This is a genomic window from Okeania sp. SIO2C2 (genome assembly GCF_010692625.1).
Classification (GTDB): domain Bacteria; phylum Cyanobacteriota; class Cyanobacteriia; order Cyanobacteriales; family Microcoleaceae; genus Okeania; species Okeania hirsuta.
Map to the genome: position 1 here is coordinate 373,265 of NZ_JAAHGM010000011.1, position 57,671 is coordinate 430,935.

Annotated in this window: 44 protein-coding genes, 1 tRNA gene, 1 other RNA gene and 5 pseudogenes (1 of these 51 cut by a window edge); 31 read left to right on the plus strand and 20 right to left on the minus strand. The window is 34.6% G+C overall.

The window, feature by feature from the left end; all coding sequences use genetic code 11:
• Positions 1-1,015, plus strand: partial view of a hypothetical protein gene (locus tag F6K18_RS12390; protein ID WP_287521151.1) — the 3' portion only. The gene continues 23 nt to the left of window position 1, outside the view; the window shows 1,015 of its 1,038 coding nt (coding positions 24-1,038); the start codon falls outside the window, past its left edge; it ends in the stop codon at positions 1,013-1,015.
• Positions 1,016-1,360: 345 nt separating this feature from the next.
• Here F6K18_RS12390 and F6K18_RS12395 read toward each other — a convergent pair whose 3' ends face one another.
• Together F6K18_RS12395 and F6K18_RS12400 are read right to left on the minus strand one after the other, a co-directional pair.
• Positions 1,361-1,717, minus strand: coding sequence for a hypothetical protein (locus F6K18_RS12395; protein ID WP_287521152.1), 357 nt, complete (start codon positions 1,715-1,717; stop codon positions 1,361-1,363).
• Positions 1,714-2,049, minus strand: a pseudogene (locus tag F6K18_RS12400) (DUF5674 family protein). Before F6K18_RS12400 ends, F6K18_RS12395 begins: the two are co-directional and overlap by 4 nt.
• Before the next feature lie 176 nt (positions 2,050-2,225).
• Here F6K18_RS12400 and F6K18_RS12405 point away from each other — a divergent pair.
• Positions 2,226-2,411, plus strand: coding sequence for a type II toxin-antitoxin system HicB family antitoxin (locus tag F6K18_RS12405; protein WP_287521153.1), 186 nt, complete (start codon positions 2,226-2,228; stop codon positions 2,409-2,411).
• 132 nt (positions 2,412-2,543) lie between these two features.
• Here the strand turns inward: F6K18_RS12405 and F6K18_RS12410 are convergent.
• Positions 2,544-2,834, minus strand: a pseudogene (locus F6K18_RS12410) (GUN4 domain-containing protein); the annotation flags it as partial.
• A gap of 492 nt (positions 2,835-3,326) precedes the next feature.
• On the opposite strand from F6K18_RS12410, the gene F6K18_RS12415 reads away from it, so the two are divergent.
• The 4 genes from F6K18_RS12415 (at position 3,327) to F6K18_RS12430 (ending at position 4,727) form a co-directional block, all read left to right on the plus strand.
• Positions 3,327-3,399: transfer RNA gene (locus F6K18_RS12415), tRNA-Phe, on the plus strand.
• Positions 3,400-3,943: 544 nt separating this feature from the next.
• Positions 3,944-4,129, plus strand: coding sequence for a hypothetical protein (locus F6K18_RS12420; RefSeq protein ID WP_287521155.1), 186 nt, complete (start codon positions 3,944-3,946; stop codon positions 4,127-4,129).
• A gap of 11 nt (positions 4,130-4,140) precedes the next feature.
• On the plus strand, positions 4,141-4,542 hold the full coding sequence (locus F6K18_RS12425) for a hypothetical protein (protein WP_287521157.1): 402 nt from the start codon (positions 4,141-4,143) through the stop codon (positions 4,540-4,542).
• A 17-nt stretch (positions 4,543-4,559) separates the two neighbouring features.
• The gene (locus F6K18_RS12430) at positions 4,560-4,727 is read left to right on the plus strand and encodes a hypothetical protein (RefSeq protein WP_287521159.1); all 168 of its coding nucleotides are present in this window, start codon (positions 4,560-4,562) and stop codon (positions 4,725-4,727) included.
• 458 nt (positions 4,728-5,185) lie between these two features.
• Here F6K18_RS12430 and F6K18_RS12435 read toward each other — a convergent pair whose 3' ends face one another.
• Together F6K18_RS12435 and F6K18_RS12440 are read right to left on the minus strand one after the other, a co-directional pair.
• On the minus strand, positions 5,186-6,109 hold the full coding sequence (locus F6K18_RS12435) for an Rpn family recombination-promoting nuclease/putative transposase (protein ID WP_287521160.1): 924 nt from the start codon (positions 6,107-6,109) through the stop codon (positions 5,186-5,188).
• A gap of 163 nt (positions 6,110-6,272) precedes the next feature.
• Entirely contained in the window at positions 6,273-7,196 is a 924-nt protein-coding gene (locus tag F6K18_RS12440) for an Rpn family recombination-promoting nuclease/putative transposase (protein ID WP_287521162.1), read from the minus strand.
• A gap of 693 nt (positions 7,197-7,889) precedes the next feature.
• On the opposite strand from F6K18_RS12440, the gene F6K18_RS12445 reads away from it, so the two are divergent.
• The 3 genes from F6K18_RS12445 to F6K18_RS12455 all read left to right on the plus strand — a co-directional run bounded on the left by F6K18_RS12445 (position 7,890) and on the right by F6K18_RS12455 (position 9,665).
• On the plus strand, positions 7,890-8,195 hold the full coding sequence (locus F6K18_RS12445; RefSeq protein ID WP_287521163.1) for a hypothetical protein: 306 nt from the start codon (positions 7,890-7,892) through the stop codon (positions 8,193-8,195).
• A 511-nt stretch (positions 8,196-8,706) separates the two neighbouring features.
• A complete protein-coding gene (locus F6K18_RS12450) occupies positions 8,707-9,054 on the plus strand; it encodes a YtxH domain-containing protein (RefSeq protein WP_287521164.1) in 348 nt (115 codons plus the stop codon).
• A 107-nt stretch (positions 9,055-9,161) separates the two neighbouring features.
• Complete coding sequence (locus tag F6K18_RS12455; protein ID WP_287521165.1) at positions 9,162-9,665, plus strand: DUF948 domain-containing protein; 504 nt, start codon at positions 9,162-9,164, stop codon at positions 9,663-9,665.
• Between the two features lie 426 nt (positions 9,666-10,091).
• Here F6K18_RS12455 and argB read toward each other — a convergent pair whose 3' ends face one another.
• From argB to F6K18_RS12475, 4 genes are all read right to left on the minus strand, one after another.
• Positions 10,092-10,991 (minus strand): acetylglutamate kinase, encoded by a 900-nt coding sequence (argB, locus tag F6K18_RS12460; RefSeq protein WP_287521167.1) that lies wholly within the window; start codon positions 10,989-10,991, stop codon positions 10,092-10,094.
• A gap of 452 nt (positions 10,992-11,443) precedes the next feature.
• Positions 11,444-11,953: a rod shape-determining protein MreD gene (gene mreD, locus F6K18_RS12465; RefSeq protein ID WP_287521169.1), complete on the minus strand. Its 510-nt coding sequence runs from the start codon at positions 11,951-11,953 to the stop codon at positions 11,444-11,446.
• A gap of 927 nt (positions 11,954-12,880) precedes the next feature.
• On the minus strand, positions 12,881-13,636 hold the full coding sequence (mreC, locus tag F6K18_RS12470; RefSeq protein WP_287521171.1) for a rod shape-determining protein MreC: 756 nt from the start codon (positions 13,634-13,636) through the stop codon (positions 12,881-12,883).
• A gap of 651 nt (positions 13,637-14,287) precedes the next feature.
• Complete coding sequence (locus F6K18_RS12475; RefSeq protein WP_287521281.1) at positions 14,288-15,289, minus strand: rod shape-determining protein; 1,002 nt, start codon at positions 15,287-15,289, stop codon at positions 14,288-14,290.
• Between the two features lie 502 nt (positions 15,290-15,791).
• On the opposite strand from F6K18_RS12475, the gene F6K18_RS12480 reads away from it, so the two are divergent.
• Positions 15,792-16,139: a single-stranded DNA-binding protein gene (locus tag F6K18_RS12480; protein WP_287521173.1), complete on the plus strand. Its 348-nt coding sequence runs from the start codon at positions 15,792-15,794 to the stop codon at positions 16,137-16,139.
• Between the two features lie 42 nt (positions 16,140-16,181).
• Here F6K18_RS12480 and F6K18_RS37300 read toward each other — a convergent pair.
• A pseudogene (locus F6K18_RS37300) lies at positions 16,182-16,566 on the minus strand (transposase); the annotation flags it as partial.
• 614 nt (positions 16,567-17,180) lie between these two features.
• On the opposite strand from F6K18_RS37300, the gene F6K18_RS12485 reads away from it, so the two are divergent.
• The 5 genes from F6K18_RS12485 to F6K18_RS12505 all read left to right on the plus strand — a co-directional run bounded on the left by F6K18_RS12485 (position 17,181) and on the right by F6K18_RS12505 (position 23,521).
• Complete coding sequence (locus F6K18_RS12485) at positions 17,181-18,488, plus strand: TldD/PmbA family protein (RefSeq protein ID WP_287521174.1); 1,308 nt, start codon at positions 17,181-17,183, stop codon at positions 18,486-18,488.
• Between the two features lie 2 nt (positions 18,489-18,490).
• On the plus strand, positions 18,491-19,237 hold the full coding sequence (locus F6K18_RS12490; protein ID WP_287521176.1) for a DUF3153 domain-containing protein: 747 nt from the start codon (positions 18,491-18,493) through the stop codon (positions 19,235-19,237).
• 491 nt (positions 19,238-19,728) lie between these two features.
• On the plus strand, positions 19,729-20,076 hold the full coding sequence (locus tag F6K18_RS12495) for a LapA family protein (RefSeq protein WP_287521178.1): 348 nt from the start codon (positions 19,729-19,731) through the stop codon (positions 20,074-20,076).
• An 835-nt stretch (positions 20,077-20,911) separates the two neighbouring features.
• Positions 20,912-21,715 (plus strand): segregation/condensation protein A, encoded by an 804-nt coding sequence (locus F6K18_RS12500; RefSeq protein ID WP_287521180.1) that lies wholly within the window; start codon positions 20,912-20,914, stop codon positions 21,713-21,715.
• Between the two features lie 648 nt (positions 21,716-22,363).
• Positions 22,364-23,521: a sugar phosphate nucleotidyltransferase gene (locus F6K18_RS12505; protein ID WP_124145001.1), complete on the plus strand. Its 1,158-nt coding sequence runs from the start codon at positions 22,364-22,366 to the stop codon at positions 23,519-23,521.
• Between the two features lie 1,271 nt (positions 23,522-24,792).
• On the opposite strand, the gene speA is transcribed toward F6K18_RS12505, so the two are convergent.
• Positions 24,793-26,862, minus strand: a complete 2,070-nt coding sequence (gene speA, locus F6K18_RS12510) for a biosynthetic arginine decarboxylase (protein WP_287521181.1) — start codon at positions 26,860-26,862, stop codon at positions 24,793-24,795.
• A 200-nt stretch (positions 26,863-27,062) separates the two neighbouring features.
• Between speA and F6K18_RS12515 the strand changes: the two genes are divergently transcribed.
• The 5 genes and pseudogenes from F6K18_RS12515 to F6K18_RS12535 all read left to right on the plus strand — a co-directional run.
• Positions 27,063-27,266, plus strand: coding sequence for a zinc ribbon domain-containing protein (locus F6K18_RS12515; RefSeq protein ID WP_287273581.1), 204 nt, complete (start codon positions 27,063-27,065; stop codon positions 27,264-27,266).
• 207 nt (positions 27,267-27,473) lie between these two features.
• A complete protein-coding gene (gene ndk / locus F6K18_RS12520; RefSeq protein WP_124145004.1) occupies positions 27,474-27,923 on the plus strand; it encodes a nucleoside-diphosphate kinase in 450 nt (149 codons plus the stop codon).
• A gap of 1,181 nt (positions 27,924-29,104) precedes the next feature.
• Positions 29,105-29,200 carry a photosystem I reaction center subunit XII gene (gene psaM, locus F6K18_RS12525; protein WP_071525264.1) on the plus strand — a complete coding sequence of 32 codons (96 nt, stop codon included), beginning with the start codon at positions 29,105-29,107 and terminating at the stop codon, positions 29,198-29,200.
• A gap of 445 nt (positions 29,201-29,645) precedes the next feature.
• Entirely contained in the window at positions 29,646-30,074 is a 429-nt protein-coding gene (locus F6K18_RS12530; RefSeq protein ID WP_287521184.1) for a hypothetical protein, read from the plus strand.
• A gap of 302 nt (positions 30,075-30,376) precedes the next feature.
• Positions 30,377-30,520: pseudogene (locus F6K18_RS12535) on the plus strand (transposase); the annotation flags it as partial.
• Between the two features lie 233 nt (positions 30,521-30,753).
• Here F6K18_RS12535 and ctpA read toward each other — a convergent pair.
• Complete coding sequence (gene ctpA / locus F6K18_RS12540) at positions 30,754-31,992, minus strand: carboxyl-terminal processing protease CtpA (RefSeq protein ID WP_287521187.1); 1,239 nt, start codon at positions 31,990-31,992, stop codon at positions 30,754-30,756.
• A gap of 675 nt (positions 31,993-32,667) precedes the next feature.
• Between ctpA and petB the strand changes: the two genes are divergently transcribed.
• The 3 genes from petB (at position 32,668) to F6K18_RS12555 (ending at position 34,594) form a co-directional block, all read left to right on the plus strand.
• Entirely contained in the window at positions 32,668-33,336 is a 669-nt protein-coding gene (gene petB, locus F6K18_RS12545) for a cytochrome b6 (protein ID WP_124145008.1), read from the plus strand.
• A gap of 314 nt (positions 33,337-33,650) precedes the next feature.
• Positions 33,651-34,133 (plus strand): cytochrome b6-f complex subunit IV, encoded by a 483-nt coding sequence (gene petD / locus F6K18_RS12550; RefSeq protein WP_124145046.1) that lies wholly within the window; start codon positions 33,651-33,653, stop codon positions 34,131-34,133.
• A gap of 236 nt (positions 34,134-34,369) precedes the next feature.
• Complete coding sequence (locus tag F6K18_RS12555; RefSeq protein ID WP_287521188.1) at positions 34,370-34,594, plus strand: hypothetical protein; 225 nt, start codon at positions 34,370-34,372, stop codon at positions 34,592-34,594.
• 220 nt (positions 34,595-34,814) lie between these two features.
• On the opposite strand, the gene F6K18_RS12560 is transcribed toward F6K18_RS12555, so the two are convergent.
• Positions 34,815-35,147, minus strand: coding sequence for a transposase (locus F6K18_RS12560; RefSeq protein WP_287521190.1), 333 nt, complete (start codon positions 35,145-35,147; stop codon positions 34,815-34,817).
• 1,100 nt (positions 35,148-36,247) lie between these two features.
• Here F6K18_RS12560 and F6K18_RS12565 point away from each other — a divergent pair.
• Both F6K18_RS12565 and F6K18_RS12570 read left to right on the plus strand, forming a co-directional pair.
• The gene (locus F6K18_RS12565; protein WP_375341319.1) at positions 36,248-37,411 is read left to right on the plus strand and encodes a glycosyltransferase family 4 protein; all 1,164 of its coding nucleotides are present in this window, start codon (positions 36,248-36,250) and stop codon (positions 37,409-37,411) included.
• A 41-nt stretch (positions 37,412-37,452) separates the two neighbouring features.
• Entirely contained in the window at positions 37,453-37,848 is a 396-nt protein-coding gene (locus F6K18_RS12570; protein ID WP_287521192.1) for a hypothetical protein, read from the plus strand.
• A gap of 715 nt (positions 37,849-38,563) precedes the next feature.
• Here the strand turns inward: F6K18_RS12570 and F6K18_RS12575 are convergent.
• The 3 genes from F6K18_RS12575 to F6K18_RS12585 form a co-directional block, all read right to left on the minus strand.
• Complete coding sequence (locus F6K18_RS12575) at positions 38,564-39,076, minus strand: endonuclease/exonuclease/phosphatase family protein (protein WP_287521193.1); 513 nt, start codon at positions 39,074-39,076, stop codon at positions 38,564-38,566.
• Complete coding sequence (locus tag F6K18_RS12580) at positions 39,051-39,584, minus strand: hypothetical protein (RefSeq protein ID WP_287521195.1); 534 nt, start codon at positions 39,582-39,584, stop codon at positions 39,051-39,053. Before F6K18_RS12580 ends, F6K18_RS12575 begins: the two co-directional genes overlap by 26 nt.
• Before the next feature lie 220 nt (positions 39,585-39,804).
• Positions 39,805-40,383 carry a hypothetical protein gene (locus F6K18_RS12585; protein WP_287521197.1) on the minus strand — a complete coding sequence of 193 codons (579 nt, stop codon included), beginning with the start codon at positions 40,381-40,383 and terminating at the stop codon, positions 39,805-39,807.
• A 1,174-nt stretch (positions 40,384-41,557) separates the two neighbouring features.
• On the opposite strand from F6K18_RS12585, the gene purH reads away from it, so the two are divergent.
• The 4 genes from purH to F6K18_RS12605 all read left to right on the plus strand — a co-directional run bounded on the left by purH (position 41,558) and on the right by F6K18_RS12605 (position 47,865).
• Entirely contained in the window at positions 41,558-43,102 is a 1,545-nt protein-coding gene (purH, locus tag F6K18_RS12590) for a bifunctional phosphoribosylaminoimidazolecarboxamide formyltransferase/IMP cyclohydrolase (protein WP_287521198.1), read from the plus strand.
• 1,225 nt (positions 43,103-44,327) lie between these two features.
• A complete protein-coding gene (locus tag F6K18_RS12595; RefSeq protein ID WP_287521199.1) occupies positions 44,328-45,245 on the plus strand; it encodes a 2OG-Fe(II) oxygenase in 918 nt (305 codons plus the stop codon).
• Positions 45,246-45,664: 419 nt separating this feature from the next.
• Complete coding sequence (locus F6K18_RS12600) at positions 45,665-46,234, plus strand: 2OG-Fe(II) oxygenase (RefSeq protein ID WP_287521200.1); 570 nt, start codon at positions 45,665-45,667, stop codon at positions 46,232-46,234.
• Positions 46,235-46,989: 755 nt separating this feature from the next.
• Positions 46,990-47,865 (plus strand): ABC transporter permease, encoded by an 876-nt coding sequence (locus F6K18_RS12605; RefSeq protein WP_287521202.1) that lies wholly within the window; start codon positions 46,990-46,992, stop codon positions 47,863-47,865.
• 539 nt (positions 47,866-48,404) lie between these two features.
• On the opposite strand, the gene F6K18_RS12610 is transcribed toward F6K18_RS12605, so the two are convergent.
• The gene (locus F6K18_RS12610; RefSeq protein WP_287521203.1) at positions 48,405-49,307 is read right to left on the minus strand and encodes a hypothetical protein; all 903 of its coding nucleotides are present in this window, start codon (positions 49,305-49,307) and stop codon (positions 48,405-48,407) included.
• Between the two features lie 1,618 nt (positions 49,308-50,925).
• Between F6K18_RS12610 and F6K18_RS12615 the strand changes: the two genes are divergently transcribed.
• Positions 50,926-51,483 carry an NUDIX hydrolase gene (locus F6K18_RS12615; RefSeq protein WP_287521204.1) on the plus strand — a complete coding sequence of 186 codons (558 nt, stop codon included), beginning with the start codon at positions 50,926-50,928 and terminating at the stop codon, positions 51,481-51,483.
• 1,253 nt (positions 51,484-52,736) lie between these two features.
• The gene (locus F6K18_RS12620) at positions 52,737-54,161 is read left to right on the plus strand and encodes a deoxyribodipyrimidine photo-lyase, 8-HDF type (protein WP_287521206.1); all 1,425 of its coding nucleotides are present in this window, start codon (positions 52,737-52,739) and stop codon (positions 54,159-54,161) included.
• A 229-nt stretch (positions 54,162-54,390) separates the two neighbouring features.
• On the opposite strand, the pseudogene F6K18_RS12625 reads toward F6K18_RS12620, so the two are convergent.
• The 3 genes and pseudogenes from F6K18_RS12625 to F6K18_RS12635 form a co-directional block, all read right to left on the minus strand.
• Positions 54,391-54,549 (minus strand): annotated as a pseudogene (locus F6K18_RS12625) (phosphopantetheine-binding protein); the annotation flags it as partial.
• A 392-nt stretch (positions 54,550-54,941) separates the two neighbouring features.
• Positions 54,942-55,127: non-coding RNA, 6S RNA (gene ssrS, locus F6K18_RS12630), on the minus strand.
• A gap of 267 nt (positions 55,128-55,394) precedes the next feature.
• Positions 55,395-56,546 (minus strand): 5-(carboxyamino)imidazole ribonucleotide synthase, encoded by a 1,152-nt coding sequence (locus tag F6K18_RS12635; protein WP_287521208.1) that lies wholly within the window; start codon positions 56,544-56,546, stop codon positions 55,395-55,397.
• Positions 56,547-57,671: the final 1,125 nt, after the last annotated feature.

The following is a 57,671-nucleotide window of genomic DNA, read 5'->3' on the forward strand; positions in this document are numbered from 1 at the left end:
TGAAGCTCTTGCTGAAGCTCTCAATAACTTTCCAGAGCTAGATTTAGACCTACCAGACCCAGAAGATGAAAATATTCCAGACTCAGACTTTGAAAAAGTAGTAGACACAGCATGGAAAGTTTGCGATCGCTTCGACCTCCAGACAGAAATCTGGCGGGGGCGCATCTTAAGAATCATCAGAGACCGAGAAAAAAAAGGAGGCGATGGGCGAGGCCGCGGATTTCTAAATTGGCTCAAGGAAAGAGAAATCAGCAAGAGTCAAGCTTATGCCCTGATAGAATTGGCCAATAGTGCTGATACTTTAATTGCAGAAGGACATTTAGACCCAGACTCCATTAATAATTTTAGCAAACGGGCCTTTGTAGAAACAGCAAAATCAGTTCCAGAAGTCCAAGAAATGGTGACAGATGCAGCAAAAAAAGGCGATCGCATCACTAGACGAGAAGTAAAACAACTAGCAGATGAATGGATGGCCATTAGCTCAGATTTACTTCCCAGCGAAATTAAAGAAAAGGCCACATCCGGTTCTATGCCACCACGTTATTTAGCTCCCCTAGTGCGAGAAATGGAAAAATTACCAGAATCTCATGTGAGCGCAATTCAAGAGGAGATCGTCCAAATTCCAGAATTAGATACCGTCAAGCAATTGACCTCAGATGCTCGTAACCTTTCTAAATATCTTGATGCAGCAGCAAAAGTTCAAGCATTGAATGAATCACCATTAGATATGGAAATGGTACTAGAAGAAGCTTTGAGATTAGAATGTCTGAATGTAGTCGCCGATCTAGTAAAACAGTCTGGTCAACTAGAAGCAACAACTGCTAAACTTTACAGTACCTGGAAGCGAGTAGGTAATCTATCAGAACGGTTATTTGTTGATACTGGTGCTAGTACACCTCATTTACGACACTTGTTAGGGTGTTTAGACAAACTATCTAATAATGTAATTGAAATCCGTCTAAGTGAAGTCAATGACCAAATTATTCGCCTACAAATACTCTCTGATGGAGATTGAAGAAAGATAGGGAGTGAGGGAGTGCTTACAAGGGTAAGTTTTTTAGGACTTACGCATGAACGCTATTGGCAGGGTGTGTTAGCGCTAGCGTAACTGAGCAAGACTCTATATATAGTGCCTTTGCGTAAGTCCTGTTTTTAATATTTGACACGGTGACGCGGTGACACGGGGACGCGGTGATTGGATAATTGAGTAATTAATTCAATCTACTCCCTCTATTCATTAAAGAAAACTTCCCGTCTATCTATCTCTGAACTTCCCCCGTACAAATGTCTTTCAACATAATTTGCTCTAAAGGTTCAATTTTTTCCAAAGGATTTTGTTCTCTTGCTCCTTGCCAGTTTTCTAGTAATTCTCTGTTAATAAACCAGACATATTCAGCAACTTTTCTGACCAAACATTAGCTTTATGACTCACCTCACTTAGGAGTTTACTATCATTCCAAATACTTTCCCAATTATATTGCCACTGTGCTAATATTATCTGCAGCTCAACAAGTTCAGCAGCAACTTCCACCTCTGTATCAGGTGCAGTCCATTCAATAAAAAATTCACTTTCTTTGAGCAAATTTTCTACCAGTTCTTGATGAGGTGTAGACTGACAACGAGATTTAATTCGTGCTAAATTTGAGGCGATATTTCCCAAGCGTACAGGAATTTCATCTCTCAAATATCTTTCTTTCAAAGTATTCCAATTTCTCATAAATTTCCTAATAACTGTTCTACAATTTGAGCAACCTGCTTTCTAATAACTGGGTCTTGAATTTCCATTGACCGATTATTTTGACGAGGACGGATATTAATTAGAGATTCATAACCTACTTCCTGTGTAAGTGGATACTAATCAGCTCCCCAAATATCTACTTGCCTACTTCCGTTTTCTAATAGTACAACTTCACAATCCGCGTGTAATTCTCCACCACCTGCTAAAATGCCTTTTTCTATATCTACTGCTAGTTTAATATAACTATTTAGAGTAGCTAGCATTTCATTAATTTGTTCTTTAGTAGCACGGTCTCGGAGCAAGTAAATCATTATTTTGTCAGAATAAATTATTGGTATCTTATCAGATTACTATTGATAATAAAAATTTATGGCAATATTACCTTTTTTAAGATTATATTCTGGGAAGTCTTTGGTTAGAGAAATACGTTGGTATAGTTTAAGCATGACAATAAATTTTAAATCTCTTACTGATAACTGAAAAAAAGATGCGATACGGAGTTAAACTCAAACAAACTGATGAAGGATATGCTGTTTGGTGTCCTTATTTACCTGGATGTTGGTCTCAGGGAGAAACTGAAATTGAGGCATTGGAAAATATTAAAGATGCCATAGAATCTTATTTAGAATGTATGAAAGAGTTAAATTATGATGGTGAGTTGCATAATTCCTAATAATAAAAAATAACCATTTCGTAGGTTGGGTAGAACGAAGTGTTAGCGGAGCTTATCCGTTAGGATAAACCCAACACATATTTATAGATTTAGATGCAGATTTTTGTTGGGTTGCTAAGGTGGCTGAAACGTTTATATGTTACACTCTACAAGTCTCTGCGCGAGAGAAGAGAGAACCAACCAATCACAATCCACAATAAATCTAAAAATCTCATCTCTCGGTATGGTAAATGGGTAGGTCTTAAAAGGAAGGTGTCCTGTGTAGTGCGATGATGTCTCTAGTATCCAATTTAGCTCATCGTAATCCAACCATTTGTCTCCTTTTTTCCATCCTACTTGCTCTCCAAACTTTTCCCATACCTCTCGATTATACTCTTTTGTTCCACCCAAACTCTGATAAATTTTCTTCTGCACAGAAAAGCCTAATTTACCATGTTGGGTTGAGGGACGTTAGCGCAGCTTATCCGTAGTATAACCCAACAACAATCTTTCTCCCCTAAGGACATAGCATGCTTAGTCCCTACTCTATTCCCTAATGCACAGTTTTAGCTGTGTCGGTCCAATAGGGTGGGTTTTGCTTCGCGACATGAAAAGGCGACAATACTTATGAGTCGCGAAGCAAAATCTTAATTGTCCGCCGTAACCCACCAAACATACCTCAGATTAAGCACTCTAGTTGTAACATTCTTTTTTTTAAATTGAATTGGTATTATCAGTTATTAGTTATCTGTACCTCTGGTCATCTTATTGCTTTAACTCTTACTTTTGACTTTTAAGTTTTGACTTTTGACTTTTAATTGGGCAAACTCAGCTAAAATTGTTATATAGTCTGCATTATAGCTAATAATAAAAAAAAATTGCTCAAGTGCTTGTCAAATTATATTTAGTCTGCTACGATAGTAAAAGTGAAAAAAAGCCGGGATAGCTCAGTTGGTAGAGCAGAGGACTGAAAATCCTCGTGTCGGCGGTTCAAGTCCGCCTCCTGGCATTTAGACCCCTATTCTTCCATTGTTTGTGGCCTTTTTTCCCCATGGAAAGGAATTAGGCCGTGCGATCGCTTTCCTGGCGAGGCTGGCCTAAATAAAAATAGATTTTTAAAAATAAAAAGGCATCTGATTCAGTTAAAAATACGACACCCAGAAACCCATCAACATTTTGGCCAAGCTTTTCACCTCACTAAATTACTGGATAATTGGCATTTTCGGCCAATAACAAAGAATGCTAATCCGTTTTCATACCAAATCTGGTTATCAATGCCTGTTCTTTTTCAAAATCTTCTGTAATCATATCCCTATCTCCCCATCTCCTCTGTAGTGATGGTTATAGAGAATGAAACAACTGTCTAGACTGAATTTAAGAGATTTTTCCTAGCAGAAAGAAAATGTCTAAGCACCAATATGAAAGATAAAAGTTCAGAAATTTAGTCATAAATTTGGATTGAAAAACGTCTCAAAAGTGGCGAATGCCAAACCTGGGAAAAAAAATTTACCAGACAGGCAAAAGGCGAATACTAGAAATTTTGAGATAGAGAAATGATCCATTTCAAGGCCAAGGGATTGAGGATAGTTACAAATCTGATAGAAGGATGTGGCACTGATGAGGGAGAAAGTGTGACGATGCCTACGACCTTTACTCCCCCTACTGTGGCAGTCCAGTCAGGAAACCCGAAAGAAGGCAACTGGGTGTGGTTTAATCATAAAGAAGTTGAAAACAAATAGGAAAGACGAAAATGAAAAAAGCGCTCTCAAAGTGGCTAAAAGTAGTAATAATGGCGGTGATGGTGTGGACGATGTTCCTCAATATTGTGGTTGCAGCAGAAACCCCGATCGAAAATGATGTGGAGGAAAATCAGGTTAGTCCAAATATAACGCTCCCCGCTATAGGAATAGTGGAGACGACACCAGGCTCCAAGCCAAGGCCAGGACGCGGAGTTGGAGATGGAGCGAGTGTGCCCATGTATTATGGTTATTCAGAGACAGGTTGCCATATAGATGATTATCAAACAGTGTACCTAACCCCATGTTGCAAATATGGAGTCAAGTCCTACTATATGGCCAACGAGGAGAATTGGTTAGATTGTCATAATGAATGTTGGGAAGGATGGGTGTGTGATCTAGCCCCAGGAGGGTGAAAATAAAAATCAAGACCATGATATTAGATCTGTATGGAAGAGAGAAGAAGGAAGGAAATAGAAATGAAACAACAAGAGAAGGAGAAGGAAAGAACGAGAAAAAAAAAGGAAAAATGAAGGAGAAAAAAGGGCGACAAAAACAAGAGAAAAATGAACAGATGATGCCTACTCAAGCCCCAACATAGAACCCAAAAAAAATCCTGATGTCACAAAGAAAAGTAGGCGAGTTCAACACCAATGGAATATAGAGCGATCGCTCCCTCCCTCCCCTTCCTCTAGCAACCCAACCCTCTTAACTCCACTCCTAACCCAGATCAACCAACGGCGAGCTTATTCCTCAATGGGACTCGCCGGAAAAAGAACAGTCTAATAATTGTCAACGAAGAGTTGATAAAACGAGGAAATAGTTGTCTGGGGATAGAGAAAACGAGAGTAGTCTGGAGTTGACCTGAGATATCAGCACTCTAGTTCTAACCCAAATCAACCAATGGCGAGTCGCATTAAAGAATGCGACTCGCAGTTGCATTTCAGTTATCAGTACCGACAACCAATACCCAAAAAATCTACCCCAAAAAATCCTTATTTCACACAGTAATGTTGAGGAGATTGGACACCGGATGAGATAATGAGTGACCCCACTCAATTAAAACCTCAAACGTTCCTGCAACCAACTTTCCAAATCTGCCAAACTATTAAAGCTTAAAAATACCTTCACTAAATCTTCCAAATATTCTAAAGACAAAACTTCTATCTGACTACTAATCTCTTCAGAAACCTCTCCAAAACGTTGAGTTATTAAAAGCTTGATTAGAGCGAGAGTTTGATTAAACCGTGCTTGTTGTTCTGCATAAGTTATCCGTCCTCTTTCATCTTGCATCGCTATCCCTCGGTTTTCAACTATCTCTAATTCTTCTGGACTCATATTAATAAAATTAGCAATATTTAAAGCTTGTTCTATTTCCGCAACTTCCCCTAAATTTTCTGGTATCTCATCAAAGTTTGTTGCTTCTTTCAGAAAATAAATCCACTTATCCGTCAAATTTTTTAACTCCGACAAACTTTTTTTAAACTTCGGCAGTTCGACAAAAATTAAACGCAATTCTTTTTCCAAGCATTTATAATTTTTAGTTTCCTCCTGAAACACAAATTTATTAATATAATCATCTTTATTAAGATTATCATCAGTATTTTTAAACAGAATAAAATCTGTAATTGTGACAGCTATTGCCGGATTTAATAAAGGATAATTCTCCCCTTTATCCAACTGATTAGCATAAGCTTTAGACAAATTGTAAGCCACCCGCTTGTTAAAAGCAGTCATTCGTGCCATTTGCATTTCAATAATTACAATAGAACCGTCAACCAAAACTGCTTTTACATCCAAATAAGTTTCTTTTAAACTGATAATTTTACCAGGATTAAAAGGATTGACAATTGTTAAATCCTTAATAGTTGGTTCTCCATTATAAATTATCGCATTCAGAAAACTGATTAAAATATCTTTGCTTTGCTCAGAACCAAAGATTTTTTTAAAAGCATAATCAACTTTAGGATTGATAAATTTCATAGTAGTATTCTCCTTATAAACAATTGATAATGAACAATGAATAATGGATAATTACCTATCCTTGAAAGAAGAGGATTAACAAACAGGAAAATATTTTATTTTGATTTTCTTGCATTTTTGAAGAGGTATTAGACCAAATTAAGCAATTATCAATTATCAATTATCAGTTATCCATTGATAAACGTTCCTGTAACCAACTTTCCAAATCTGCCAAACTATTAAAACTTAAAAATACCTTCACCAAATCCTCTACATCTGCTAAAGGCAAACTTTCTATCTGACTACTAATTTCTTCAGATACCTCTCCAAAACGTTGAGTTATTAATAGCTTGATTAGAGCGATCGCTTGATTAAGCCGTCCTTTTGCTTCTCCTTGTTCTTCTGCATAAGTTAGTCGTCCTTTCTCATCTTGTAATGCTATGGCCCGACGCTCGACTATCTCTAATTCTTCTGAAGTCATATTAATTCTCTCAGCAATATTTAAAGCAAGTTCAATTTCTGCAACCTCCCCTAAACTATCTGGAATATCATCAAATTTGGCAGCTTCTTTCAGAAAGTAAATCCACTTATCTGCTAAAGTTTTTAACTCTCCCAAAGTTTTTTTAAACTTCGGCAGTTCCACAAAAATTAACTGTAATTCCCGATCGGGATATTCCCAGTTTTTCTCTCTATGTTTAAACACAAATGGATTAATAACATCTACCTCATCTTTAAACAAGATAAAATCTGTAATTGTTACCGCTATTGCCGGACGTAGTAAGGGGTAATCATCTCCTGTTTCTAACTGGTTGCCATAACCTTTAACTAAGTTGTACATTACCCGCTTGCTAAAAGCAGTCATCCGTGCGACTTGCATTTCAATAACTACAATAGAGCCATCAAATAAAACAGCTTTTATATCTAAATAGGTATCTTTCAAACTGATAATTTGACCAGGATTAAAAGGATTGACAATTGTTAAATCCTTAATAGTTTTTTCTCCATCATAAATTATCGCATTCAGAAAACTGATTAAAATCTCTTTGCTTTGCTGAGAACCAAAGATTTTTTTAAAAGCATAATCGACTTTGGGATTAATAAATTTCATAGTAGCTTTTCTCCTTATATAAATAACCAGAAACGAAGTTAAAAGTCAAAAGTTAAAAGTTAAAAGTCAAAAGTTAAAAGTCAGATTTTATAGGCTTAAATCTTTGATGCTACAGTAATTTCCGGAAATTATTTCACGTCTAAAACGTTGAGTTATGAAACCCTTGACCAGAAAGATGGGGAGATTGAGAAAGATTTGACAATGGCGCTTTAATGGAACATTTTTTGATACCAAATCCGAGTGGATTTGATATAATATACTTTGATAACTCTATCGCAATCCTATTTTATTCGTGTCAAAAATCTTACTGCTTTTTAGGGAACACTTAACTGGGAACACTTAACTGGTAAGAGTTTCAGTTTTTTTATTTACTTTTTGATTTGTCACGACCTATTTAGGATTGCTATATAATTACTTCAATATTCAATCTCCCCCACTCCATTTTAGATGTGTCGGTCCAATATAAGAGTTTGAGGGAACATCTTAACGAAGTCAGAAGTCAAAAGTCAGAAGTTAACCCTCCCCTCGCCCCTCCCCCTCCCAGGAGGGGAAATAGGGGATGCGTGAGCAACTCTCCAAAAATATTGCGCCTTAAAAGGCGAGGTTGCGCGACCCATATGATTTTGATAAGTTTTGATTCTGATTGGACTTTTTGTTTTAGTTATTCTTTAAGATTGTTCGGCGAAGTGAAAAATGCTGTGGTTAGTAATTGAACTAAATATTGTTATCTCAATTTTTTGTTTTTACCTAGCTTGGAGAATCTGGAAAGTTAGACAAACATTGCTACAAGTAGAACAAACTCTCAATTTGATAGATATTTGTACTAATAAAATACTTGGTAAAACACCTGAATTTTTCCAATTTCACCAGCAGAAAATAAATCAACTACGACAACTATATAAACAACTGGATTTACAAGTTCAACAGGTTAAACAAATTATGGCCATGCTTTGGTTGCTCAGAACCATTTGGCATCGTTGCTGTAGAATTTGGCGCTAGTGCCGCTACGCGGAAGTTAAAAGTCAAAAGTTAAAAGCGAGTGCTAATTGGCGAGGTTTCCTCAGAATGCAAGACGCACTCAAGACAGTCAAAAGTATTGATTTGTAATTGTTTTTTGATTTTGTTACTGGTCAGTTATTTCCGCCATCCTGCACTAAATAGGGCTTGTTAAATAAAATTGTAATCAATACCAGTATAGGCTTCCAGGATTAAATATTGCTGAGGGGGTGCAAGGTTTTTGGCTCTTTTAGTCTCAAAATGCTAATATTTTTCTCTGACCATCAGAAAATTTTGCCGTAGCAAATAGAATAATCTGTTCCCTGTTCCCTGTTCCCTGTTCCCTGTTCCCGACCCTCACCCATAAGACTTTTTCAGCAAACCCTAAATATATTGACACTCTCAGCATCAAATCTTACCGTCAAATAAGAGCGATTATCATGGGAGTACTCTTTCAAAAATTTAGATATGATTGATAATAAAGAAGTATTCTAGAGATATATATATTTTAAGTATGTCAAACAAAAAATCTGGACTATTTATCAGTGGTCTACTGCTAGGTTCAGCCATAGGTACATTAACAGGGGTATTAATAGCTCCTAGAACGGGCAAAAAAACAAGACAGTTGGTGAAAAAATCTGCATCAGCTATTCCCCAACTTGTAACAGACTTATCTACCAGTGTCAAATTTCAAACAGACCGCTTTTCAGGAGCTACTACTAATTCTTGGGAAGAAACTTTAGAAAGACTAAGAGAGGCGATCGCTGCTGGATTAGAAGCTAGTCAAAAAGAGAGAGAAATATTATCTCAACTAGAAGCAAAAAACTCTGAAGTTTCAGTAGTTATAAACAGGGAAAATTAAAACAAAAAGCTTTTTTTTAATCTTAATATACTCTACAATAGCACTTATTATTGTTAAGATTATCCAGGAATAGGAAGTTATCATTCCCCTGTTTAGGCGAAATACCTGTGAACAACCCTTTGTTTTGGCTAGGATTGTCCCTTTTCCTGGTTGCATTAAGCCTCACTACTGTATTAATTGTCACTTTACCTGCGATGTTGGCATTAGCAAGAGCTGCTCGTAGTCTAGAAAAGTTAGCAGACATCCTAGCTCGTGAATTACCACCAACTTTAGAAGCAATTCGTCTCACTGGCATAGAAATTAGTGAGTTAACTGATGATGTTAATGATAGTGTCCAGAGTGCTGGAGAAATTGTTAAGCAAGTCGATCAAAGTATTGGTAATGTCCGTAAACAAACCAAGGAAGTTCAAACTACAACGAAAAGTATTTTTACTGGTATTAAAGTAGCCTGGAACACATTTAATTTCAAACCAAAAACAAAAAAAAATACGGGGAGACCATCAAAGCATTCTCTATCATCTTCTCATAAAAATGTCGATCAAAGCCATCTCTACACAGATACTCCTTCTGCTTCTGCAACTGAGGATTCTACTCTAGATGATAAACCTTAGACAGGGAAATGTTTTCTCCCCTGTTCCCTGTACCCTATAGCAATGTGCGCTGACTTATGTACAAATGACAAGAACTGTCCAATAGCTAATAGTTTTATATTATCGGTTTTTTTATTCCCCCAGATGAGCTGTTGCCTGTTGCCTGCGCACAGCACTATAGTTAGGTCTTGCTGATTAAATATCAAAGCATTGACTGATATTGGTTAAAGCATTTTTTGGTCTAAAAAAGTATCAGCTTTTCAGCGGAAGAAGCTCATGCATGCTAGTATTTTGGGACGATTATGGCAGAAAAATCACTCTTACCATTTTTCCTCCTACCTCCTCTATAATTCCCATTTCTCCTGTCTCCTGTCTCCTGTCTCTTGTTTCCTGCCTCCTGCCTCCTGTCTCCTACCCCTACTAAAATATTTTTTCAGCAAACCCTCGTTAAAAGTTATTAACTGCCAAACTACTTACTATCATTGAGCCAACTCCAGAATCTGTAAAGATTTCCTGTAAAAGTACATGGGGAACTCTACCATCAAGAATATGGGCAGCTCGAACTCCCTGAGCTAAACTCCGCACACAACAATTTACTTTAGGAATCATTCCACCAGATACAATTCCTTTTTCAATCAATTGTCTAGCTTCCTGGATATCTAACTTAACAATTAAACTATCTGGATTATGATAGTCTTCCAAAATTCCCGCTGTATCCGTAAGGAGAATTAACTTTTCTGCATCCATCGCAGCAGCAATTTCACCCGCAACAGTATCTGCATTAATATTGTAAGCTTGTCCTTTTTCATCTGCAGCTACACTAGATACCACGGGAATATAGCCATTATCAACTAGGGATTCTAGAATATCTATTTTGACGTTACTTACTTCCCCAACAAAACCAATACCTTCTCTTCCTTCGGGACGTGCTTTTATTAAGTTCGCATCCTTGCCACACAGACCCACAGCACGGCCACCAGCTTGATTAATTAAAGAAACTATTTCCTTATTAACCCTTCCCACTAATACCATCTCTACTACTTCCATAGTGGGCGCATCAGTAACTCGCAAACCATCCTTAAACTGCGGTTCAATTCCTAATTTGCCCAACCAAGAGTTAATTTCTGGGCCGCCACCATGAACCACAATTGGGCGTATACCCACACAAGATAGTAGTACAATGTCCCTAATTACTTGATCTTTGAGGTTACTATCTTTCATGGCCGCACCGCCATATTTCACGACTATTTTACGACCTGCAAATTTTTGAATGTAAGGTAGTGCTTCACTTAGCACTTTGACTCGACTGATTTCTGACTGATTTTCAAAATCTTTACTTTTTAGCATAGACAGCTACTCTTTTGAATTTATAATTTGAACAATATAGTGCTACGCGCAAGGCAACAGGCAACAGGCAACAGGCAATAGGGGAATACAAAATGGTTTCAGTTTTTATTAATGTCAAATACCTTAATGCGTAGCGCTATATCAATATATATAATATATAGTTTATTTCAATTTCAAACCTAGTACTTAGTCATCTGAAACCCACATTCCGCACTTCAATTTGTAACATGAAAATTAGTATAAAATCCTGAGGTTGCTTAAGTATTTATACTATATAAATTATCTTCATTTACCTTGATCAGGAGTCAAATTCTCAGTTAAATATTAAGCATAAATACTTACTGAATTGTTGATTCCGATTGACGACTATAATTGTTTTCTTACTTTTGACTTTTGAATTTTGAATTTTGACTTATATTTTCATGCTACATTTTGTGGTGCGGAATGTGGGCTTAAAGTTTCCACAATTGACTGAGAGGAAAATAAATAACAGGAGCCCAAAGACTACTAATAACAGCAGAACCCAAAGCAACTTGCTTGTGGTAAACCCAAATTTCTCCAAAGGTTTGATTGCCGATTAATCCTAACTGAATTGCCATGAAAGTTTCTGCAATAATTGCCAGAATAAATGTTACTAAAGCTATGAAAATAAAATCTTCTTGAATAAAGCGTTGCTTCTGTAAAAACACTATGACAAATCCTGCAAAAACTAAAGGAATAACATGAGTGGGATAGGGAGCTGTGATGCCATCTTGAATTAATCCTAAAACTAAGCCAGCGACTAAAGCTTCTATAGTTGAACTCTGGCTACTCCAAGCAACTACCCAAATTAATAACCAGTTAGGTCCTATGCCAAAAATCTCCATTCCTGGAATACGGGTGAACAATAATAGTGCACAAACTAGTGCAGAAGCAATAGTGATTAATGATTTTAAAATAGCTTGCTGAGATATATTAGACATCTGAATTAAGAAAATAAATTTAATAATTTGAAAGTTGTTGAGGATAAGTTAATTCTTCAATTTTTAACCAGGAGAAAATTTTTAGGCTCTTGGTAATTTATACTATTTTTTTTTGCTACAAAAAACATCTATAGAGTTTCTCAAATTACTGAGGTAAAGTTGTTTTTCTTCTTTTGATTTTCTTTTCCCGAACTATACCAATTTGGAAAAAGAATGTTACGAATAATCAGGGCAGTTAAAAGACTTTAAAAGAGATGCCCCTTGGACTAAAAAGATAAATTACAACCTAATAAATAGTATCAAAGCTATTCATTCTGTACGTCGCCAATCCGACGGCTTCCCTACCTGACTCGGTCTTCGGTCCTCCTAAGAAATAACTTAGTTATTTGTAGCAAATATTTATCAAATTGGTATTACTCAGACCTACGGACGTTGCATGCAACGTCTCCACCTAAAACAAACGAATGCGCGTACCTCACGCTTCTTGGGAATTACTATATAGAGTTTTTTCCAAGTCAATGATAATTTTCATTTGTCTTAGGTAAAAGATAATTAGGTAAAAAGAGTCTTTGTAACAGAAGAATTGCCATTATTGAAAATTAATAAAAATGGGAAATAAAATAACTGTGAGCAGAATGAGACTGATTTCCTAATAATTTTAGGTCGTGCAAATTATTAATATTTTTGCATGATTTTAATTATGGCAGTCTTAAATGAATTGTCAAAAATTGGAAAGCCTTACCCCTATTCCCTAATTCCCAGATATTTTCTGCAAAATTAAAGTATGACTGGTATATATACTGTCTCTGTTGAATAAAAAAATTGACCAATCAAAAGCTTTTAATTTTTATTAAATACATCCAATAACCAAATAACTCAAGAAAGACAACTAAAGAAAAATTAAAAAGTCGATCATTGATAGTTGAATTACTTTTCTGTTTCACTTTGTTTATTTTGATAAACAGTCACCCATTCCAAAGTATATAGTGGTGCTGATAATTTAACCTTCGCTTGTGGAGCAGGAGTATTATTCAAATTAATAGATTCAACTTTTCCGATAGCCAAACCTGCCGGGAATAATTGACTATAAGCAGAAGTAGATACAAAATCACCAACCTTAACATCAGGAAGATCGTTAAAAAATTCTAAGACAACTGTATCATTACCCTGACCCTTCATAAAACCCATCTGACGACTGCGAATAATTCCTGCGCCAACTTTACTGGTAGAGTCACTTACTAATAATACCTGGCTAGTATGGGGTGTAACGCTAGTTATTCTACCTACTATACCACCAGTTCCCATCACAATAAAATCTTTTTGAATACCATCTTTACTACCTCTTCCTAGAGTTACTTTTTGCCACCAATAGTCTGCACTTCTACCCACTACAGGAGCTACTATTCCTTTTGTTTTTTTAGTTTTTGTATAATTAAAAAGTTGCTTGAGAGTATTATTTTGTTTCTCTAATTCTTGTAATTGAATTTCTAGTTCTTCTATACGAGCATTCACTAATACTTCTTGTTGAACAGGACTAGGTTGAAATGGTAAACTCAGCCAATTATAAATTTCAAAAAGTAAAGAACCTTGAGTTTGTCTAACCCAAAAAGCTGCACTTACTGCTAAAATTAATAATGCAGCTTTTCTGATGATTTTTAAGCTTCGACGACGCAATGTTTGCATTGGTAAAACCTGAAAATTTGCTACTACTTTAAACTTTATTACTACTAATTTATATTCAAAACAGAAACTTCTGTATAAGGAGTCAGAATTCAGAAGTCAGGATCAATGGGAATTATAGAGGAGGTAGTTGGAAATTGTCCCCTGATTTTTCTGCCCTACTCTTGCCCAAAATGCTAACATTCATGAGCTTCTAAGCAACCGAAAGCCTTGTAGCTTTTTTCACTCCAAAAAGGCACTTGCCTTTATCTGTCAATGCTTTGATAGTTAATCAGCAAGCCCTAACTAGCTAATATTTGATTATTGAAATCGCAATTAACCATGAGTTATTAGTAATTAATCTTCTTACTGAATTTCGAGATTTACTAATTTACTAATTTACTAATTTACTAATTTACTAATTTACTAATTTTAAAAATACAGAGTTTTAGAGAAATTAGGAAAAATGGGTCAGTGATTAAACTTGTATCTCACAGTTCTCAAAAGTTCTGTAAAATAATATATCTATAGGTTCTGATCATCAGAACGCTTTTCAATAGGTACTCAAATATAGCAGTACTCACAAAAGTTAGGAATTATAAATCAAGACAAAACTAGGAAATACAAATAATTAACCTTCTACCCCCTATAATTTGGCTACAAAATAACTGAATTTTAGCGCATCTGTCCACTAAAAACCCTTTCCAGTTGTTTAAAATTCTCCAAGACACGACCAGTACCCAAGACTACGCAGGAAAGTGGGTCTGCTGCAATATGAGTGACAATTCCAGTTTCATGGCTAATTAAAGTATCTATCCCATTTAATAAAGCACCACCACCAGCTAGCATAATACCTCTATCTATAATATCTGCTGCTAGTTCAGGAGGAGTACGTTCCAAAGTCCGCTTAACTGCCTCTACAATTATTGATAGAGGTTCTGCCATACTTTCTCTAGTCTCAGCAGATTTGACAGTAACAGTTCTGGGCAAACCTGATAATAAATGTAAACCCCTAACTTCCATCGTTGCCTCATTGTCATCCTGAGTCGGATAAGCTGAACCCAATTTCATCTTGATATCTTCAGCAGTTCGCTCGCCTATTACCAAGCTATGGACTTTTTTCATATACTGAGTAATAGCATCATTCAATTCATCTCCAGCTACACGGACAGATTCACTAAGAACTGTACCTTGTAAACTAAGAACAGCAACTTCTGTAGTCCCCCCACCAATATCCACAATCATATTACCTGTGGGTTCAGCCATAGGCAACCCTGCGCCAATAGCAGCAGCAACTGGTTCATCAATTAATCGTACCTCTCTAGCACCAGCATGAGCTGCAGCTTCCATTACAGCTCTTCTTTCTACACCAGTTACTCCGCTCGGAATGCCAATTACAATTCTTGGAGATACCAAGGTTTTTCCTTCATGAACTTTTCTAATAAAATGCTTTAGCATTAATTCTGCTATATCAAAATCAGCAATGACTCCATCCCGTAAAGGTCTGACCGCAATTACATTTGCTGGAGTTCGCCCCAGCATCCTTTTCGCTTCTTCCCCTACTGCTATAGAAGTTTTTTGCTCCTGGTCAATAGCTACCACAGATGGTTCTTGAAGAACAATACCTTTACCAGATACATATACAAGGGTATTTGCAGTACCCAAGTCAATTCCCATGTCCCGAGACAAAGAAAAGCGATTTATCCAACCCACTGACTTTTGACCCCCAAAATTCAATCTTAAGTTTGTGTAATAATTTATCAATAAATATAGCTGAGGCACTCTATTCTGTTTTTAACCCTCTGTCTATCAGGACTATAGAACCTCCGATCGTATCTTTGTCGGCGATTCAGTTTTTTTGCCAGGAGTCAGGAGTCAGTCCTCAGGAGTCAGGAGGTAGAGGGAAGGTATAAGGGAAAAAGGTTGAAAAATACTCCCCAGATCCCTATCTCTGCATCTCCCTATCTCTGCATCTCCCCATCTTTTTTTAAATAGATCTCAAATGGGTTCTATACAAGAATCGATGTAAGCAAATTTAACTGTCCCTGATTTTATAGTGCTACATGATAAGGACAGAATCCGGAGGATGTGTTAGATTTGAGCGATAGTTGAATAATTAGTCCTCTTGATATATTCTGGTAGATAATCAGACTGGAATTTAATTACTGATATATATTATATGAGTCTAAATATTGTTACTTTGGTTGGTAGGGCAGGTGGAGACCCTAATGTTAAATATTTTGAGTCTGGTAGTATGGTTTGCAATTTAACTTTGGCTGTAAATCGTCGTTCTAGTAAGAATGACCAACCAGACTGGTTTAATTTAGAAATGTGGGGCAAAACGGCGGAAATTGCTGCTGACTATGTTCGTAAAGGTAAATTGATAGGGATAAAAGGTTCCTTGAAATTTGAATATTGGCAAGATCGTAACACGGGAGCAAGTCGTTCTAAACCTGTCATTAGAGTAGATCAACTAGAATTATTAGGTTCTAAACGTGACGATGCACAAAGTTACGATGAATTTTAATTTTATAAGTTCTTGAGTCAGGAGTAGGGGAGTATTTAATAATTAATAATTAAGTGCATAAGCAAAATTAATTACATATTCCTTTCCTAAATTATCAAGCACTTTTTTGAGATATTGAAGTAAGCTATTCCAGTTTTCGGGTATCCTCTACTTCAATTCACTTATATTTGATAAATTTCCATAATATTTCTATTATGTTATGTTTTGGTGAATAGGTAGGCAAGAATTCTATTCTTCTAATTTATTCAGTATGCGATCGCTTGTATGAATTGAAGCTTTGTCTATAATTACTACGGTTTTTTTTGGGCAAGTTATGACTAAATTTATCCAAAAAATTTATCACAACTTCACTATTAATATACCCCTTGACTATTTCGTAACATAATTCGTTTTTACGATTCATTAATCCTAAGACATTCACTTGTTTACTATTACACTTTTACCTAAATTTTGTGGGTATGCGCCTCCCCTTTTAAGGGGATAATAAAGAAAAATTTTCATTATTAGTCAATCCTCTTCTTTTCAAGGAGAGGTAATTATTCATTATTCATTATTCATTGTTGAAAAGTTATTGTTTTCCCTTTTTCTGGCCATCCATATAGAACTCCGTTCCGCTTTCCTAGGTCATGCTTCACAAACGCGATAGAACTCCGTTCCGCTACGCGATAAAACTACGTTACGCTAGCGCGAACGCACTCCCACTCACTTATTTTTATTATCTTTATTATTCATTTTAATAAGCACCTACGCAGAGCGAATCACTTATTTCAAAAATACACCAAAATTTCCTTCAAATCAATGCTGATGTATTCCTTACATATCAATGCTTTTGATAAATGGCCAAAAGAAGCGCGTTCGTACCCTTTTTACCCCTATTTTTCCCCCTAAATAGCTCATTTAAACTTTTTTTAGAAAATTCAGTTTAAATTCCAAATATATTTGACAAAAAACATAAGCTTAACTAATATCATTTTTTTTTTACCGAATAATTATCCATTATCCATTATTTCCCCCTACTCCCCTACTCCGCAGATGTCTATTATGAGTGAGTCTACTCTAGAGCAAATTCTTAAATTAGCTACTCAGAAAGCTGAAGCTGTAGAAATTTATTATTTGTCTACTCAGGAAACACCAATAAAATTTGAAAATAATCGTTTAAAGTCTCTACAAACTAAGGCTCAACAAGGAGTAGCTCTCAGATTAATTTATCAAGGTAGATTAGGTTTTGCTAGTTCTACAGATTTGACGAGAATTGAGGATTTAGTTGAGGGAGCAATTCAAACAGCAAAAGTTAGCGATATTGCACAATTTCAATTTGCTTCTTCATACAATTTTAATTACCCAAAATTAGAGTTTAATTTACCTCAAGTTAATGAATTAATTGCTTCTGGTGAAGAAATTATTGAAAAGATTCATAATTATAACCCCGATATTCTAGTCAATATAGACTTTAATATTCGGAACAAAAATATTAAAATTTTGACTAATACTGATGTTTACGCTCAAAGGTTTAATCAGTTAGTTAATGTTAATATTTCCGGTAACTTAGTTCGGAATGAAGACTTTCTGCAAATATCTGCTTCAGATGTAATAAGCGAGGAACCCTTAGATATCAATAAACTACTAGAAAAGTTAATCCAAAAATATCAATGGGCAGAAAATTCAGCTAAGATTACTACTGGCAATTTTCCCGTATTTTTTACTCCCACAGCAGTAGGAAAGACGATCGCTAGATTATTTAAAACTGTTTTATCTGGACAGCTTGTGGTACAAAAAGCTTCCCCTCTTACCAATAAAGTTGGAGAAACTATCTTCGATCCTCGTTTTACTCTCTTTGAAGACCCAAATATACTCCCTTATGCTTGTCCCTTTGATGACGAAGGTATCCCAACTACGGTCAAGACTTTTATAGAAGCAGGCACTTTAAAAAGTTTCTATTGGGACCAACAATGGGCTGCTCGTGCTGGACGTAAGTCCACTGGGAATGGTTTCCGAGATGGACTATCTCAACCAACTCCTAGTTTAGTAAATTTGAGTATTAATCCTGGCCAAGCTTCTCCAAGAGAATTGATTAGTAATATAAAAGAAGGTCTAATTATAGACCAGGTATTAGGAGCTGGTCAATCTAATCAATTAGCAGGAGAATTTTCTGTCAATTTAGATTTAGGTTATAAGGTAGAAAAAGGTGAAATAACGGGTAGAGTTAAGAATACAATGGTGGCAGGTAATATTTTTGAAGCATTTCAAAATTTGGTAGATATAGGCAATTTTCCTGAGTTAGTTGGCAATAGTTATTATTTGCCATGTATTGTATTTCAAAATTTAGGTGTAGCAACAAGGGAGGCTTAGATATGAAAGTCCTTAAAGTTATTTTGATTAGTTTTTTAGCAGTTTTACTATTGAATGGATGTGTTCAATATGAAGTTGGAATAAATTTTGAGAGCCAAAACCATGGTGAAATTGTGCAACATATTAAACTAGCAGATGAGTTAAATAATTTCAGCGGGAAAATAGTTTCTGAATGGTTAAGAAGTATAGAAACTAGAGTTGATAAATTACGAGGAAAAACTAAAAAAATATCTTCTCAAGAAATTTTTGTTACGATTCCTTTTAATAATGGTGCTGACTTGGAAGACAAATTTAATCAATTTTTTAAACCTATAGATGCACAAGAATCTAATAATTATGCTGCCGATATTACAGCAGATTTACCTAAATTTGAATCTCAGATAGAAGTAAGTCAGAATAATTTATTTTTAGTACTGCGGAATAAATTGAGCATTAATTTAGATTTGCAATTATCTACATCTAATAGCAAAGTTATAGTTAATCCAGATGAGTTATTAGATTTAGAGTTTCAGTTAACTACGCCTTGGGGTTTTAACAACATTCAAGCAAATGAAAATGATGCAATAACTTATCTAAACGAGCGACAAATTGTCTGGAAATTAAATCCAGGAGAATCAAATTCATTAGATGTAGTCTTTTGGATTCCTAGTCCCATAGGAATAGGTACAATCTTAATTGGTTTATTTGTTTATTTAGGTATAGCTTTAAAATATCAAGTACTGCCCGCTTTAGGAATTATTAAAAAATAGATTAATCAATATTGATTTTTATACTATATAATATTGCCTAAAATTTGAGTATTAAAAAATTAAGCTACTGCATCAAAATTATAAAGTATATGTAAGCATTTCCTGCGGAATGCGCAAACAACTATTAGCAGTCAGCTAGCTTACTAGGTCGGAACTACATTAACAGCAATTAATAACAAATAATTACTTCTAAGGTTTGGGAAGGATACTTTGACAGTAACTTTTTATTCTTTCTCAATTTCAAGGGTTGCTTTTACCGAAAATTCCTGGTCTAAAGCCTCCCTTTTAAGGGGATAAAAAAAGATAATATTCCTGATATCAAGCCTCCTTATTGGAGAGGTACTGATAACTGAAATGACCATCCCCAAAATTAATAGCTGATAGCTAATAGCTGACAGCTGTTTGCTGACAAATATATTGTTGTCAATCTATGACTTTATCTGGTATAAATTAAGTATCGGTAATTATCAAAATAAATCAAAACAAAAATAATGAGACTGATTAACTTTTTGCTAATTTTTTTAATTTGTTTAGCGTTGGTTATATTCAGTTTACAGAATAACCAATTAACTACAATCAAACTTATTCAAGGCGTTGAATTCCAAGCTCCATTATCTGTAGAACTTGTAATTGCCACAGGGTTAGGAGCTATTTTCGCATGGCTATTTAGCTTGTGGTCAAGAATGCAACGTACCATCACAACTTTTGGAGAAATTCGTAGCAGAAATAAACGTATTAAAGAATTAGAAAAAGATATGCAACGCTATCAAGAAGAACAGATTCAAAGAGCTAGTTTACCTGCTGCAGAAACTTTATCTGACACAGAGAAATCTACTTAAGCATAAGCTTCTAATTGCAGAAGGCAGAAGGCAGAAGGCAGAGGTTCAATAATGGATAATTGATAATGGATAATTGATAATTACCTCTCCCTAAAAGGAAGAGGATTGAATCAAAGGAAAATATTTTCTTGTTTCTCCTTTAAAGGAGAGGCTTTAAACCTTAATTATTCGGTAAAATTACATGGGGATAGTCTTCGACACGCCACTTCGTGTCTACAAACCCCAAGCAATTTTAATCACCGCAAGTGACGGTGGAGTATTAAACTTGCAAAAGAAAAGATAAAAAACTTAATTAGTTAAAGTAGCAAAAATATAGCTTGAGATTGATTGAAATGTTATTCCATTGAATATTTATATTGAAATCATACTGTAAGCATTCAGCTATTAGCAGTCAGCTATCAGCAAACCCTAATTATTCATTACTTCTAAGATTTAGGGAGGGGACTTTAACAGTAACTTTACTTCTAAGATTTAGGGAGGGAACTTTAACAGTAACTTTTATTCTGTCTCAATTTCTCAATTATTTTTACCTTCCCCAAAATTAATAGCTGATAGCTGATGGCTGATGGCTGACGGCTGAATGCTTACATAATACTAATGCAGGATGGCGGAAATAACTGACCAGTTACAAAATCCTAAAACAATTACAAATCAATACTTTTGACTTTTTAATTTTGACTTCCGCGTAGCGGCACTAACTTTTGCCATCTTCAAATTAGTTACTCTCAATAGTCCTGCGCTGACTAGAAAGTGCGAGTTCTTAGGTTAACAAATTTACAAATTAATCTGAGAATTATTTATATTTTATATTAAAGTATAGGAAAAAACTACAGACATGACAGTTGGAGTTCCTCAAGTTTCAGAAACAGTTTCAGAAGGAATTGCTTTACTCACAAACTTAGCAGAAAAGGGAGAAATTAATCCTTGGGATGTTCAAGTAATTGACGTAATAGACCGCTACTTAAGTAAACTAACTCCTGAATCAAATATTTCTGCAAGTGATGACTTTACAAATTTGTCTCAGTCAGGCCAAGCATTTTTATACGCATCTATTTTAGTATGGCTAAAAGCAGATCACTTAGCTAATTCAGAATCATCTGAAACAAATTCAGAGATATCTGAAGAAGTCCAAATTCCAGAAGCAGAAACTTTTGAAACACCAAAAATACCACTGAAATTAGAACAACAATTGCGTCGTCGTGCTGTTGCTCCTTCTCAGCGCAAACGTCGAGTCACCCTTCAAGAATTAATCGAGCAGTTACAACTGATCAAATCTACTATAGAAGATAGAAAAGTACGTCCCCGTATTCGCAAAACTAGCTCAAAAGCAAGAGAGCAAGCAGCTAGAGCAATTGCAGAATTAGCCCACCAGGAAAATTTAGTAGATACAGCTAGTGACTTAGAAAAGTTCCTTCTAGAAAAATCATCACAGAGCAGTGAAGGTTGCTTTGAATTCGATCGCCTTTTGGAATTGTGGTCTTCAGTATTACAGTCTAAAGCTGAAAATGAGCAGACTCATGTCCAAATTAACTCTGACCGAGTAGGTGTATTTTGGGCATTACTACTCCTTTCTGCTCAATCTAAAGTTGAATTATCCCAAGAAGAATTTTATCAAGATATTAGAATCCGTACTATTTAATCCACTTCCGAGGGGCGATCGGTTTTAGAGAAGAATATTTAATGCCTTCTTTCCTAAAACTCAAAATTTGGAACTTTAATTTATATCTGAATAAAACTCTTATTTATTAACTTTTCTCTGAAAAAAAAGCGTAGTATAATGATGTACACTTAAAATCTCTATCTTTAAAAGAAGTAAGAAGTAGGAAAGAAGTTGACAGCATATAGTTGTGGTTAGTCCATAACGATATTTAATCTAATTTAAAAAGTTGGAGATTGACCCCCTTGCTCTCCTAAGCTTCTACCTAAGGATCAGGTTACACGGTGTCAAAAATATTACTCAACCTTCTTCTTTTTTCCCTCTTTCTTACTTCCTCCTAGTTAAATTAAAACCATCAAGCTGAAAATTAGAAAACATCCAAGGAAAATTATTTCTCCGGTATTTATTTATATATCAGCGAGAAAAATGTGTCCATTAGTTCAATGTTTAGCCAAAGATAAATAAAATATTGGTAGATAAAAATTTATCGATCTACCTTTAAATAGGGAAAGTGAAAAATTCTCATTTTGCTCTTCTCTCTGTTAATCTGAGATTTTAACGGAGTGAATTGTGTTAATTGAAAACACAGATATAAGTATTTTTGATATTTCAAAGGTGGAGGAAACTTAAATGAAGGCCATGATTCTGGCAGCCGGTAAAGGAACTCGTGTTCGTCCAATTACTTATCGCATTCCTAAACCAATGATTCCTATTCTGCAAAAACCAGTAATGGAATTTTTGGTAGAGTTGCTTCGTCAACATGGTGTTAACCAAATTATGGTCAATGTTAGCCATTTAGCAAAGGAAATAGAGGATTATTTTCGTGATGGTCAAAAGTTTGGGGTAGATATTGCTTATTCTTTTGAAGGACGAATTGAGGATGGAAACTTGATTGGGGAGGCACTGGGTTCTGCTGGTGGTATGAGGCGAATTCAAGACTTTTATCCTTACTTTGATGATACTTTTATAGTTCTTTGTGGTGATGCTTTGATAGATTTGGATTTGACCGCAGCACTCAAGTGGCACAAAGAAAAAGGATCTATGGCTACCGTGATTATGAAATCTATTCCTCGCGAACAGGTTTCTAGTTATGGTGTTGTAGTGACAGATGAAACAGGGCGAATTCAATCTTTTCAGGAGAAGCCAAAAGTTGAAGAAGCTCTTAGTACCGATATTAATACTGGTATTTATATTTTTGAGCCAGAAGTGCTTGATTATATTCCGTCTGGTGTTGAATTTGATATTGGTAGTCAGTTATTTCCCAAGTTGGTGGAGATAGGAGCGCCGTTTTATGGTGTGGCAATGGATTTTGAATGGGTGGATATTGGAAAAGTTCCAGACTACTGGCGAGCAATTAATGATGTACTTATGGGGCAAGTCAAAAATGTTTCTATTCCAGGTAAGGAGGTATTTCCAGGAATTTATACAGGCTTAAATGTAGCGGTTAACTGGGATAAGGTGGATATCCAAGGGCCTGTATATATCGGTGGTATGACCAGAATTGAAGATGGAGCAAAAATTGTTGGGCCGAGCATGATTGGTCCGAATTGCTGGATTTGTAGTGGAGCTACTGTTAATAGCAGTGTAATTTTTGAGTATTCTCGCTTAGGCCCAGGAATTCGTTTGATTGATAAGTTAGTATTTGGTCGCTATTGTGTGGATAAGACTGGAGCATCTATTGATGTTCAAGCTGCTGCTCTTGATTGGCTAATTACTGATACTCGTCATCCTGATCCTCCTCAAGAACATATAGATATTAAGGATTTTTTGCAAGAAAATGGTGGTTAATTTCTAATGAAGAAGGAAGGGTTGATAATTTTTTTGACTGTGTGTTACCTCTTCTATAGATGAGAATTCTAGGAAACAAGAGTTGTTCACTTATTGAGTTTAAATTTTAGAAATTAGCAGAATATAGTTTATATCCACAATAGTATATGAGCAATATTTTCCTGGCTGTACAGCCGCTGTTTGCGGAGTATTGTATCAGTAAAGTCACTACTGGATTATTCAGAAAGAAGTGGCAATTTCTAATAGATTCAAACTGTGAAAACAATAAAAAACCTAATTCTCAGAAGTTTTTAGGGGAGATAATAACAAGCTAAACGGTTTAGCTACTGTTTGTTATTGTCAAGAAAAATAAGTAAATTGCTTCATTCAACTTTCTAAAGTTTATAACATAAGTAAGAAGTAAGAATGAAGAAGGAAGAAGGCCTTTAGTTATCTAGGCGATTAGTTATCTAGGAGAGGACTGAAGTTGAAAAAATCAGGCATTGTCTGAGTTTTAAGGTTTTGATATGTCTTAACCTTTCTTTCGACTGCTATATTTCAATTGCTGCCCTTTGCACGACTAATTGGGGTTTGAGGAACGAGTCAGGAGTAAGGAGGAACGGGGAATTTAGAGGAGGTAGTCGGATATATTTATCCCTTTATTTTTTTTGCCATAGTTAGCCCAAAATCCTAACTTTTTGCTCGCTCAAGCTTAAAAAATTGCACTTTGTTTCGCTCTAAAAAGGCTAAAACCTTTATCTATAAATGCTTTGAGATTTAATCAGCAATCCTTAATTGGTACAGTAAAAGAGTAAAAGTATTGAGTAAATAATAAGATTTCATTTTTATCTTTGCTTATTGCTTTGAGCATTTTACCTAATCGTTCTACAAAGTTCTATATATTAGTTTCTGAGTAGTATAATTCCTAAAGTTAGTATGGGCAAAAGGTATTTTACTCCTACTATATTAACTCTTATTACTAAATACTGAATTATATCAATGCTAGGGGATTTGATATTAGTTCGTAGAGTTTAAGTTGAAGGAAGAGGGAAAGAGGTTGATTAACTTTTTTTTGACTTTTGAATTCTGTGAAGTAATTGTCTGAAATTTACTCTTAATATCATGTCCGTTTAATAGCGCTCAGGAAAAACTTTTTTCTTCTCTTCCTTATTCTTCCCTCCTGACTCATGACTCCTTCATCTTTATTTATAAGTATTTAACCGGACATAATATAACTTCTTCCTTCTTGCTTTTTAATTCCTTTTAGTAGTCTTTCCGATCCAAATCATCCCTTAGATTAGATAAGTGTAACTGCTGAGACTATTCTCATAATTTTGCAGCAGCATTCGCGACTCTTTAATAGTAATTTTTTCTTCTTGTAAAGCTTGCTCAGTTTGACGACGAATACTTTCTACTAAACCATCAGAATTATACTGAACATAATTTAATACTTCTGTCATTGTGTCACCTTTAACAACGTGTTCGATTTTGTAACCTGAAGGGGTTAATTTAATATGCAAAACATTAACATCACCAAATAGGTTATGTAGATTACCCATTATTTCTTGATAAGCACCTCCAAGAAACATTGCTAGATAGTAAGGTTTAAAATTAGAAGCAATTTCTTTTGGGGAATTTTCTAGTTTTTGACTGGCGAATTCTTGAGAAGATTTATCGCTAACTTGAGTTTGAAGAGGATGTAATTCTAATAATGACTTGACATCTCGTAAATCAATAAATTGCTCAATTTTTCCATCACTATCGCAGGTAAGGTCAGCTAATATAGCTCTTTCTGTAGGTTCTTCATCTAACCTATGAATAGGCATAATTGGAAATAATTGATTAATCGCCCAACTATCAGGAGCAGATTGAAAAACAGAAAGATTAATGTAATAAATAGATGCCATAATTTTTTCTAGTTCTTCTAAATCATCTGGAATATATTCAGAACCTTTTAATATCTCTTGAATTTTCCGAAAACATCCCCAATACAGTTGTTCTACTTTGGCGCGATCGCTAATACTAAGATATCCAAAGTTAAATAGACTTATAGATTCTTCTTTGAATTGAATTGCGTCGTGATATGCTTCCTGGTAATTATTTTTGTTAATAGATTGATAAGTTTCGTAGAGGTTTTGTAGAATTAAATGCTCGTCTTTTCCCACAATTTCAGGTTCTTCTTTTGGAACTTGACTAACTCCTAAAACATCAAAAATAAGAATTGATTGATGAGATGCAACAGCTCTGCCACTTTCACTTACTAATATTGGAGGTAATATATTTTTCTCTTCACAAGCTTCTTTAACTTCTGCCACAATATCATTAGCATAGTTCTGCATATCATAGTTTTTGGAAGCATAAAACTTACTTTTTGAACCATCATAATCAACAGCTAAACCACCACCTACATCTAAGTATTTCATATTAGCTCCTAGTTGAGCTAATTCTACATAAATTTGACTTGCTTCTCTAATAGCATCTTTAATTACACTAATTGAAGAAATTTGAGAACCAATATGAAAATGTAAGAGCTGCAAAGAATCTAAAATATCTGCATTTTTAAACTGATTAACAACTTGAATTATTTCTGGAATACCAAGACCAAATTTAGCGCGATCGCCTGTAGTTCCTGCCCAACGACCGATACCTTTAGTGCTGAGTTTTACTCTAACTCCTACTACTGGTTTAATATTCAGTTTTCGACTAGCTTCTATTACTAACTGTACTTCTTCTACCTGTTCAATCACAATTATTGGTGTTTTTCCTAATCTTTGAGCTAGCATTGCTGTCTCAATATATTCTCGGTCTTTATAACCATTACAAATTATTAGTGCATCTGTCGTATTCAAGGTAGCTATAGCAATTAATAATTCTGGTTTTGAACCTGCCTCTAAACCAAACTTATGAGGCTTACCAAATTTAACTATTTCCTCTACTAATTGACGATTTTGATTACATTTTACTGGAAATACACCACGATAAATATTTTTATATTTATAACGAGCGATCGCCTTAGAAAAACAAGCATTTAAGCGCTCAATTCTATCTTCAAGGATATCGGAAAATCTAATAATTAAAGGCAATCCTATATTTCTTTGTTTAATAGATTCAATCAGTTCAAATAGGTCTATTGAACCTCCTAGATCGCCTTTAGGAGAAACTGTAATATGACCAGCAGAATTAATTGAGAAATAGGGATTACCCCATCCTTCAATTCTATATAATTTCTCACTATCTTCAATAGTCCATACTTTTTTTTGTTGAGAGTTTATCCGCTCGATTTCTGTTTTAGAAGTATTAGTTAATGATGTGTTATTTGAAATATCAGAAGTATTTTGATTTATAGTTGACTGTAAATCCATGATGTGTTTTACTTTTAATATACTAAGATTGCAATAATTGTAACTTAATTATTGGTAAGTTCGGATAATTAAGCATTAGCGCTAGATGTAGTAGGCAAAAACTATAGCACTATAGTACAGGTAGTGTTTACTCTCATACTAACCCATTGGAGACCTATTTAAAAAGAGATGGGGATATAGAGAGTATTTTTCAACAACGATTGACAACCAAAATCGTAAGCTATGGTGGGACAGTAGTGCTAGCTGACCAGTGGTTTCAATCATCCAAAACTTGTCATAGTTGTGGTCGTATTAATCAAGAATTAAAGTTAAAAGACCGCACCGGGGAATTGTCCTCACTGTGGAATGAGAATAGACCGCGACTTGAATGCTGCACTGTTGTTATCTCAGTATGGGGAAATTAATCAATTTAATAGGGTAGGCTGTACCCGAATTTACGCTTGTGAACTGGAAGAGGGTGGCCTCCCAGGTTGAAGCAAGAAGCAAACATCTTTGACTGGCATTACCAGGTTTTACCGAGTTTTGCCGGAATTGTGTAGGTATTGTACAGCAGAGCGTCAAATCAGGTTAATCTGTATTGTGTATTCAGAAAATTTTTGAGGAGTATCAGTTTGGAACGCACCTTCATAGCTATTAAACCCGATGGTGTCCAAAGAGGACTTGTAGGCCAAATTATCAGTCGCTTTGAAACAAAAGGTTTTACCCTAGTTGGTCTAAAAATTATGAGTGTAAGTAAGGAACTAGCTGAAAAACACTATGAAGTTCATAAAGAAAGACCATTTTTTCCAAGCTTAATACAATTTATTACATCTGGCCCTGTAGTAGCAATGGTTTGGGAAGGTGAAGGGGTTGTGGCATCTGCGAGAAAAATTATTGGGGCAACTAATCCTTTGAGTGCTGAACCTGGTACAATTCGTGGTGATTATGGAATTAGTGTTGGCCGTAATCTAATACATGGTTCTGATGCGATTGAGACTGCTCAAACTGAAATTAGTCTTTGGTTTAAAGAGGAAGAGTTAGTATCATGGCAGCCAACTTTAACTCCTTGGATTGTTGAATAATATAGAGAAATAGAGAAAATTTTTCTTGTCTCATATATATGTCTATGAGTTAGCTCCCTAATTTAGAGAGCTAACTATTTTAATACCATATTTAAATCTCAATGAATTTTAACTTGATCTGTTAAATTTAGCAGGAGTATTTGTTTGAAAAATCCCTATCTTGTATAAATATACCAACACTTAAAAGATCAATTATTCACTATTCTGAAGAAACTATTATTTGCTTAATAACTCTCACTAATATAGCGACTTTAAATAGGCTTTGAATAAACGTTAGTCTGAGAAAATATATCTAAGTAGCCAAGCAAAATTCATTGTATATTTGATGTTCAGGTTAAATAAGAAGGAAAAATTATTTTTATATCTACTACTCAAGCACACAAATATATTCTCTCGTTTCTACAAATGTTAAATTAATTTTGCACAGGTACTTAGAGCTGATTTGTAAACTGAGCTGAAATCCCTTTCTAGCATGGGTTTTTCAAAATTTATGACCTTGGGGTTTAGATAGTGTCAAACTCTTACACTGTAAAGTATTTATCTTCTTAATATTTACTTGATAAATCAGCTCTTACAGCACAAGTAAATGAGATATACTTCTTAAATTTGATCAACCCCCAGCATTTTAAAACTGGTTTACAAATTATTGTTACTGTACCTCATCAACCTCTTGCTCTGTAGTTATGGATCGAACTTCAATCCATAGGAGCAATAAAATGATCGAAAAATTATCAGAATAGAAAAAAAATTAGAGATATTTTGGTTACCAACTTACTCATCATTCGCACAACTTAATCGAAATTCTCTGGAAATTTATTAAGTATGAGTGGATTAAAGTTGGCGAGAGCGAAAACTGTCCAAGCTTTCTTAACTATCTCAAAAAAGTGCTTGACAAAGATTGTCAAGAATATGTAATTAATTTTCTGTAGGTACTTAGTAGTTTGATTAATTTCTATATTCATTCTGGAAAATTATTTTTTTTGTTAATTTTTGTTTACTTATATTAAGAATTTGATGAGATTTTAAGATAAATGCAAACCCTAAAACTAAACAGATGAAACGGTTAGTGCGGAAGAGGAAGAAAAATTAGTGTTTGTTTCAAGTTGTGAATTTGCCAATTACGGGTAAAATATGGAAAATTAACTGCAAAGTACAAATACAAACATTAGGAGTTTTGAACTATGCCTCTATCTGATACTCAAGTATTAGTTGCTCTAGTAATTGCTCTCATCCCAGGAATCTTAGCATTCCGACTCTCAACTGAGTTGTACAAGTAAAATATCGGTCAATTATCAAAATCTAAATCTGTCCTAACAGTTGCTTCTCAAGATACATTCAAATTTTTGCTTTTTAGCAAAACTAAGTATGATTGAGAAGTTACTATAGCAAAAACTGTGGGGACAGATTTTTTATGGAATAGAAATACTCAAAAAATGTTTTTGTTGTGAAAACCAAAGGTAATTAAAATCAAATTCAAATACTAACAAATTATTGATCTGATTTTTCATACTATAGTCTTTTTTGATGAGTTGTGAAATATTGTTAAATCATTTTTTCAACAACAATATTTTTAATTAGCTTTCACCTTTACCTGTTCACACTAATCGCGGTTTACTTAAATATTTAATTTTATTTTGAAATCTTAAATGTAAACTCAATCGATAGATTAATATCTAAATATAAAAATATTATTATAATTGATAAAGCTATCTTGACAAAATTATGCAAGCTACTAAACCTGTAACATTTTCACCAGTTTCTCACAACACTCCTACTCAGGTAAAACCTCAAATATTTTCCAAAAGAATCAAGTCTTCTTATCTAGGAATAACAATTGAAACTACAGTCAAATTATTTACTAATATTGTAATTTCTGTTTTTGTAACATCAGCTTTCTTGAAATTGTGGCCTCATTACCAATCTATTCAAGAAAAGCTACAAGTAATTGAATCTGAAATTGAAGCCACAACTGAAAGACTTAATCAAGAGAAAGCAGATTTTACTCGTTATTTCGATCCTAGTCAGGCCAAAAGTATTATGCAAGAGCAAAGCAACCGAGTAGGCCGTCATCAAATACCGATAATTTGGCTAGAAGATAATGGTGTTAAACCAAATTCAGAATCTACTAGCTCTAATGGAAGAAGTAGTTAGTATAAGCTAGGGCAAAACTTAAGTTAACACCCCTAAAGTACGACTGATAATGGGAGCGATGGGGATTTATAATAGTTTTCACATAGACTACAGTGGCCAAAGTATTTTTCTAGGATCTAGGGACGTTGGATGCAACGTCCCTACCTACCCCCTACTACTCCTCCCTTCCCTTGGGCAAAAAGAATTTTGTAGTCCACTTAAATGAAAATTGCTGTAAACCCCACCAAACCCATTGACATTGACGTTGACGCGCGTGGGTATTAACCTATCAGGAATCAAGATAATTATCTGACAGTGATGGAAACAAAGTAGCTAATCCTAAAAATCTCAACAAGTTGCACAAAAAATTAAGGTTAGCTCAAAAGTCTCTATCTAGGAAAACCTTTGGGTCAAATAATTATCAAAAAGCCCGGTTTAAAGTAGCTAGGATACACGCTAAAATTTAAGATTCAAGAGGAGACTATACCCATAAGTGTGCCTACTCAGCTAATCAGATAAATATAAAATTATAGCCGCTCGAGCTCTTTCAACATTCTCTGATAGTATTTAGAGTTTTGGATTAGGGATACTCTACTTATAATTTGTACAAAACTTTCAGCTTTTTGAAGTAATTATGAATATTATGTCGAAACACAAATTCTGAATATTTCCCCATACTGAAATACTGATAAAAAGTCAATTAGGCTGCATTTGCTAATACAATTTCAGATGCGAGAAGTTCTACTGCTGCTTGATATTGTGTGTCAGCTTCTGTAGTAATTTGGTAAGGCAAAATCGGGTCTTGTTCTACTACAACATCAGGCATAATTCCCTGTTTATTAATATCTGTATGGTTTGGTGTTTCATACTTGGCCACCGTCACGGCCAATCCCGAACCATCAGACAAATCAAACAAAGACTGAATTAATCCTTTGCCAAAAGTTCTTTCACCTACTAACAAAGCACGGCCATTATCCTGAAGAGCACCTGCCAGAATTTCACTAGCACTAGCAGTTCCCTGATTAGTTAATACAACTAACGGAGCATCAGTTATAGCTAGTCCATCAGCAGAAAAACTACCAAGAAATCTTTGTCTATTAACCGTGTAAACAATAGTACCATCATCCAACCATAGACGAGCAATTTCTATGCCAGCTTGTAATAGTCCACCTGGATTATTGCGTAAATCAAGCACATAACCAATAACCCCCTGCTGCTCAAAACTTTCTACTGCCTGGCTGACTTCTGTCGCAGCATTAGCATTAAATTGACTCAGACGAATATAACCAATTTTTCCTGTTTCCGGGCCAGACTTTAATTCAGCATAGACTGGGTTAATTTCAATAGTATCCCTAATTAGTTTAATTTCTTGAGGTTGGTCGTTGCTTTCTGTCAAAATTGTCAATACCACAGAAGAACCAACTGGACCTCGCATTCTATTGGCAGCTTCATCCAAAGTAAATCCAGAAGTTGGTTGACCATCAATTTTGAGGACGCGATCGCGAGGTTGAATACCAGCAGCTTCAGCAGGAGAACCCTCCAGGGGAGAGATGACTATTAGTTCTCCTGTTTGAGGGTCCAAAGCAATTTGTAAACCCACTCCTGTTAATTCTCCAGAGGTATTGACCTGCAAATTATTGTATTGTTCTGGTTTGAGAAGTCTGGTGAAGGGGTCTTCCAGACTTGCCAACATTTCCTGAATGGCATTATAAGTATCGTCTCTGTTCTCCAGGGGTTTCTTAATCAATTTTTGACGTACAAACCACCAATTCTGATGATTGAAAGAATCATCAACATAAGCCAAGTTAACTATCCGCCAAGCTTCGCCCAATAAACTCTGTTCCTCTGTCAGTGCTGATGCAGATGATGTCCAAAATCCACCACTCAGAATCACTGGTAATATTAATAGAAATATAATTCGAATAAATCTTTTTTTCATAAATACAAAAGTTATTGCCTCATAGCATTATTGGGTAAAATTTACAGTATAAATCAAAAATACTTAATATCTCAAACTTTATCAAAGCTGACACGTTAAGATATCAGGAGCTTGGTAGCCCTCTTCTTTTAAGACAGGGTCGAAAAGCGACTCGTGCGGATTTATCCGCAGTATAAAATGATATAATTGAACCAAGCAAATAAGAACAACCATCTACGCTTTGAGGCATTCCTAGTAAGGTGAAATTCCTGGAACAAAGAACCGAACGTACATAGTATGAAACCACTATACGAGCAAGTAACAGCAGGGTGTTGAGCGTATCGTTCCTGACATCGTGATGGGCTCGGAAAGCGTAAAAAATTAACAAGTAAGCGCAATTGCAGTATTGGTAAGTCAATAGTCGTTTTGAGCGTCTAGGGGAATATTTGACTATTCCTTGGAGCACAGAGCGTCAACTTGATGAAATTTATCCACTTATGTTAAATTTTTTAACTGAAGGGTAGACAAGAATGAATATTTATTTCTTAAAGTTAAGGTAGACTTGTCTGTGAATTGCTTTACCAGTTGGTATGATATTTTGTATTGCTGGTTAAAGGTTTGAGGTAAGTATATCTTCCTAACTACCCAGAACCATCGATTAAAAAACAGCAATATTCATCTAGGATTTTTGGCTTCATGTTCACAAAACAGGTAACTGATTCAGCAGCTTATAAGTGGTTCGATGAGCGCTTAGAAGTTCAAGCGCTCGCTGACGATATCTCCAGCAAATATGTCCCACCCCATGTAAATATTTTTTACTGCTTGGGTGGTATTACTTTGGTTTGCTTCCTCATCCAGTTTGCTACTGGGTTTGCTATGACTTTCTACTACAAGCCAACAGTAACAGAAGCACTGGCATCAGTTCAATATATTATGACTGAGGTTAACTTTGGTTGGCTAATTCGTTCTATCCATCGTTGGTCGGCCAGTATGATGGTGCTGATGATGATTCTTCATGTTTTCCGAGTTTATCTCACAGGTGGTTTCAAGAAACCCCGGGAACTTACTTGGGTAACAGGTGTAGTTATGGCTGTAATTACCGTGAGTTTTGGTGTTACAGGTTATTCTCTACCTTGGGACCAAATTGGTTACTGGGCTGTAAAAATTGTGTCTGGTGTACCTGATGCCATTCCATTTGTTGGTCCATTCATTGTAGAACTAATGCGTGGTAGTACAAGTGTTGGTCAAGCAACTTTAACTCGCTTCTACAGTCTTCATACTTTTGTACTACCTTGGCTAATTGCAGTATTTATGTTATTGCATTTCTTAATGATTCGTAAGCAAGGTATCTCTGGACCTTTGTAAGTTAACCTATACGAATCGTGATGATGTAGCTATAGCATAAATCATCAGAAATATTAGGATTAATAGTGGCGGGACAGACCGCCCAATAAAAGTAAAACGCCTGCCCTGAGGTTTACTTAGGGTAAAGACGGAGAAATAAAGCTTCTAGAGATGGTCTGACAGAAATGCAACTTAACTTGTTTGATACGAGTTTATGTGCATCTAGTTATAGAGTCTGTGAAGCAAGAATATCCCACTATAATCTTTTATTTAGTGGTGATAGTGTCAAAAATAATCAAATACTAGCTCTCGGTGATTACGGAGAAAAAAAGATTATGTCCACTTTAAAAAAGCCGGATCTGAGTGATCCTCAATTAAGAGCTAAGTTAGCTAAAGGTATGGGTCACAATTATTACGGTGAACCTGCTTGGCCTAACGACTTACTCTATATATTCCCAGTCGTAATTGTTGGTACATTTGCTTTATGTGTAGGTCTAGCGGTACTAGATCCTGCTATGGTTGGCGAACCAGCAGACCCATTTGCTACACCTCTAGAAATTCTGCCTGAATGGTATTTCTGGCCAGTGTTTCAAATTCTGCGTACTGTACCTAATAAGTTGTTGGGTATTGTAGCAATGGCTTCTATTCCTCTGGGATTAATGTTGGTTCCTTTCATTGAAAGTGTCAATAAGTTTCAAAACCCTTTCCGTCGTCCAGTAGCTACTGCTGTTTTCTTGTTTGGTACAGCAGTAACTCTGTGGTTGGGTATTGGTGCTACTTTACCAATTGAGAAATCCTTGACTTTTGGTCTATTCTAAGACTGAGACTTCTAAAATAAGATTTTACACTCTTTGTTGATTTTCTTGATGAGTACATTTGTAGTTGTGTACTTGTGTGAATTTTCAAGGGGTTTGACCTCTCCCCGCGCTTTTAAGCGCGGGGATTCTAAACTGTTGCTACGATTAGGGGCTAAAGCCAAATCTGGTAGCTTTTTTAGTTTTGGTTTCCCAGATAGGAAATCTGGAGCGCGAGGGTTAAAACTTGCCTACAGACCTTGACTAGGCTTAGATCTAGTTGTGTCTCTACTTTACGTTCACGAAGCGTGCCGAAGGCAAGTATATTCGCTGCACCATTTAAGTCAGCTTTGACCCACAAACCTTTACCAGTGTGGTATATCCCACGTTTAACTCGTTTCCCTGATGGTTTCCAACGGCTGTCGCTACAACGGGGGGAACCCCGCAATGCGCTGACTCCCCTTCAGGTTTTTCACCGAAAGTAGGTAGAAAATCGCCATCTAGAAAACTAGCCTTGCTGGTATATGACTCTTCAGTTTCAACAAACTTAATCCCATACTCAAGGCACAGTTGTTTAACTCATTCTTTAAGTTTAGCTGTGGGAATTTGTACGAATGATTGTGTTGTTTTACCTAGCTTAGACTCTACTATTAACTGAAAAGCATTTTATATTTATTTGGCTAAATTTAGGTTTCATAGCTTGATTCACCAACGCCCCATTTTTGCAGCTTTATTAACTGCATCTCTCATCTGGCGATTACGTTTTTCTGTGATGTGGGCTAATTGCTCATCCGAATAACCCTGGGGTTTGCCCTCTTTGAGAGTGGAAACCCGTTTATTATACCACTGGTTAAGGCTTTTAACCTTACGCCCATCAATCATCAAGCTAGTACCAACGTTAGAAACGCAACTTAACCAATTATTAATTCCGGAGTCTACACCCAAGACGTTCTTAGGGTTTAACTTGTGTTGAATTACAATCTCTTTTTGATCAACAAACTCAGCATAAAAACACTGATTGTGTGGTAGTATTCTCAATTGTTTGATATCTGAAAACTGTAGACTTAGATGGCATGGGTATCAAAAAACTGTCTAATTTAAATCATCATTTTACAGTTCCAGAGGCATTCTTATGTTATCCTCAACAATTCTTAAAGCTTGCTTGGGATAAGTCACCATTGCTAAACCATCTTTTTTACGATAGCTAGGAACCCTTGGTTTAAAATGCAGATTGCCTTTTTTGTATTTTTTGTCTAACTCCTTAAATTACTTAAAAGATTCAGCGACAGACCTTAGTATTTGCTGTGCTGCCTGTGAATGCAAAACTTGATAATATTTATTTGATTTGTACTCTTTTTCTAGGTCATACTTACCAATTATTTTCTTAGCTTTAAAAAACAATTGACGGCCATAATAAATACCACAATTGGTTAGCTTGTGGGATTGAGAACAAATAAACTCAAGAATTGATTTTAAGTCATAATCGGGCTTGATTAGATTTTGCTGACAGCCATACAAATAAATCACCTCCTTAATTTAATATATATTATGAATTATCTCATTTTTATGTATTTGTAATGTTAAGATTATGTGGATACTGCGGGATTTGTCTCCCAGTATCCGTTTTCATCCCCTCTCTAAAGGGTAGGGACTTTCAAAGTTCCGCTAGTTCTTTTGTAAAAGTTTTTTGGGGTTGCACATTATGGAATAATCTGGCCAAAAATTGGTTGATCCTTTGACGAAAAAAACCTAATATTAATTGTTATAGCAATTCTCAAATATACAATTCTTTTTATCAAAAATATCAAAGAATTCATCAATCTATATCACTATTTTCAACAGGCTTATTTGTTTAAGTAAAATATGTTTAAAAAGCTTGATTTTTCATTTTTTACTCTCAAAATATTTAGGGTTTTTAGGAAAAAAATTATTACTGGCATAGGTCGATCATTGTGGAACGCCTTTTTTTGAGTTGTAATTGTAATATGATCGCCAAAAGTTAGATAAATTATAATTTATAGTTTATATTAATTATCATTAATTATCCCTGGTCAAAAGTTACATATAATTGGCTTTTACGAGGTTGTGCTATAAATAGTATCTAGAGGTGCTTGGAAATAAAAAATATAAATAATAATGTGGAGATTAAGTTGGCTAACAAGATTAATCAAAAAAAAGGAAATACATTTGTTTTTCTGGAAATTTTATCTCGTGAAGGTGGCATTCAATCTTATGTTAGAGATATTTTCCAGGCTTACCAAGACCTAACAAATTCTACAAATGCTTCTGATTCGGTTCTAGATACTGATATATTATTACTGAGAGATGGATTAGAATGTGAAAATCCCTATCAGTCGAAGAATATAAAATTCTATTATTTAAAAACTCAGCCTCTTTGGTTAGGGCGTTTTAGGTTAGCAGCAAAATTATTATGGTGTTTGCTGAAAAAACAACCTCAACAAGTTTTTTGTGGTCATATTAATTTAGCTCCCTTAGTTCAAATTTTGTGTGTACCTCTCGGCATTCCCTACACAGTTTTGACTTATGGTAAGGAAGTGTGGGAACCACTACCAAATAAATATCAACAGGCATTAAAACAAGCAGCTCGTATTTTAACTATTAGTCGTTATAGTCGCGATCGCTGTTGTGAAAATAATCATCTAGACCAAGAAAAGTTTCAATTGTTACCTTGTATGGTAGATGAGAATACTTTTATTCCTCAGCCTAAACCGAAAGATTTGATTGAGCGTTACAACCTGGAAGGGGCAAAGGTGTTAATGACTGTCGCTAGACTTTGGTCAGGAGACCCCTATAAAGGTGTTGATGTTACTATCCGTGCCCTTTCTAAGATACTACAAATATTCCCAGAAGTAAAGTATTTAGTCATTGGAAGAGGAGACGACCAACCTCGGTTAGCCAAGTTAGCTCAAGATTTAGGGGTGGAGAAACAAGTTATATTTGCTGGGTTTGTGCCTACAGAAGATTTGGTCAGACATTATCAAGTAGCTGATGCTTATGTGATGCCTTCTCAGGAAGGATTCGGTATAGTTTATTTAGAAGCAATGGCCTGTGGAATACCAGTATTATCAGGTGATGCAGATGGATCGGCAGACCCTTTACAGGATGGAAAATTAGGATGGCGCGTACCCTATAGAGATCCAGAAGCAGTAGCTAATGCTTGCATTGAGATGTTGAAGGGAGAGGACCAAAGGTCTGATGGTAATTGGTTGCGAGAAGAAAGCGTAAAAGTGTTTGGTAGGGTTGCTTTTACTAAAAGGGTCGAACAACTTTTAGATTTGTGATTACGATATAAGTAAGGATGGATATTTAAGGAGATAATGAAGTGAATCAAGGCAATTCAAAAGTATTTCAATTAACACTGGCCAGTATTGGTAATTGGATAATTGTTTTAGCTGTTGTTTGGCTTTTAGGGTCTATAGGATTAGGATGGTTAGTTAATTCTGTTTTGATATTGATTGGTTTTATATTGATTACACCTATAATTGCATTTATTGGGTTACGTTGGTGGTTGAATCGCAATTTAATTATAGATAAATGTCCTGTTTGTAGTTATGAATTTACTGCTTTAAATCAGACTCAATTTCAATGTCCTAGTTGTGGAGAACCACTTAAGGTTGAAGGGGGTAATTTTAGTAGGTTAACTCCTCCTGGTACTATTGATGTCTCTGCGGTGGAGATTAATGCACAACAAATTGAAGAGTATCGGTCAAAAAATTGATTTATTTGAGATTAATTTGATAGTGGAGCCAAGTTAAACAATTAATAATTAATTATTAACAATTACCTATCCTTTAAAAGAAGAGGATTGAAGCTTAAGTAAAATTTTTTCTTTTTTCTCCTTTAAAGAAGAGGCTTTAAACTTTAATTATTCGGTAGAAAATTTTCTCTGAAAGAAAAACATAAGATCTTGGTTAACTAAAATATACTTACTTTCTTTGAGTTAGTTTTGAAAATTAACATTGAGATTTTTTTTAGCTAAATTTATTTTATTTCTAGAGATAGATTCTAGTTAGTCTTGTCAAAGTAGTGATATTAGTTGGCACATATCCTTAGTTATTAAGAACTAATCTACAAAGACCGCTACTTAATTTAATACAAAATGAGCGAGACAAAATGAAAGAGGCAATACTGACTTAAGATGGTAAGTTAATAGCTTTTTATTCTGGTTTAACTAATGCTAATTTGCTATGACATCAATAAAAATTTAATTTAGATAATGAATATAAGCTTTGATGTATTGTAGGAAAAATTCATTGGAAACGGAGCAGAAAACTGAACCTTATATCATGTCCGGTTGAATATTTATAAATAAATAAATGATTAGGGAGTAGAGAGTAGAGACTAGAGAGTAGAGAGTAGGGAGCAAAAAGAGATTTGCGATCGCTAGTGAAAGGATAGTTTTTTTGATAACTAATTATCTGGGCATGATATTATTAATTTCCTGATTTACTAATAAATAAATCTGTAATTAAAGGGAGATGATCTGAACCTAAATTTAAACCTGAATTAGCTCTGGTCTTAACGTTTACAACTTTAATTTCTGAACTGATTAAACAATGATCTATGGGAATTTGAAAAAATCTAGATAAAATATACAAGAGTACAGAGTTATTAAATCTTGCAGGCCAAGTGGGAATAATACCAAAGCCTAAACGACTATTTCTTAATCCAGTTTCTTGTTCTAATTTTTGATAATAAGGAGACCACATAGTTATATTCAAATCTCCTGCAAGAATAACTGAATGATTTAATTGTTGAATATATTTGCCAAGTGCTTTTAAAATTTGATTGCGTTGTTTAAAAGTGCTTCTATATATAGGAACAGTAGGATGAGTTGCTATTAAATCAATGGTTTGTTGATTAATGTTGAAGTTGGTAATAATAGTAGGTTTGTTGGGAGCAAAAAATTCTATTGAGTAATTATTGAGAGGAAATTTGCTGTACATGAAGTACCACAGTATCCCGGTTACCAGTAGCAGCGGCACTGGGAGAGCAACCACGACACCGAGCTACATATTTCCCTGTATTCTTGAGACCATAGTTGCCATTAGGCAGTAATTCAGGAGTAAATTGAGCGTTAGGGCTATTTGGATTGTTGTGATTAATAACTAGAAAGTCAGGGGATGTACCACCTTTGATACAGCCATTACACCGACCTATATATTTGCCATTGTCTGACTTAAGGGCAATTTTCCCACCACCAACTGGAACAACTATGAAATGAGTCTGAGGACCAGAATATTGCTTGTGTAGTACCACAGTATCAGGAATAGGAGTAGAACCCAAAGTTTCTTGGCAACCTCTACATCGAGCCATAAATGTTCCAGTGTCAGCAACTTGCAAAGCTACTTTTCCTCTGGGAAATGAGCTGTCTTGGCTTTGTGCTAATGGTGCAGTTAAAGTTAGAGGTCCAATAGCTGCGAGAGTTAATGCTAATCTAAACCACTTTTTCATTTTTGTATACTTCGTTATAAATAAAATGTTGAAAAAAAAATCAATACTGTGGATAAATAAAAAAAACTATATTCACAGTATCATCATTTTTTGCATTATCCAAAATTCTATTTTGGTGGAGGAAATTTTAGAGGGCAGGTTTATTCAAATGCTAGATATTAATTTGAACTAGAACCCACTCCTACTATGATTAATTATAGATACTTTCTTTTTCAAGACTCTATCTGATAGGAATTACTTTCCATTGTGCATTAGCTCTACCTGCTGGATTACCACCATGAACTGTCACAGTATCCTGTGTAACACCCCTCTCCAGAGCAGTGGGAGAACAACCATTACACCTAGCTACATATTGACCTGAGTTAGACTTGAGAGCGTAGTTGCCACTAGGCAGTAACTCTGGTGTAAATTGAACGTTAGGGTTATTTGGGTTGTCGTGAAAAATAACTAGAAAGTCAGGAACTGCACCATCTACAATACAGCCATTGCACCTAGCTACATATTTTCCAATGTCTGACTTAAGGGCAATTTTCCCACCACTAACAGGAACAACTATGAACTGAGCATGACCAACATTGTATCCGTCTCGAAGTGTCACAGTGTCAGGAATAGGAGTAGAACCCAAAGTTTCTTGGCAACCTCTACACCGAGCCATAAATGTTCCAGTGTCAGCAACTTGCAAAGCTACTTTTCCTCTGGGAAATGAGCTGTCTTGGCTTTGTGCTAATGGTGCAGTTAAAGTTAGAGGTCCAATAGCTGCAGCTGCCAGGGTTAATACTAACGTAAACCATTTTTTCATTCTTTGTATACTCCCTTACTTTTTGTGTTGAAAAAAAAATCAACTTAATGAGTAAGCAACTACCAATAACATTACTATATCATAATATTTCACTTTAGGATAAAATTTCGTTGAAGTTTTTTGTAAGAGCTTTCATAAATGATTTTTTTTAGCACTGATTTATTAGCACTAATTAATATAGATTTGATATTAATTTTGACTACTCCCTCCCGTTAAATCGGAGCACTTTCAGGGTTTTATTTAGCGACAAGTCTAATAATTAAAAGTATGAGCTTTTACTAATACTTTTAATTCTGGGAAATATCTCAATGTCAAATTCCTCTCTCAAGATAATAAAGTTAATAGCTGAATGCTGACGTTTATTTTCCTATCTAATGCTAAGGTTAACTGATAGGTTTATACCTATACCTAGATTTTTTTAATTATTTGAAATATCTCAATATAGTAATCTTATTTCAATAGACATCTCCAGATAAAGAGGGAACAGGGAACAGGGAACAGGGAACAGGGAACAGGGAACAGGGAACAGGGAAGAATAATTGATAATTTATGGGTAATAATTGATTTGATTTTTTATTTTTGGAGATGTCTAATTATAATATTTGGTGGTAGGTAGGTGTCAGCAAACTGCCGTTTGTTAACGTAGAGCTGCCGCTAAGGTCTGTACAGGAGTTAGGAGTCATAATTTACTCATGTTTGGAGTCAATATTAACTATTATAAAAATTTTTATAAATCATTTAAGATTGCTATATTAATTGTAAGCATTCAGCTATTAGCAGTCAGCTATCAGCTTTTTAATAGACATCTCCACCATGCATAGGGAGTAGGGAGTAGGGGGGAAATAATTGATAATTTATGTGGAATAATTGATTTGATTTTTTATTACTGGAGATGTCTAATGAATAAAGCAAGCATTCATTTAACTTCTACTACATTCTCAACCAGACATTCGTACTCTGAAGCTTTGATAAAATAGGTTTTTTTTCTGCTTTAAAGGTAATCAAGCTGATAGCTGAAGGCTGACTATTAATTCTTCCTTTAAAGCTAATAAAGCTGATAGCTGAATGCTTACTATCTGACAAAAATATTAAAATAATCTGGAGAGTTTGAAGATTATAATTTTAATTATTAAAATATAAACTGTTAGTTTTCCTCTATCAGGATTAGAAACAAATGGCACGTTTAGCATTACTCAGCACATCAGATAAAACAGGTATCATTGATTTAGCAAAAAGTATAATTACAGAATTTGACTATGAAATAATTAGTAGTGGCGGTACTGCTAAAACTCTGAAAGAAGCAGGAATTTCTGTAACAAAAGTATCTGACTATACGGGATTTCCAGAAATTCTTGGAGGTAGAGTTAAAACATTACATCCTCGGATTCATGGAGGTATATTAGCAAGAAGAGATTTAGAGCAACATATAGAAGACTTAAATGCTAATAATATTCGACCTATTGATTTAGTTGTAGTTAATTTATACCCCTTTGAACAAACAATTTCTCAACCAGGAGTTACCCTAGCAGAAGCAATTGAAAAAATTGATATTGGCGGACCAGCAATGTTAAGAGCATCGGCTAAAAATTTTTCTCATCTAACAGTTTTATGTAACCCTAATCAATATAATTCTTATTTGGAAGAACTACGGAAAAATGGAGGGGAAGTATCCTTAGAATTTCGTCAAAAATGTGCCTTAGCAGGATTTAAACATACCGCAACTTACGACCAGGCGATCGCTACTTATTTACAAGAGCAAGAAACAACTTCTGAACAGGAAAAAGAAACATTTTTACTCTCTGGTAAAAATATTAAATCTCTGCGTTATGGAGAAAATCCTCATCAATCTGCTACTTGGTATCAAAGCGGAATTATTCCTAGTGGGTGGGCGGCAAGTAAAATTCTTCAAGGTAAAGAATTAAGTTATAACAATTTAGTAGATTTAGAGGCAGCAAGACGTATTATTACGGAATTTTCTGATGCTCCGACTGTGGCAATTCTTAAACATACAAATCCTTGTGGAATTGCAATTAGTGAAACTCTTTTGGAGGCTTATGAAAAAGCTTTTGCTGGAGATTCGGTTTCTGCTTTTGGGGGAATTGTTGCTTTGAATAAATCTATTGATGCTCCTACTGCGACTGCTATGACTAAGACATTTTTAGAGTGTGTAGTTGCTCCGGGATGCGAACCAGAAGCGGAGGAAATTTTTCAGAAAAAATCTAAATTAAGAGTGTTAATTTCACCTGATTTAAAACAGAGTCCGTCGGAAACTATAAAGGTAATTGCTGGTGGTTTTTTAGTGCAAGCTCCTGATGATGCAGTAGAAAGTTCTAGTGATTGGAAAGTTGTTACTGAAAAACAACCGACTGCCGAACAAATGGAGGAATTAATGTTTGCTTGGAAGGTGGTAAAGCATGTTAAATCTAATGCTATTGTGGTGACTAAAAATTTGGCAACTGCTGGTATTGGTGCTGGTCAAATGAATCGAGTTGGGGCAGTAAAAATTGCTTTGGAGCAAGCAGGAGAAAAGGCTATTGGAGGAGTATTAGCTAGTGATGCTTTTTTCCCTTTTGATGATTCGGTAAAAACAGCAGCAGCAGCAGGAATAACTGCTATTATTCAACCAGGTGGTAGTGTGCGAGATAAAGATTCTATTGCTGCTGCAAATGAGTTAGGTTTGGTAATGATACTAACTGGAATGCGTCATTTTTTACATTAGAAAATGAATTATAAGTCTAAGCATTTCCTGCAGAATGCTGCGCAACCAGCTATTGTTCAATAATTGATAATTGATAATGGATAATTGATAATTACCTCTCCCTAAAAGGAAGAGGATTGAATAAAAGGAAAATTTTTTCTTGTTTCTCCTTTAAAGGAAGGGATTTTTACCTTAATTATTCGGTAATTAATAATTGCTTTTAAGGTTTGGGAAGGGGACTTTAGCAGTAACTCTTTATTCTTTCTCAATTTCAAAGATTGCTTTTAGTCATAGCCAAAATTAATGGCTGATAGCTAATAGCTGACGGCTAAATACTTACTTATAAGTAAAAGTAAGATGGGTAAGTTTTGACAATGAGCTATGAATAATTAATAATTACCTTTCCTGAAAAGCAGATGATTGACTAAAAGGATTTTTTTCTTTGTTTTTTCTTGATGCGTAGAGGTTTTATAGCAATTTAATGTATAGCAGTTGAAGGAAAGGTTAGGATATATCAAAAGCTGAAAATTCAGACAAGTAAGATTTTTCCTTATTCCTTCTTCCTTCTGTTATTAAAGTTGCACAGAATAAACTTAAGTAGAGTCTGGTGAATTATTACTACTTTTTTTGATTATTCATCCCTTAATTTTCAGATAGTCTAAACAACTTAAATAAAACTGGTATCTGAGTAGAGTCTGTGAAAAAATTCTTGTTAATTGTTTTTCTAGGAATTGATGGCAATGATACTGTAAGTTATTTGAAATATAAATAGTCTATGACCAAAAAATTAGGTTTTAAGCCTCCTATTTAAAGGGGATAAAAGCGGTTGAGGGATGGCGAGGTCCCCTCACCATATCCAATCAACCAAGACAGCGGTCGATATTCGGAGCTTCCCGTAGGGTGGGATGGTGAGACAACCTCGCTATATCCAATCGACCAAGAGAAAGAAAATTCAGTATTTAAAGCCTCCTACTTCAGTAGGAGATATATAAACATTCAGCCGTAAGCTATTAGCTATCAGCTACTAATTTTGGCGAAGGTAAAAGCAACTTTTGAAATTTAGAAAGAATAAAAAGTTACTGCTAAAGTCCTTGGACTAAACCTTAGAAGTAATTATTCATTACTAATTGCTGAATGGGAGCGCATTTTAAAGGAATAGCTGACTGCTAATAGCTGTTTGCGCAGCATTCCGCAGGAAATGCTTACGGAGATACTGTTAACTGATAACTGATAACTGATAACTGAAATGACATTTACTCCACCACAAAATTTACCTCAAGAAGTAAAAATCAACCTCTTATTAACAGGAGGACATCAATATACTATTTATCTCAAATCTGATGCACCATTACTCCAACTTTTAGCCAAAACACTATTATCTAAACATCAAAAAACAGAAAATTCTACTCTATTTCAAATTCCTATAGGAGAAGGTCATTCTGCTTTATGTTTTGCTAGCGAACATTTAGTTGGAATGGTGACGGAACCACCAATATATTTGCAGCATTTACAGTCACAATATACTCAATCTAATATCAAAACTTCTACTCCTCCTCCCTCTACAATAGACAATTTAGAATCTCGTTATTTACTTATAGAAAATTTTCTCACCCAATCAGAAAATCAACAATTATTTAATTATGTTTTGCAGAGACAATCTGATTTTGTACCAACTACAACATCAACTAAAGCAGAAAATTATCGCCGCTCTCTAGTATTACACTCGTTCCCAAAATTTAGAGAATTAATAGTCAACAGAATTCAAGAAGTTTTACCTGATGCGTTAAAAAAGTTAAATATCCCAGAATTTTCAATTGCCGAAATTGAAAGTCAGTTAACAGCTCATAATGATAATAATTTCTATAAAATTCACAATGATAATGGTTCTCCTGATACTGCTACTAGAGTTTTTACCTATGTTTATTATTTTTATCAAGAACCAAAAGCATTTACAGGTGGTGATTTAATAATTTACGATAGCCAAATTAAAGGAAAATATTATGTCAAAGCTGACACATTTAAAACTATAGAACCTAAAAATAATAGTATTATATTTTTTCTAAGTCGTTATATGCACGAAGTTTTATCAGTAAGTTGCCCCTCTAAAGCTTTTTCAGATAGTCGATTTACTATTAATGGTTGGATACGGAGAAATAATGAATAATGAATAATTACAGCATATTTCGGGCAAACAAAAAGTAAGCATTTCCTGCGGAATGCTGCACAAACATCACTTTTCATTCTCCTTGAATACTAATTCCTTCTTCCAAGATAATGACTTAATAGCTGATAGCTGACTGCTGAATGCTTGCATATTGTGTTGTCTGAGTTCTCAGCTTTTGATATATCTGCGCCTTTCGCTTCGACTACTATATAATTCACCAATAAATAATCTATTAGCTGCCTGAAAATTTCTTTGATATTGAGTCTTTAAATAGTAAAAGATTCTCAATTTAAATTAATTATGGTACTTTATTTGTAACTTTTGATGATCAAGCTTGATTCTCAGAACATATCTATAAATTTGTAGGACTAATGATACTTAGTGACAAAAATAATCAAAATCTGATTAAATCAAAATGTGTGAAAATTGAGAATTTTTTAACAGAAGTAGAAAATCAAAAAATTCTAGCATCTGTAATTAAACTAGAAGCATATTTTGAAAAAAGTACTACTAGCATAAATGACTCTGACTTTCGCAAATCAAGAGTCTTACATTTAGCGCCTATTTCCAAAGCTAGAATTAGTAATCGAATTAAATTAGTTTTACCTCAAATCTTATCGAAACTGAGTCATCAAATATTTCCCATAGCTAAAATAGAAGGGCAAGTAACAGCTCATAATCATGGTCATTATTATCAAGCTCATAATGATAATGGAATGCCTGAAGTTGCTAAAAGAGAAATTACCTACATTTATTATTTTTACCAACAACCTAAAAAATTTTCTGGTGGAGAATTAGTGCTATATGATGGAAAAATAGATAATAATTATTATACTCAGGCAAATTCATTCAAAAAAATTGCACCTATAAATAATACTATTATTTTCTTTCCTAGTCGTTACTGGCATGAAGTTTTACCAGTAAATTGTCCTTCTAAAACTTTTGCAGATAGTCGCTTTACTATTAATGGTTGGATCTGGAGAAATTAAACATTAAAAGATAGGCTATCAACAATTAATAATTAATAATTAATAATTAATAATTAATAATTAATAATTAATAATTAATAATTAATAATGACCTCTACTTCAAACAAGAGAATTGACTAAAAAGATTTTTTTTCTTTTCTCTTTCTACTTGTCGGGCCAAAGTCCGTGGCGCTGTTAAGGAGAGACTTGATATAGTATCCGGATAATTAGTTATCCAATGATTAGCGGAAGACGGAGTCAGGAGTCAGGATAAAGGAGGAATGAGAGTGAGAATTATCTGGGGATATTCGGGCATTTTATATCTGCGTTAAATGGAAGTAAAAAGTGCAATAACTGTATAACCGGATTTCATATTAAACCTTAGTTATTCAGTAATGAGGTAAAAAAATTTGATAATTTCCGAAACCATAGCATTACTTTTGGTAATTGGTGTTAAGGAGATAAAAAAATAGAATATTCCTAATGTCAATCTTTCTTATTGCAGGAGGTATTGATATAGTAATTTCATTTGAGTTGCGTAAAAAACCTCGTCGCTTTTAGGCAACAGGCAACTGCTCATCTGGGAACAGGTAAGAAGATTTACCGGACTTTTTACTGTTAGTAAATAACCAACTCTTGTTTGACATCTCATTTGAAAAAGCTATAACTGATAACTGATAACTGAAATGACCTTCTTTTATTCTCCGTTCATATCTCAAATGTCAGCTCTGTATATGCTAAAATGCTATTTCTGAAACCAGAGAAATTATAGAATTATGGCAAGTAGATTTTCAGCAACTAAAATGTTTAATCTGTCTAGTAAACCAACTATTTCAATGCAGATGATGTTGGTTGGCTTAATCATTACAGTTTTATTTATATTGATTGCTATTTTATCTCCACTTTTAGAAAATTTAGGCTTGCTCCAAGACCCCCAAGAATTTCTTAGTAACCCCATTCATCAATCACCATCTTTTGAGCATTGGTTTGGTACAAATCGTCAAGGTTATGATGTATTTTCTCGAACATTATTCGGGGTACAAGTTGCTTGGAAAGTTGTAATTTTAGCCACAGCATTAAGTTTAATTATTGGCGTACCTCTAGGAATGGTAAGCGGTTATCTTGGCGGTAGAATTGATAAGGTTTTAATATTTTTTATGGATACTGTTTATACTTTGCCAGGATTATTACTTTCAATAACTCTAGCTTTCGTCGTTGGAAAAGGAATATTAAATGCAGCGATCGCTCTGAGTATTGCTTATATTCCACAATATTATCGAGTAGTTCGTAACCATACAGTTAGTGTAAAAAATGAACTATTTATTGAAGCAGCAAAAGCGATGGGTGCTAATACTTGGAGAGTATTAACTCGTTATTTATTTCTTAATGTTATTCAGAGTGTGCCTGTATTATTTACTCTTAATGCTGCGGATGCAGTTTTAGTATTAGGAGGATTGGGATTTTTAGGATTAGGATTACCTCCTGAAACTGCTGAATGGGGAAATGATTTAAGGTTAGCTTTAGATGCTTTACCTACAGGTATTTGGTGGACTGCTTTTTTCCCTGGTTGTGCTTTAACTTTAATGGTAATTGGTTTATCTTTATTAGGGGAAGGATTGAATGAATTTGTTAATCCTAAGTTGAGAAATTAATGAAGAAGGAAGAGGGAAGAAGGAAGAGGGAAGAGGGAATAAGGAAGAAAAAAGAAGGTAGAAGATAGAGGGAAGAAAGAAGGTAGAAGGAAGGTTGATTATTGATATTTTTTTGTTTTAGATATTCTAGAAGTAAAGAGTAGTAATGACAGTTGCTATAAAACCTAGTATTCTAGTATTGGACTGTTTAATCTTAAATGTTGCAATAGCAAATTTTTAAGAGATAACTTCTTCTATCGCCTTTTCAAATGAGATGTCAAACAAGAATTGGTTATTTTCTAACAGTAAAAAATCCGGCAAACCTTCTTATACCAATTTGATAAAAGTGCGAGGTTTTAGGTGGTAATGGTTCAAAAATTTAGGATTTTGGTCAAGAGTTGGGCAGAAAAATCAAGGGGCGATTCTTCCTACTATCTCCTCTATAATTCCCATTTATCCTGAGTTCCCCTCCTGGGAGGGGTTAGGGGTGGGTTGACTCCTACCCTCACCCATAAGACTTTTTCAGCAAACCCTAATTATTAATTATTAATTGTTGAAAATTACCATCTACCAAAAGCACCCCATACTGCCCCAGAAATCATGCCCCAAATTGACCCAATACCTGCACCAATAATTACTCCTCTAAGTAAAGTAACTTGACGAATAATTCCTAAACTTAAAAAGAAATCATCCCCCATAGTTGTAGACAAAATAGCTCCAATAATTCCCCAAGCGATCGCCGTCAAAAAACAACCCCAAATTGCTCCAATAATTGCACCTCTGATCCCAATTAATTCTAATGCTAAAGGTAAAGGAGGAGCCATAATTAATCCACCTAATATAATTCCAGATATTGCTCCACCAATAGCACCATTACCACCACCAAAAATTACTGTAGCTATTAATAGTTGAGGCAAGTTACTAGAAGTAATATCAATATTTGCTTGACTCCAAAACAATAAGCAAACTGTGGCAATTATACCTATAATTGTGCCAAAAAAAGACCCCCAAATTGCACCTAAAATTGCTCCCGACTTACCCCAAATTCTCGCACCTCCCAAAAACATAGGAGGTTTAAATAAACTCCAAACAAAACCAAAAGTTGCTCCCAAAAATGCTCCTGATATATATGCTTTACCAACATTAGCATCCCGATTTAATATTGCTAACATTAATCCTCCTATAACGCTGCCCAGGAAAAAGCCACCAATAATTCCAAATATTATATAATTTTTGCTAGATTCATCCTGTCTTCCCATTAATGATTTCCAAATTAGGCTAATAACTGTACACCATAAGATACCCATTAATAATGCACTTACAATAGTGACTAAATTTTGATTAATTCCTATGGATAAACCAGCCAAAGTAGCACCAAATAAAACACCCCAAACAGTACCACCAATTGTGCCCCAGATTATCTTATGAACTATATTTGTTTGATTGCTAGGTAACTCTCTCATAATTTTTATTCTTGCTACACTATATAAGGTATTAGATGTTAAGTTTTAGGTGGCTCAACTTTTTTTACCTCATACCTACTACCTAAGACTTACAACCTTATTTTCACTTTAACCTACTACTTAAAATCTTCTTCAATAAACTACTATAAATCCTGAAAAATTATCTTTACTATTAGGAATTAGGGCATAAGAGGATGCACTACGACAATGCCTAGCACCAATATTCCAAGAGTGTGCTCTATGAAATTTTATATTAATTTTTTGACTTATATTCCCAAACCTTACCATTTGATAGGGAAAAATTATAATCATTATGCCAACAATTAGCGGATTATTTCTAAACATTTCTGTGCATATAGCAGAAGAAGGAAGGAATAGGGAAAAATTTGGCGTTGTCTGAGTTTTAAGCTTTTGATATATCCTAACCTTTGCTTCGACTGCTATATCACATAAACTAAAAGCATTATCTGAAAAACTATCGATTTTTGTTGTTTGACAATATTTGATGACTATAGAGACTTTTTCATCAGTAGAATTTCCACTTTAATTAGCTAAAAAGGTGTAGTTGTATTTGCATGGACAGATGTATTCCCATTCAGCTTCACTAAGTAAACGATGGTTTTTAATTAAGTAGGTAGGCGTTAAAATTTATCGTACTTAGGAAGGCAGAAGGCAGAAGGGAAAAGGCTGATAAACTACTTTACTTTTTGTTAAAGACTTAATTTTTTTCATGCCTATCTACTTATTTTCTAAGATATTCTGGCACAAAATTCATTAGCTTTATATCTTCATCTGCTTTCTACTCTTCAAAAATTAATAATTATCTCTCGTTAAAAATGAAGCAATAGTAACTTGATATTGAGGTCTTTCACTCAATAATTTTTTAGTCTATATTTTGGAAAAATTAAGCATAAACATATCACTTGGAATTAATATCATTTATATCAAAAGCTCACTCTAGTAATTTCATTTGATTTGCGTTAAAAAAACCTAACGCTTTTAGGCAACAGGCAAGAAGGTTTTCCGGATTTTTTACTGTTAGTAAATAACTAACTTTTGTTTGACATTTTATTTGAAAATGCTATCTATAAATATGTTTTTATGAAAAATTATTTTAGACGTTTTTTTCAGTTTTTTCTATATCTATACCGGTCGCATTAATTAGCTTGAAGACGCCCATGTTTCTACTTAAAAATAACAGGTGCATCTTTGTGGTGGATCAGCCATTCCTGATCGTATACACAATCGCTATTAAGGCAGTTCGTCTACAGGAGGATAACTGATTCAATACCTCTACTATCAAGCTTTAATATTTAATATTAAAAAGTATTATTTGAAGCTTTACTAAGATTGAATTTTTGTAGATTAGTTGATTAGTATAATTTTTATACAAAAACAAGGTGCCACTCAAAATAAGACCTGCTATACCTAAAAAAATATTAAGTTTCGCCCATCGCTCATAGTGTTATTTAATTCATTTATGGACTGGCAAAAAATCAATAGCTCGAGCTGTAGAAGTATCTCTAATTATCATTTTATAGAAGATAGACTTTAATCAGCTACCTTTTATTCAGACAAAGATGATATGATAGTTAAAACTTATTTTTGATGATATTTTATGCACAATCAAGAACCACCCAAAATTATTAAACAACGTCTGCAATATCAGGGTAGAAAATTTAACTTTGACGTTAACCATCTGCGTTTACCCAATGGAGTTGAAGGAGACTGGGAATGTATTCGTCATCCGGGTGGAGCTTTATGTATCCCTGTTACTTCAGATGGAAAATTAATCTTAGTAAAACAATATCGATTTGCCATTAAAGATAGGATTTTAGAATTTCCAGCAGGTACAATAGAAGAAAATGAAAATCCTGCTGATACTATCAAACGAGAAATAGAAGAAGAAACAGGTTATCGCGCTCATAAATGGCAAAAGTTAGGAGAATTTCCTCTCGCTCCTGGATACTCGGATGAATTTATTTATGCTTTTTTAGCAGAAGATTTAGAAAAGTTGGAAAGTCCACCAGCGCAAGATATTGATGAAGATATAGAAACAGTTTTAATGACGCCTCAAGAATTAGAAAAGGCTATCTTTGATGGAGAAATTGTTGATGCTAAGTCAATCTGTAGTTTATTCTTAGCTAAACCATTTTTATCAGGAAGTAAGAAGTAAGAAGGAAGAAGGAAGAAGAAAGAAGAAAGAAGAAAGAAGAAAGAAGAAAGAAGGAAGAAGGAAGAAGGAAGAAGGAAGAAGGCGTTTAGTTATCTATAACAGAAGGAAAAAGCTTGGGTTCTCTGAATGTTAAGTTTTTGATATTTCCTAAGCTTTGCTTTGACTGCTATATTAACCAATAATTTAGTATCAACGCCTGAAAATTGGTATTAAGCTTAAAATGAAATTTTTCCTTTGAACAAAGCAAGCAAATAACAAAAATGAAGACTGTAAAGGAGTAGCGAAGTAGAAAAAATTAATTTGCAAAACCTATTTGATTTGACAAATAAAAATATTTATTAGCTAAACTACAGTTCAAAAATTAACAGTTAACAATTACTGAAGGAGGAAGAAGATATTTAGTTATCTACCAGAATGGAGTGGGAGAGTAATACCATTTCTCAAAAACTTTTCTACATTTTCGCATAGTAGGGGAGTAGGGGAGTAGGGGAGTGGGGGAGTGGGGGAGAAATAAAAATAATAATAATTAATATTAAATTGACTCAAATTAGCAAAAAGTTTATTAGGATAGTTTAATTAATTAATAACTGAAGTGTTACCTAAGTATAGCATTACTTTTGGTAATTGGTATAAGGGAGTCAGGGAGTAGTAAACATAAGAATAATATGCACTTACTGGCTAATCATCGCTCTTAAGGTTATTAAATCCTACTAATTACTTAATCATTGAAGTTTTGCATCAGCATCGCATTCTTTTTGATAAATGGTATTAAACCCATAAATAAAAACGATAATTAACAATTACCGAAAAATTTTGGTCTAAAGACTCCTTATTGCAGGAGGTACTGATAACTGATAACTGATAACTGATAACTGATAACTGATAACTGATAACTGATAACTGATAACTGAAATGACCTCTCCTGAACAATAAATAAGAGGATTAACCAAAAAGACAAAAGAATGATTTTTTTCGTGAAAATGAGAGACTTAAAACCTAAAATAATTAATCATTAATAATTTTATTAAAATCGAGATTATAGCTGACTTGGAATTACTATAAACGTAAGCATTCCACAGGAAATGCTTACCTATAAACAAAAATTTTCTAATTAACAGTAAACTTAAAATTATAGCAGTCGAAGGAAAGGTTAGGAAAAATCAAAAGCTTAAAATTAAGACAAGGTAAGATTTTTTATTCTTCCTTTTTCCTTCTTCTTTCTTTCTTCTGCTATAACAATAAAATTAAAATAAATGTCTAACTTAATCCTCTTTTGGCATCGACGCGACCTACGCATTTCAGATAATATCGGACTTACACAAGCATCTCAACAAAATCAAAAAGTAGTAGGTATATTTTGCCTTGACCAAAATATTCTCAAACGAGACGATATTGCACCCGTAAGAATAACCTATATGATTGGTTGTTTACAACATCTACAAAAACGCTACCAAGAAATAGGAAGTCAACTATTAATTCTCTCAGGAAAACCTGCAGAAGCTATACCAAAATTAGCAACTTTTCTAGAGGCAAAAGCAGTATATTGGAATCGAGATGTTGAACCTTATAGTCGGGAACGCGATCGCCAAGTTACTGAAAATTTAGAAACAGTAAATATTCAAGTAAAAACATTTTGGGATCAACTCCTTCATTGCCCAGAAGAAATATTTACTTCTACTAATAAACCCTATAGTGTCTATACCCCATTCTGGAGAACTTGGAGCGGCAAAAAAAAATCTAACCCAGTCAATACTCCCCTACTTAAAGGGTTAACTGAAGAGCAACTTCAACAAACCAAAAAAGTAGGAGTTATTGACTTACCCACTGCCAAAGAATTAGGATTTAATTGGGAAAACCCACTCATTCTCGAACCCGGAGAAACTATAACACTAGAAAAATTAGAAACATTTTGCCAAGCAGCAATATACTCATACCAACAACAACGAAATTTCCCTAGTATTGATGGTACATCCCAACTCAGTCCCGCCCTAAAATTTGGTGCTATTGGTATTCGGACAGTTTGGGCAAAAACTCAAGAATTAATAGAAAATTGTTCTAGCGATGAAGCATTTGAAAATATCGAAACTTGGCAAAAAGAAATAGCATGGCGGGAATTTTATCAATATGTTATGTACCATTATCCCGAACTAGAAACAGGTCCTTATCGCCCACATTGGAAAAATTTTCCCTGGGAGAATAATGAAGCATATTTTTTGGCCTGGTGTGAAGGTAGAACAGGTTATCCTATTGTTGATGCTGCTATGCGTCAGTTAAATGAAACAGGTTGGATGCACAACCGTTGCCGAATGATAGTTGCTAGTTTTCTGACCAAAGATTTAATTATTAACTGGCAGTGGGGCGAAAAATATTTTATGCAGAAATTAATAGATGGAGACCTTTGTGCAAATAATGGCGGTTGGCAGTGGAGTGCGTCGAGTGGAATGGACCCAAAACCGTTGAGAATATTTAATCCTGCATCTCAAACACAAAAATATGACCCAGAAGCAGAATATATTCGGGAGTGGGTTTCAGAGTTGCGGAGTGTGGATCTGAAATATTTGGTTACTGGTAAAATTCCGGCGGATGAGCGAGAAGCTGTAAATTATCCTACGCCTATTGTTGACCATAAAAAACGACAACAACTATTCAAGTCACTTTATCAGGAGCAGAAAAATTGATTCAGAATATCTTTAGGTTACTTTTTCCTAAATCAACCTGATTTATTAATTAATTTGAACTATTCATCTGTGGGTGGTAGTCCATTGTAATGGCGATCTATATGTGATTATTTTTAGTTAAGAAAAAACAGTCGGAGTATCTTGCTCACTTGCTCGTTTCTTGCTCCCATGAAGCGCTGTTGTTCATCCTCATCTACCATTACCCTAGCAGAACTAACCATTTGTGTACTTATAACTTAGCTGCAAATAAATCAGCTAGTTCTCCAATACTATTTGCTCGAGCTAGTTCTATGCGGGGGATATTTAAGGATAACTCTTCGATCACCATCATAATAATTTCTGCTCGATTGACTGAATCGATGCCTAAGTTTTTGAGACTATCAGTTTCGTCTAGAGGAACTTCTTCTAATTATAGTGCTATTTCACTAATATACTTCTTAATAAACTGCAATATTTTTTATTTATTCACAATTTTGTCCTAGTGCCGCTACGCGGAAGTTAAAAGTCATGCATTTAAAAGTCAATCATTTTTTATTTGTAATTGTTTTAGGATTTTGTAACTGGTCAGTTATTTCCACCATCCTGCACTAGTCTATTAGCTTTTTATTTTAACTTTTAAACTATTTTAATGGGTAATTTTTGTTTCGCTACCTTATCAAGTATTGAGCATAACTCTTGCTGCAAGTTTTCTTATGATTTGGGGAATTATTAGTCTTAGGATAACCATTGCTAAGCTTAATTTTTTGGCAATTCCTTTCCCGATCCTGCTCACAAGAAAAATAGTTCACCACAACGCCGTCTTACCTCAGCTTTTGACCTGGATAATACCAGGTGGGTTCCTCGGCTCAAGTTTAAAGTTTCTGAGTACAAGCTCAGTTTACTGCCACTCAAACATCTAGGTCCCGATGTTTTTTGATTTGTAGGTCAAAAAAACATTTTTGGCAGTCACCAACGTCGCAGTAGAACCTAGATATCATTATAGCGATTATTTTTTCAATGTCATCCCCTATGAGGAAAGTCAAAAGTTATAAAGAAGTTAAAAGTCAAAAGTTATAAAGAAGTTAAAAGTTATCAATTGGAGCCTTGAGACTTATTTTTATCAAAATAATATGGGTCGCGCAACCCCACCTTATTAAGGCGAAATATTTTTGGAGAGTTGCTCACGCATCCCCTACTTCCCCTCACCTCCACCGGAGGGGTTAGGGGTGGGTTAACTTCTGACTTGTGACTTCGTTAACTCTGCCAGAGACTTTCAATTTCCTGGGCGATCGCCTCAGCTTTCTGACGGCACTTGGTAGAATTTTTCTCATGCACCAATACTGTCACATGACCTAACTTTCGTCCTGGACGAGATTCTGTTTTGCCATACCACCAAACCGAAGCATTAGGAATCTGAGCTAATTGTTGCCGTTTTGTCAAGTAGTCATTTACCGCAAATTCGTAACCCAACAAATTTACCATCACTGCGCCCCTACACTTAAGAGCGGTACTACCCAGAGGTAGACCACAAACAGCTCGTAAATGTTGTTCAAATTGAGAAGTCTCACAAGCATCCAAAGTGTAATGACCAGAGTTATGAGTTCTAGGAGCAATTTCATTAATTAAAACTTTTTTATCTTTAGTAATAAATAATTCAATACCAAATACTCCCACGACTTCTAAAGTGTTTAGGAGAGTTTGAGCGATCGCCTGAATTTCTTTGACTAATTCTAAATTTTCATCACAGACAAAAACTCGCCGACAAACCTGATTTTCTTGTTGTGTTTCTACTACTGGGTAAACTTTAATTTCACCAGTCACTGAACGAGCAGCAATAATTGCCACTTCCCGGTCAAAAGGGATAAATTCTTGAATAAAAATATTTGGATTTCTCTGAGATTTTAAACTATTAATATCCTGAATAACAGAAATACCATGACCATCATAACCATGACGACGTGCTTTTAATACTAGAGGAAATTTTATTGCTTCAGCTTCTGTTTTCCACTCCCAAAATTTTGGCACAGGTAAACCTAAATCTCGTAAATAATATAACTGTTCATATTTATCTAATAACGGCTTCAAGACAGATAAACTAGGGCGAAAGATTACATTTTTTTTACTCATAAGCGACAACTCATCTATATTAATAAATTCATTTTCAAAAGTAATCACATCACAACTATTAGCTAACTTAGCAGTTGCTTGAAAATCATCAATTTCTGCCAAAATAGTATCTTTTGCTATAGATACTGCCGGGTCATCTTTTTCAGGAGTTTGAATAATTAAATCTACTCCTAATTTTTTAGCAGCATCTGCCATCATCCATGCCAACTGACCTCCACCAATTACACCCACTCGCTGAATTTTGTTTTGGTGTTTTTTTGCCTTTTCAGTACTATTCATTTTGATTGTAAATTCAGTTTCAACTTTTGTATTTTATAGCAGAAGAAAGAAGGAAGAAGGAAGAATCTTGCGTTGTCTGAGTTTTCAGCTTTTGATATGTCCGCGCCCTTTGCTTCGACTGCTATAACAAAATAAAAATAGTTTTTATCAGTTTTATTAATCTATGACAATCCTATTTCAGGTGCGGGCAAAAATATCTTTAGGAAATAGGGAGTAGGGAATAGAAAAGAAGAAAAACAACTGTATATCAGTAACTTGGGAAACGCTACATACGAAATAGGAACCTATAAAACATTACAAATTAATTTCGTAAGTTGAACAATAATTTTCAAGAATTTTTTAGATATTTTTTACTCTTTTTTACCTAACATTCAATAATTTATTACAATTTTATTCAAGCTTGAGATTTAAAAATTTAGATGATTTTTACTCTTTTTTACCTAATAGTTAATAACCGATTCCAACTAGCTTCAAGTTTGAAATTTTAAATTTTAGATATAGCAATAGCCAAAGCTGTTAGGACTTATAATGATGATGAATCTTAGACTAGACAATGTTTTTTCCACTGTTCCCAGTTAAGTGTTCTCTGTTATAACTTTTACCTTCTTTCAGTTACCGAATAATTAAGGTTTAAAGCCTCTTCTTTAAAACAAAAAAAATCAAGTTCGCCAGTCCTATCAGTTTTTAGGAGAGGTAATTTCAGTTATCAGTTATCAGTTAACAGCACCTCTGTAATAAGGAAGCAAGAAAATACGGAATTTTCTTTTTTTTATCCCCTTAAAAGGGAGGCTTTAGACCAGGATTTTTCGGTAATTATTAAGTAGGTAAGTCTAATATCAGTTATCAGTTATCAGTTATCAGTACCTTTGTAATAAAGAAGCAAGAAAATACGGAATTTTCTTTTTTTATCCCCTTAAAAGGGAGGCTTTAGACCAGGATTTTTCGGTAATTATTAAGTAAGTAAGTCTAATATCAGTTATCAGTTATCAGTTATCAGTTATCAGTACCTTTGTAATAAAGAAGCAAGAAAATACGGAATTTTCTTTTTTTATCCCCTTAAAAATGGAGGCTTTAGACCAGGATTTTTCGGTAATTATTAAGTAAGTAAGTCTAATTAAACGTTAA

Coding starts and splice junctions, on each gene's coding strand:
- F6K18_RS12395 (WP_287521152.1), bottom strand. CDS start 1,717: ATGAGAAATTGGAATACTTTGAAAGAAAGATATTTGAGAGATGAAATT.
- F6K18_RS12405 (WP_287521153.1), top strand. CDS start 2,226: ATGCGATACGGAGTTAAACTCAAACAAACTGATGAAGGATATGCTGTT.
- F6K18_RS12420 (WP_287521155.1), top strand. CDS start 3,944: ATGATCCATTTCAAGGCCAAGGGATTGAGGATAGTTACAAATCTGATA.
- F6K18_RS12425 (WP_287521157.1), top strand. CDS start 4,141: ATGAAAAAAGCGCTCTCAAAGTGGCTAAAAGTAGTAATAATGGCGGTG.
- F6K18_RS12430 (WP_287521159.1), top strand. CDS start 4,560: ATGATATTAGATCTGTATGGAAGAGAGAAGAAGGAAGGAAATAGAAAT.
- F6K18_RS12435 (WP_287521160.1), bottom strand. CDS start 6,109: ATGAAATTTATCAATCCTAAAGTTGATTATGCTTTTAAAAAAATCTTT.
- F6K18_RS12440 (WP_287521162.1), bottom strand. CDS start 7,196: ATGAAATTTATTAATCCCAAAGTCGATTATGCTTTTAAAAAAATCTTT.
- F6K18_RS12445 (WP_287521163.1), top strand. CDS start 7,890: ATGCTGTGGTTAGTAATTGAACTAAATATTGTTATCTCAATTTTTTGT.
- F6K18_RS12450 (WP_287521164.1), top strand. CDS start 8,707: ATGTCAAACAAAAAATCTGGACTATTTATCAGTGGTCTACTGCTAGGT.
- argB (WP_287521167.1), bottom strand. CDS start 10,991: ATGCTAAAAAGTAAAGATTTTGAAAATCAGTCAGAAATCAGTCGAGTC.
- mreD (WP_287521169.1), bottom strand. CDS start 11,953: ATGTCTAATATATCTCAGCAAGCTATTTTAAAATCATTAATCACTATT.
- mreC (WP_287521171.1), bottom strand. CDS start 13,636: ATGCAAACATTGCGTCGTCGAAGCTTAAAAATCATCAGAAAAGCTGCA.
- F6K18_RS12475 (WP_287521281.1), bottom strand. CDS start 15,289: ATGGGAATTGACTTGGGTACTGCAAATACCCTTGTATATGTATCTGGT.
- F6K18_RS12480 (WP_287521173.1), top strand. CDS start 15,792: ATGAGTCTAAATATTGTTACTTTGGTTGGTAGGGCAGGTGGAGACCCT.
- F6K18_RS12485 (WP_287521174.1), top strand. CDS start 17,181: ATGAGTGAGTCTACTCTAGAGCAAATTCTTAAATTAGCTACTCAGAAA.
- F6K18_RS12490 (WP_287521176.1), top strand. CDS start 18,491: ATGAAAGTCCTTAAAGTTATTTTGATTAGTTTTTTAGCAGTTTTACTA.
- F6K18_RS12495 (WP_287521178.1), top strand. CDS start 19,729: ATGAGACTGATTAACTTTTTGCTAATTTTTTTAATTTGTTTAGCGTTG.
- F6K18_RS12500 (WP_287521180.1), top strand. CDS start 20,912: ATGACAGTTGGAGTTCCTCAAGTTTCAGAAACAGTTTCAGAAGGAATT.
- F6K18_RS12505 (WP_124145001.1), top strand. CDS start 22,364: ATGAAGGCCATGATTCTGGCAGCCGGTAAAGGAACTCGTGTTCGTCCA.
- speA (WP_287521181.1), bottom strand. CDS start 26,862: ATGGATTTACAGTCAACTATAAATCAAAATACTTCTGATATTTCAAAT.
- psaM (WP_071525264.1), top strand. CDS start 29,105: ATGCCTCTATCTGATACTCAAGTATTAGTTGCTCTAGTAATTGCTCTC.
- F6K18_RS12530 (WP_287521184.1), top strand. CDS start 29,646: ATGCAAGCTACTAAACCTGTAACATTTTCACCAGTTTCTCACAACACT.
- ctpA (WP_287521187.1), bottom strand. CDS start 31,992: ATGAAAAAAAGATTTATTCGAATTATATTTCTATTAATATTACCAGTG.
- petB (WP_124145008.1), top strand. CDS start 32,668: ATGTTCACAAAACAGGTAACTGATTCAGCAGCTTATAAGTGGTTCGAT.
- petD (WP_124145046.1), top strand. CDS start 33,651: ATGTCCACTTTAAAAAAGCCGGATCTGAGTGATCCTCAATTAAGAGCT.
- F6K18_RS12575 (WP_287521193.1), bottom strand. CDS start 39,076: ATGTACAGCAAATTTCCTCTCAATAATTACTCAATAGAATTTTTTGCT.
- F6K18_RS12580 (WP_287521195.1), bottom strand. CDS start 39,584: ATGAAAAAGTGGTTTAGATTAGCATTAACTCTCGCAGCTATTGGACCT.
- F6K18_RS12585 (WP_287521197.1), bottom strand. CDS start 40,383: ATGAAAAAATGGTTTACGTTAGTATTAACCCTGGCAGCTGCAGCTATT.
- purH (WP_287521198.1), top strand. CDS start 41,558: ATGGCACGTTTAGCATTACTCAGCACATCAGATAAAACAGGTATCATT.
- F6K18_RS12595 (WP_287521199.1), top strand. CDS start 44,328: ATGACATTTACTCCACCACAAAATTTACCTCAAGAAGTAAAAATCAAC.
- F6K18_RS12605 (WP_287521202.1), top strand. CDS start 46,990: ATGGCAAGTAGATTTTCAGCAACTAAAATGTTTAATCTGTCTAGTAAA.
- F6K18_RS12610 (WP_287521203.1), bottom strand. CDS start 49,307: ATGAGAGAGTTACCTAGCAATCAAACAAATATAGTTCATAAGATAATC.
- F6K18_RS12615 (WP_287521204.1), top strand. CDS start 50,926: ATGCACAATCAAGAACCACCCAAAATTATTAAACAACGTCTGCAATAT.
- F6K18_RS12620 (WP_287521206.1), top strand. CDS start 52,737: ATGTCTAACTTAATCCTCTTTTGGCATCGACGCGACCTACGCATTTCA.
- F6K18_RS12635 (WP_287521208.1), bottom strand. CDS start 56,546: ATGAATAGTACTGAAAAGGCAAAAAAACACCAAAACAAAATTCAGCGA.